The 57671-nt window shown below is 65.8% G+C and carries 42 protein-coding genes, 1 tRNA gene and 1 pseudogene (2 of these 44 running past the window's edge); 27 read left to right on the forward strand and 17 right to left on the reverse strand.

All coding sequences use genetic code 11. The features are described 5' to 3' along the window. Nucleotides 1-899, reverse strand: partial view of a DNA polymerase IV gene (locus ACU6XJ_RS16005; protein ID WP_476311792.1) — the 5' portion only. It extends 127 nt beyond the left edge of the window; the window shows 899 of its 1026 coding nt (coding positions 1-899); it begins with the start codon at nt 897-899; its stop codon lies off the left edge, out of view. Nucleotides 900-927: 28 nt separating this feature from the next. Between ACU6XJ_RS16005 and ACU6XJ_RS16010 the strand changes: the two genes are divergently transcribed. The 5 genes from ACU6XJ_RS16010 to ACU6XJ_RS16030 all read left to right on the forward strand — a co-directional run bounded on the left by ACU6XJ_RS16010 (nt 928) and on the right by ACU6XJ_RS16030 (nt 3485). After that, a complete protein-coding gene (locus tag ACU6XJ_RS16010) occupies nt 928-1386 on the forward strand; it encodes an NUDIX hydrolase (protein ID WP_476311794.1) in 459 nt (152 codons plus the stop codon). 37 nt (nt 1387-1423) lie between these two features. Further along, complete coding sequence (locus tag ACU6XJ_RS16015; protein WP_476311797.1) at nt 1424-2629, forward strand: helix-turn-helix domain-containing protein; 1206 nt, start codon at nt 1424-1426, stop codon at nt 2627-2629. 95 nt (nt 2630-2724) lie between these two features. Then, nucleotides 2725-3081 (forward strand): hypothetical protein, encoded by a 357-nt coding sequence (locus ACU6XJ_RS16020; protein WP_476311800.1) that lies wholly within the window; start codon nt 2725-2727, stop codon nt 3079-3081. Between the two features lie 13 nt (nt 3082-3094). Continuing rightward, a complete protein-coding gene (locus ACU6XJ_RS16025; RefSeq protein WP_476311803.1) occupies nt 3095-3340 on the forward strand; it encodes a hypothetical protein in 246 nt (81 codons plus the stop codon). Next, the gene (locus ACU6XJ_RS16030; protein ID WP_476311806.1) at nt 3321-3485 is read left to right on the forward strand and encodes a hypothetical protein; all 165 of its coding nucleotides are present in this window, start codon (nt 3321-3323) and stop codon (nt 3483-3485) included. Before ACU6XJ_RS16025 ends, ACU6XJ_RS16030 begins: the two co-directional genes overlap by 20 nt. A gap of 1 nt (nt 3486) precedes the next feature. Here the strand turns inward: ACU6XJ_RS16030 and ACU6XJ_RS16035 are convergent, their stop codons facing one another. Together ACU6XJ_RS16035 and ACU6XJ_RS16040 are read right to left on the reverse strand one after the other, a co-directional pair. Then, a complete protein-coding gene (locus tag ACU6XJ_RS16035) occupies nt 3487-4449 on the reverse strand; it encodes a LysR family transcriptional regulator (protein WP_476311809.1) in 963 nt (320 codons plus the stop codon). Between the two features lie 157 nt (nt 4450-4606). Then, complete coding sequence (locus ACU6XJ_RS16040; protein WP_476311811.1) at nt 4607-5854, reverse strand: PucR-like N-terminal domain-containing protein; 1248 nt, start codon at nt 5852-5854, stop codon at nt 4607-4609. 599 nt (nt 5855-6453) lie between these two features. On the opposite strand from ACU6XJ_RS16040, the gene ACU6XJ_RS16045 reads away from it, so the two are divergent. From ACU6XJ_RS16045 to ACU6XJ_RS16070, 6 genes are all read left to right on the forward strand, one after another. Further along, a complete protein-coding gene (locus ACU6XJ_RS16045; RefSeq protein ID WP_476311814.1) occupies nt 6454-7698 on the forward strand; it encodes a DUF6801 domain-containing protein in 1245 nt (414 codons plus the stop codon). A gap of 150 nt (nt 7699-7848) precedes the next feature. Continuing rightward, on the forward strand, nt 7849-9540 hold the full coding sequence (locus ACU6XJ_RS16050) for an FAD-dependent oxidoreductase (protein WP_476311817.1): 1692 nt from the start codon (nt 7849-7851) through the stop codon (nt 9538-9540). A 74-nt stretch (nt 9541-9614) separates the two neighbouring features. Next, nucleotides 9615-9689, forward strand: a tRNA-Arg gene (locus ACU6XJ_RS16055). A gap of 397 nt (nt 9690-10086) precedes the next feature. After that, nucleotides 10087-13158: a BPTD_3080 family restriction endonuclease gene (locus ACU6XJ_RS16060; protein WP_476311819.1), complete on the forward strand. Its 3072-nt coding sequence runs from the start codon at nt 10087-10089 to the stop codon at nt 13156-13158. Then, on the forward strand, nt 13148-15877 hold the full coding sequence (locus ACU6XJ_RS16065; protein ID WP_476311822.1) for a site-specific DNA-methyltransferase: 2730 nt from the start codon (nt 13148-13150) through the stop codon (nt 15875-15877). The genes ACU6XJ_RS16060 and ACU6XJ_RS16065 overlap by 11 nt, the downstream gene beginning before the upstream one ends. Then, nucleotides 15864-17108: a PIN-like domain-containing protein gene (locus ACU6XJ_RS16070; RefSeq protein ID WP_476311824.1), complete on the forward strand. Its 1245-nt coding sequence runs from the start codon at nt 15864-15866 to the stop codon at nt 17106-17108. Before ACU6XJ_RS16065 ends, ACU6XJ_RS16070 begins: the two co-directional genes overlap by 14 nt. A gap of 462 nt (nt 17109-17570) precedes the next feature. Here the strand turns inward: ACU6XJ_RS16070 and ACU6XJ_RS16075 are convergent, their stop codons facing one another. Beyond that, complete coding sequence (locus ACU6XJ_RS16075; RefSeq protein ID WP_476311826.1) at nt 17571-18764, reverse strand: serine/threonine-protein kinase; 1194 nt, start codon at nt 18762-18764, stop codon at nt 17571-17573. 131 nt (nt 18765-18895) lie between these two features. Between ACU6XJ_RS16075 and ACU6XJ_RS16080 the strand changes: the two genes are divergently transcribed. Genes ACU6XJ_RS16080 through ACU6XJ_RS16095 form a run of 4 tightly spaced genes read left to right on the forward strand, consistent with a single transcriptional unit; the run spans nt 18896 to nt 28024 of the window. Then, nucleotides 18896-20458, forward strand: coding sequence for a PD-(D/E)XK nuclease family protein (locus ACU6XJ_RS16080; RefSeq protein ID WP_476314052.1), 1563 nt, complete (start codon nt 18896-18898; stop codon nt 20456-20458). Next, nucleotides 20458-21558 carry a pPIWI_RE_Y domain-containing protein gene (locus ACU6XJ_RS16085; RefSeq protein WP_476311828.1) on the forward strand — a complete coding sequence of 367 codons (1101 nt, stop codon included), beginning with the start codon at nt 20458-20460 and terminating at the stop codon, nt 21556-21558. Before ACU6XJ_RS16080 ends, ACU6XJ_RS16085 begins: the two co-directional genes overlap by 1 nt. Then, nucleotides 21551-25150 (forward strand): pPIWI_RE_Z domain-containing protein, encoded by a 3600-nt coding sequence (locus ACU6XJ_RS16090; RefSeq protein WP_476311831.1) that lies wholly within the window; start codon nt 21551-21553, stop codon nt 25148-25150. Before ACU6XJ_RS16085 ends, ACU6XJ_RS16090 begins: the two co-directional genes overlap by 8 nt. Before the next feature lie 3 nt (nt 25151-25153). Then, the gene (locus ACU6XJ_RS16095; RefSeq protein ID WP_476311834.1) at nt 25154-28024 is read left to right on the forward strand and encodes a pPIWI_RE module domain-containing protein; all 2871 of its coding nucleotides are present in this window, start codon (nt 25154-25156) and stop codon (nt 28022-28024) included. Nucleotides 28025-28030: 6 nt separating this feature from the next. Here ACU6XJ_RS16095 and ACU6XJ_RS16100 read toward each other — a convergent pair whose 3' ends face one another. Further along, the gene (locus ACU6XJ_RS16100; protein WP_476311836.1) at nt 28031-30787 is read right to left on the reverse strand and encodes an ATP-binding protein; all 2757 of its coding nucleotides are present in this window, start codon (nt 30785-30787) and stop codon (nt 28031-28033) included. Nucleotides 30788-30992: 205 nt separating this feature from the next. On the opposite strand from ACU6XJ_RS16100, the gene ACU6XJ_RS16105 reads away from it, so the two are divergent. From ACU6XJ_RS16105 to ACU6XJ_RS16120, 4 genes and pseudogenes are all read left to right on the forward strand, one after another. Next, the gene (locus ACU6XJ_RS16105; RefSeq protein WP_476311838.1) at nt 30993-32060 is read left to right on the forward strand and encodes a hypothetical protein; all 1068 of its coding nucleotides are present in this window, start codon (nt 30993-30995) and stop codon (nt 32058-32060) included. 1293 nt (nt 32061-33353) lie between these two features. Next, nucleotides 33354-34748: a poly(ethylene terephthalate) hydrolase family protein gene (locus ACU6XJ_RS16110; RefSeq protein WP_476311841.1), complete on the forward strand. Its 1395-nt coding sequence runs from the start codon at nt 33354-33356 to the stop codon at nt 34746-34748. Nucleotides 34749-35336: 588 nt separating this feature from the next. Next, nucleotides 35337-35516 carry a poly(ethylene terephthalate) hydrolase family protein gene (locus tag ACU6XJ_RS16115; protein ID WP_476311843.1) on the forward strand — a complete coding sequence of 60 codons (180 nt, stop codon included), beginning with the start codon at nt 35337-35339 and terminating at the stop codon, nt 35514-35516. A 694-nt stretch (nt 35517-36210) separates the two neighbouring features. Further along, nucleotides 36211-36824 (forward strand): annotated as a pseudogene (locus ACU6XJ_RS16120) (chitinase); the annotation flags it as partial. A gap of 75 nt (nt 36825-36899) precedes the next feature. Here ACU6XJ_RS16120 and ACU6XJ_RS16125 read toward each other — a convergent pair. After that, nucleotides 36900-37331: a hypothetical protein gene (locus ACU6XJ_RS16125; protein ID WP_476311846.1), complete on the reverse strand. Its 432-nt coding sequence runs from the start codon at nt 37329-37331 to the stop codon at nt 36900-36902. Nucleotides 37332-37756: 425 nt separating this feature from the next. On the opposite strand from ACU6XJ_RS16125, the gene ACU6XJ_RS16130 reads away from it, so the two are divergent. From ACU6XJ_RS16130 to ACU6XJ_RS16140, 3 genes are all read left to right on the forward strand, one after another. Next, nucleotides 37757-39391: a phosphodiester glycosidase family protein gene (locus ACU6XJ_RS16130; protein WP_476311849.1), complete on the forward strand. Its 1635-nt coding sequence runs from the start codon at nt 37757-37759 to the stop codon at nt 39389-39391. An 81-nt stretch (nt 39392-39472) separates the two neighbouring features. Then, complete coding sequence (locus tag ACU6XJ_RS16135; RefSeq protein ID WP_476311851.1) at nt 39473-39703, forward strand: hypothetical protein; 231 nt, start codon at nt 39473-39475, stop codon at nt 39701-39703. A 77-nt stretch (nt 39704-39780) separates the two neighbouring features. Beyond that, nucleotides 39781-40698, forward strand: a complete 918-nt coding sequence (locus tag ACU6XJ_RS16140) for a bile acid:sodium symporter family protein (RefSeq protein WP_476311854.1) — start codon at nt 39781-39783, stop codon at nt 40696-40698. Here the strand turns inward: ACU6XJ_RS16140 and ACU6XJ_RS16145 are convergent. Beyond that, nucleotides 40630-41388, reverse strand: coding sequence for an ABC transporter permease (locus ACU6XJ_RS16145; RefSeq protein ID WP_476311856.1), 759 nt, complete (start codon nt 41386-41388; stop codon nt 40630-40632). The genes ACU6XJ_RS16140 and ACU6XJ_RS16145 overlap by 69 nt on opposite strands. Continuing rightward, entirely contained in the window at nt 41385-42308 is a 924-nt protein-coding gene (locus ACU6XJ_RS16150) for an ATP-binding cassette domain-containing protein (RefSeq protein ID WP_476311859.1), read from the reverse strand. The genes ACU6XJ_RS16145 and ACU6XJ_RS16150 overlap by 4 nt, the downstream gene beginning before the upstream one ends. Nucleotides 42309-42393: 85 nt before the next feature. Between ACU6XJ_RS16150 and ACU6XJ_RS16155 the strand changes: the two genes are divergently transcribed. Further along, the gene (locus ACU6XJ_RS16155) at nt 42394-43155 is read left to right on the forward strand and encodes a TetR/AcrR family transcriptional regulator (RefSeq protein ID WP_476311862.1); all 762 of its coding nucleotides are present in this window, start codon (nt 42394-42396) and stop codon (nt 43153-43155) included. Here the strand turns inward: ACU6XJ_RS16155 and ACU6XJ_RS16160 are convergent, their stop codons facing one another. Further along, nucleotides 43156-44367, reverse strand: a complete 1212-nt coding sequence (locus tag ACU6XJ_RS16160) for a lipase family protein (protein ID WP_476311864.1) — start codon at nt 44365-44367, stop codon at nt 43156-43158. A gap of 115 nt (nt 44368-44482) precedes the next feature. On the opposite strand from ACU6XJ_RS16160, the gene ACU6XJ_RS16165 reads away from it, so the two are divergent. Beyond that, nucleotides 44483-45103, forward strand: a complete 621-nt coding sequence (locus tag ACU6XJ_RS16165; RefSeq protein WP_476314054.1) for a TetR/AcrR family transcriptional regulator — start codon at nt 44483-44485, stop codon at nt 45101-45103. A 14-nt stretch (nt 45104-45117) separates the two neighbouring features. After that, the gene (locus tag ACU6XJ_RS16170) at nt 45118-45540 is read left to right on the forward strand and encodes a very short patch repair endonuclease (RefSeq protein ID WP_476311866.1); all 423 of its coding nucleotides are present in this window, start codon (nt 45118-45120) and stop codon (nt 45538-45540) included. Here the strand turns inward: ACU6XJ_RS16170 and ACU6XJ_RS16175 are convergent. Then, nucleotides 45537-46661 (reverse strand): DNA cytosine methyltransferase, encoded by a 1125-nt coding sequence (locus ACU6XJ_RS16175; protein WP_476311869.1) that lies wholly within the window; start codon nt 46659-46661, stop codon nt 45537-45539. The genes ACU6XJ_RS16170 and ACU6XJ_RS16175 overlap by 4 nt on opposite strands. A gap of 117 nt (nt 46662-46778) precedes the next feature. Here ACU6XJ_RS16175 and ACU6XJ_RS16180 point away from each other — a divergent pair, with 117 nt between their 5' ends. Both ACU6XJ_RS16180 and ACU6XJ_RS16185 read left to right on the forward strand, forming a co-directional pair. After that, nucleotides 46779-48329 carry an FAD-binding oxidoreductase gene (locus ACU6XJ_RS16180; protein ID WP_476311871.1) on the forward strand — a complete coding sequence of 517 codons (1551 nt, stop codon included), beginning with the start codon at nt 46779-46781 and terminating at the stop codon, nt 48327-48329. A 12-nt stretch (nt 48330-48341) separates the two neighbouring features. Further along, nucleotides 48342-49304, forward strand: a complete 963-nt coding sequence (locus ACU6XJ_RS16185; protein WP_476311873.1) for a LysR family transcriptional regulator — start codon at nt 48342-48344, stop codon at nt 49302-49304. Here ACU6XJ_RS16185 and ACU6XJ_RS16190 read toward each other — a convergent pair. The 7 genes from ACU6XJ_RS16190 to ACU6XJ_RS16220 all read right to left on the reverse strand — a co-directional run. Continuing rightward, complete coding sequence (locus tag ACU6XJ_RS16190; RefSeq protein ID WP_476311875.1) at nt 49301-50557, reverse strand: alpha/beta fold hydrolase; 1257 nt, start codon at nt 50555-50557, stop codon at nt 49301-49303. The genes ACU6XJ_RS16185 and ACU6XJ_RS16190 overlap by 4 nt on opposite strands. 25 nt (nt 50558-50582) lie before the next feature. Further along, nucleotides 50583-51680 (reverse strand): S1 family peptidase, encoded by a 1098-nt coding sequence (locus ACU6XJ_RS16195; protein WP_476311877.1) that lies wholly within the window; start codon nt 51678-51680, stop codon nt 50583-50585. 139 nt (nt 51681-51819) lie between these two features. After that, nucleotides 51820-52968, reverse strand: a complete 1149-nt coding sequence (locus ACU6XJ_RS16200; protein WP_476311879.1) for a DUF418 domain-containing protein — start codon at nt 52966-52968, stop codon at nt 51820-51822. 47 nt (nt 52969-53015) lie between these two features. Next, nucleotides 53016-53216, reverse strand: a complete 201-nt coding sequence (locus ACU6XJ_RS16205; RefSeq protein WP_476311881.1) for a hypothetical protein — start codon at nt 53214-53216, stop codon at nt 53016-53018. Between the two features lie 150 nt (nt 53217-53366). Further along, nucleotides 53367-55175 (reverse strand): choline/carnitine O-acyltransferase, encoded by a 1809-nt coding sequence (locus ACU6XJ_RS16210; RefSeq protein ID WP_476314056.1) that lies wholly within the window; start codon nt 55173-55175, stop codon nt 53367-53369. Between the two features lie 899 nt (nt 55176-56074). Then, nucleotides 56075-56935: a HalD/BesD family halogenase gene (locus ACU6XJ_RS16215; RefSeq protein WP_476311884.1), complete on the reverse strand. Its 861-nt coding sequence runs from the start codon at nt 56933-56935 to the stop codon at nt 56075-56077. A gap of 176 nt (nt 56936-57111) precedes the next feature. After that, nucleotides 57112-57671 carry the 3' end of an McrC family protein gene (locus ACU6XJ_RS16220; protein WP_476311887.1) on the reverse strand. 619 nt of this gene lie beyond the right edge of the window, so only the last 560 of its 1179 coding nucleotides appear in the window; the start codon falls outside the window, past its right edge; the stop codon is at nt 57112-57114.

Below are 57671 nucleotides of genomic sequence, written 5' to 3' on the forward strand. Positions count from 1 at the left end.
TTGCTGCGGGTGTGGGTGCGGAAGGGCTTGAACCGCACCTTCACCCCGACCCGCAGCGCGGGCCGTCCCTCGTCCACCACGTCTTTCGCCACTCGCCGCGCCAGCAGCGCGACCTGCTTGGCGAGTTCCGCGGGGTCGGAGATGTCCTGCTGGAAGGTGGTTTCCCGGCTGCGCGACTTCGCCACCCACGGCGTGGCGGAGACCTCGGTGCCGCCCGCGCCGAGCGCGAGTTCCCGGTACCAGGGCCCCATGTTGGGTCCTAACCGCGCGGCGAGGTCGGCGTCGTTCGCCATGGCCAGCTGGCGCACGGTGTGCAGCCCCATCTCGGCGAGCTTCTTGGCTGTCTTCTTGCCGATGCCCCACAGCGAGTCGGTGGGACGCTCCGCCATAACGGCCACCCAGTTTTCCCTGGTGAGACGGTAGATACCGGCGGGTTTGGCGAACCCGGTGGCGGTCTTGGCGCGGAGCTTGTTGTCCCCGATGCCGACGGAGATGGACATCCCGGTCGCCTCGGCGACGGCGCGTTGGAGGTCGGCGGCCAGCGCCTCCGGGTCGTCGACGTCCGCCCCGACGAAGGCTTCGTCCCAACCGAGCAATTCCACGATTACCGGGAACTCGCGGAGAGTGTCCATCACCTGGTCGGAGACTGCCATGTAAGCGTCGGCGTCGGAGGGGAGCAGGACCGCCTCGGGGCAGCGGCTGACGGCGGTGCGCAGCGGCATGCCGGAGTGCACGCCGAACTCGCGCGCCTCGTAGGAGGCGGTCGCGACCACGGCGCGCTGCGTCGGGTCGCCGGTGCCGCCGACGATGACCGGCTTGCCCCGGAGTTCGGGGTGCCGGGCTACCTCGACCGCGGCGATGAACTGGTCGATGTCGACATGCAGGACCCAGTCGGACACAGGATCAGTATGTGGGCAGGATGAGCGGATGGCGAAGCGCAGCGCGGGCCTGTTGGTGTTCCGCGGAGACGGCATAGCGATCGAGGTGCTGATCGGCCATATGGGTGGTCCGTTCTGGGCACGGAAGGACGAGGGCGCCTGGTCGCTGCCCAAGGGGGAGTACGACGAGGACGAGGACCCGGAAGCAGCAGCGCGCCGCGAATTTGAGGAAGAGCTGGGCCTACCCGCGCCAGAAGGCGAGTACGTGTCGCTGGGCGAGGTCCGCCAGTCGGGCGGAAAGGTGGTCACGGCCTGGGCCGTGCGCGGCGAAGTCGATCCGGCGGAGGTAGTCCCCGGCACGTTCGAGATGGAGTGGCCACCAAGATCGGGCCAGACGCAGACCTTTCCGGAGATCGACAGAGTCGCCTGGTTCGACATGGAAACGGCCCGGCAGAAGTTGGTCAAGGGGCAACGGGTTTTCTTGGATCGCCTCATCGCACAGCGGTAGCCTGGCCATACGGCTCACACAAGGCGGGTGGTCGGGCGTGGACCCCAATTCGACCTTTGCTGAAAGACTGCGGACGCTGCGCACCCGTGCGGGTGTCACGCAGTCCGTGCTGGCAGGTCTCTGCGGAAAATCCGTGCAATGGGTCAAGGGCCTGGAATCCGGCCGCCTGCACATGCCCAAGCTCCACCTGCTGCTCCAGATCGCCGACATCCTTCATGTCACCGATCTCGCCGAACTTACGGGTGAGCGACGGCTTTCCGGTGTCCTCTTCGGCAAAGCCCGCCACGAGCAATTGGAAGCGGTCGCAGCCGCGATGACCCGCTATCCGATGGATCTCAGCCAACCTCCGGTCGATCCGAAATCGCTGGCTGAGCGGGTTCGACAGGTCTGGGATCTCTGGCATGGCACGCGCAATCACCGCACCGCGGTGGCGGGGTACCTTCCGGCCCTGCTCGACCAGGCACGCACGGCCGTGCGCCAGCTGGATGGGGAGCAGCGGCGGGATGCTCTGCGCAGCCTGGCGCAGACCTACCACCTCGCGCAGCTCTACATCTCCTTCCAGCCAGTACCGGAACTGATCTTCCTCGGCGGCGATCGCGCGATGATCGCGGCCCAGGACGCCGATGACCCCAAAGCCATGGCGGTCGCCGCGTGGTACCTCAGCCACGTATACCGCGATGCAGGCCAGCAGGCGGAGGCCCGAGTCCTGCTGGCCGGTGAAGCCGCCAAGCAGCTTCGACCCGAGCGCGACCAGGAAGAACGCGCCCTGTGGGGTCTGCTGCAACTCGCGATCGGCTTGTCGCACGCCAAGATCGGTCGCGAGGGCGATGCGGAGCGTCATTGGGAATTGGCCCGCAAGGCCGCGCTTTCGCTGGCAGGTTATGTCCATCCCTATCTGATGTTCGGTGTCGGAATGGTCGATGCCTATGCGGTCACCATGAACGCCGATCTGATGCACGGTTCGCGAGCCGTCCGCCTGGGCAATCACCTCGATCTCGCGGCGACCGTGCCGTCGGCCACCCGCCGCAGTTTCCACTGGATCGAGATCGCCCGCGCATATCAACTGCGTCGGGAGCCGGTCTCGGTCTTGGCGCTGCTCAGGCGCGGATACCAGGAAGCCCCCGAGACCGCACGGTTCAATATCTTCACCCGCGAAACTATTCGTTCGCTGCGTGATCGAGGGCCACGGTCTTTGCGCGAGGATGCGGCCAATCTCGCTGCCCAGATCGGCGTTGCGGCCTGAGAATCACCGCAACGTGCGATCTACAAAATGTGTCCCTGCACTAGGGCTACAGAATCCGTACTCTCGGCGTCTCGGCGCGGCATAGCGTCCGTACGGTGAATTACTGTCCTCGGATCGCAGCCGTTCGGGCGTCCGTGTTGGCCGGGTTCTCCTTCCAGCACCTCCCGAGCGCCGACCACCCCGGTGAGTTCGCTGCGATCACCGGTATCCGGCTCCACCGCGGAATCTGCGACACCTATCTCCTTACCGCCGCCTCCGACCAGGCCCGCGCCGCGCGCTTCCGCGAAGCCGACCTCGACCATCCGAACCCATCCGCTCTCTGGGCGCGGGAAGGTCCGATCGAGGACACCATCCGGGCGCTCCTGGATCTCCCGCCGCCCGATCACCCCCACGCCCCGCACCTCGCCTCCAGCACGCCCGGCCTGTGGATCCCCGCAGGCCACCGACACTGAAGGGGCCCTGACCATGTGGCGTTGTCTGGCCGGCGACGGCTGCGGCGACCTCTTCCTCTTCCTGCTCTGCCTCACCCTCCCGCTCGCCTACCTCGTGATCCTCGGCCGCGGCTACGTCCAGCGCTGCCAGGACGAACTCCACGCCGCCCGCCGTGAGTTCGACGCCATGCGCGAGGAACTGGGCGACTGGCGTTTCGATATTGCTAGCGTGGAAACCGAGGTACCACGAAGGGGGAGACATGAGCGCCGAGAACATTGACCCGTTGATCGACCTGTCGCGTGACCCGAACCCGGGCGTGGCCGACCACGCCGCCCCGGAGGGCGCACCGTTGCACCCGCTGATCGACCTGTCCCGCGACCCGAACCCCGGCGTGCCGAATCACGCACGCCGCGACGGCAAGTAACTCACGCCAACTGCGGGTGGGCCGACGGCTGGTCGGCCCACCACGGCTGGCTACCCGCGCCATTCGCGATGGCCTCCGTGTACAGCTTCGCGATGGTGTCCCCGATCAGCGAGATCTCCGCGTCCGTCACCGCATGACTGCGCCAGATCAGCGTGTAGCAACTCGCGATCGGCCCACCACGCAGCGGACGCACCGCGATGTTTGACTGAGCCAAATACGTGGGCTGCACCAGCGTCACCGCCTGGCCGTGCGCGACCAACTGCTCCGCATCACTGAGCTGGAGGTTCCGGTACACGATCCGGGGCTGGAACCCCGCTCGATCACACGCCGCCAGCAGCGCACCAAGGCTTCCGTCATCGCAGCTTGGCGGTGAGATCCAGTCCTGATCGGCCAACGCCTCCAGATCAATCTCATCGCATTTGGCCAGCGGATGATCCGCCGACAAGGCCAGCAGGATTGGCTGCCTGCTGACAATGCTGCGCTGCTCGGTATTGGGCGGAGTCGGCAGCCTCCGATCGGGATGTTCATGAATCAACGCCACATCAACCGAATGACCCGCCAGCAACTGCAACACCACGATGCCCGACGAATCGATCGTGGCGGTCACCTCGCGGTCCGGCAGATCCTGCCGCAACCTGCTCAGCAGCGCGCCGAAAAACCGAGTGGGCACCAAACCGAGCCGAAGCACCTGAGTCTGCACGGTCTGCTCGTGGATACCGGTGATCAACTCGCGGAACTCGGCCCTGATATTGCGCGCCCTGGCCAACACGAACCGGCCGAGGGGAGTGGGCACCACTCCGGTCGGGCTGCGGGTGAACAGCGGCCCTCCGGTGGCACGCTCGATCCGGCGCAGTTGCGCGGTGAGTGCCGGTTGGGACACACCCAGTTTGGGCGCGGCGCGCGATACGCTGCCGGCTTCGGCAAGGACACACAGAGCTTCTAGATGCCGAAAATCCAGCTCCATGAACGCACCGTATCAGAAGAAACTATCGGTTCTCATGAAGAACCTTTTAAATAATTCGCGATTGCGCATGTATCCGCTATCCGGCTGAACCGGATAAGCGTCCATGTCTCGGATACCGAGCGGTAACAATTCAGGTGCCGATTCACCCACATGCCAACTATTTGCATTCCGGGGAATCTCGCTCCAGCAAGGCCTGAGCGCGCAACGCGATTTCCATCGCCAGCCGCTGTTCCGGATCTTCCAGCCGGTCACCGAAAAGCTCCTGAAGCTGGTGCATCCGGTACCGCACCGTCTGCGCGTGGATGCCCAGCGCCTTCCCGACCTCGGGCGCACCACCGCGGTGCTCCAGCCAGGCCAGCAGCGTTTCCGACATCCGTCGCCGCTGCTTGGGCGTGAGGCCGTCCAACGGCGTGAGACAGCGCCGCCCCATCTCCTCGACCAGGAATTCGTCGCTGAGCAGCCACAACGTCGACAGGTGCTCGGCGCAGTGGGTGACCGGCTCATCCGGCAGGATCCCACGCTGCACCAGGGTCAGCGCGTGCCGCGCCCTGCGCAGCGACACCTTCGCCTCGGCCAACGCCACGCTGGGCCCGACCGCGGCCCGCCAGCCCTCGAGTTCCTCCGCCAACCGCACCAACTGCCGCTCGGGCGAGCCGGTCAGCAGGCACGGCTCGGCGCCCTCCAGGTCCATCAGCACCCCGTCCGGCAGCGCGGGCGTCGGCAGCCGGTTCTGGTCGGATCGCTGCTCCAGCGCGACTACCGTGACCTGCTGCGGCAGCGGCCAATCCGCACCCTCCGACAATTCGACCAGGGCCTGCGGAGACGCGGGCTCCTCGCCGAGGAGCAGTTCCAGTAGCCGCCGCCTGCGGCGTTCCCTGGTGCCCGCGGCCCTGGACTGCTCGGAGTTGTAGCCCGCCACCGCCAACGACGACAGCTCCTCCACATAGGTGAAGATCGCCTCGGCGTACAGGCTGATCAGGCTGGGCGTCGCGCCGATCTCCCTGACGAACGCGCCGACGTGCCGCCACGCCACCCGGCCGCCCACCCGACACGCCGTCTGCCAGGCGTCCATCGTGCGGCCCTCGCGGAACTCCACCCCGCCCAACTGGCGGAAGAACGTGTCCCACCCCGCGCGATGGGCGTTGGGGTTGCCCGCGTTGCTGATCGCGCCCACGATCGCCTGCTCGACCGCGGCCGCGACGACCTTGCCGTACTCGCTGTCCAACGGCTGCGCGTACTCGGGCACCGCCCGCCGGATCTCCTCCACCATGTCGCGCGCCATCCGCGCCACATACGGCTGGAACCGCGGTGTCAACTGCCGAGGGATGTAGCCCCATAACTGGGCAGACGGGCTCAGGTTCGGCTGGTCCTTCATCGGACCGTCGCCGGTGTGACCCTTCAGCATGATCGTCCTTCCCGAGGGGCAACGACGCCGGATTCGCTCTCCACGCAGCGCGTTGACAGATGAGACCGGAAACGGCGACCTGGAAGCACGTCGCAAACCGCAAATCCGCCGTTCCCGATTCAACCCAGGAACATCAATGACAAGAATGGACCAAAGAACCTTGTCCTGATGACAAAAACACCGGTCCGCATGGTGCTCCGGGTTACTTGTCTGCGAGATGACAACAAAGACCCCCGTCTTGCTGTCCCCGGCTCAAGTCACGCCGACCCAAAAGTGGTGACAGAACGGACAACCAGCCTTCTCGGACAACTCGACCCCCAAGATTTCTCAGGCGGGTGACAAGAAACCCGGATTTCCCCCGATTTGGCTGTGACCTGCGTGGACAGTCCGACCTGATCAGGCATGCAGGCCTTGCGGTGCTCTGATTCACGGAGTTAGTTTGCTTACAGATAGCTGAGTGGTTTCTCCGGTGTTACCCCGACAGCACCGGAGAGCGGCTTTACCTCCAAGGCACGGAAACCGCCATGAACCGGTGGCGGTTCCCTGCCCCTGCTGATTAATCGCGTGCCATGCGAGTTCTTTGTTTTCAGGAGACATACATGAGGATTGCCCTGTCGTCCAGATCCCGCCGTGCCTTGGCGGGTCTTGCTACCGGTGCGCTGGTGGCAGGCATGATGGGTTTTGTGGGCGCCGGCACCAGCTCCGCCGCCGTCACGCTGACCCTGAACTACAAGTGTCCGTTCCCGTTGATCGGTGAGCAGACGCTGATCACGAAGATCGAGGCGTCCGTTCCGGACTCGGCGACGGTCGGTCAGCCGACGCCGAAGTTCGACATCAAGGCCATCGTCACCGTGCCCGAGTCGGCCACCCAGGGTCTCAACCTGGTCGGCGCCAAGACCATCGAGGGTACGGCCGAAGCCGCCGCCACCCTGACCGCCCCCGACCTCACCCTGCCGGTGAAGGTGCCGATGACCATCCCGTCGACCCCCGTCGCGGCGTCGGGCACCTTCGAAGTGGTCGCCAGTGGCCAAGCCCCGTCCCTGACCTTCACCAAGTCGGGCACCGGCAAGATCACCGTCGGCGACTACGTCACCACGCTGACCCCGAAGGACGCCAGCGGCCAGCCCACCGGCCTTGGCACCTTCAACTCGGAATGCAAGCAGGAGCCCGGCCAGAACAACACCCTGGCGGAGTTCCCGATCACCGGTGGCGGTGGCACGACTCCGCCGAGCACCACCAACCCCACCACTCCGCCCAGCACCACGAACCCGACGACGCCGCCGAGCACGACCAAGCCGACGACGCCGCCGAGCACCACCACCCCGCCGGGTCAGGACGTGGAGCTCAACTACGACCTCAACGGCACCACGACCATCACGAAGATGAAGTCGGAACTGAAGGTCGGCCCCGGTGGGCTGAAGGTGAAGGCGAACCTGGGAACCGGTGCGGTCTCCGGTGACCTCGCGTTCCCGACCCAGAACAGCATCAAGTTCAACCTGTGGGGCTTCATCGAGGGCACCTCGAAGGTGAAGCTGGCGCCGGCAGGCAAGACCACCGGCACCATCCAGAATGGCGTGGTCAACACGACCAGCCCGGTGAACGTCATCCTGACCGAGGTCGTCGCCTTCGGCATCCCGCTGGTCAGCGGCGAGAGCTGCGCCACCGTTTCCCCGGCGCAGATCCCGCTCAAGTCCAACGCCGGTTTCGACCCCTTCAAGGGCGGCTCGCTGTCCGGCTCGTACGACCTGCCGAAGTTCGCTGGCTGTGGCTTCGTTGAAAGCTTCGTCAACGACATGGCCCCTGGCCCCGGCAACCCCATCACCGTGAACATCGTCAAGAAGTAAGCACCGAGAATCACCGAGCGGGCCCGGTCACACGACCGGGCCCGCTCGCTTCGTGCGTGGGTACTGCCGCGCGAGCCGTTCTCCTCAGCCCCGTTAGCAAAATAATTCCGACGCTGGTTGCCCCTAATCGAGGCCGATAATTTGACAGGTATGACTGCTGAACCCACCGAATACGACGTCGTCGTTGTTGGCTCGGGATTCGGGGGCAGCGTCGCCGCCCTCCGCCTCGTGGAAAAGGGCTACCGCGTCGCCGTGATCGAATCCGGCCGCCGCTTCGCCGACGACGAGTTCGCCAAGACCAGCTGGAACCTCCGCCGCTGGCTGTGGGCGCCGTGGCTGGGCTGCTACGGCATCCAACGCATCCACCTGCTCCGCGACGCCATGATTCTGGCGGGCGCCGGGGTGGGTGGCGGCTCGCTGGTCTACGCAAACACCATGTACCGCCCTCTCAAACCGTTCTACCGCGACCAGCAGTGGGCGCACATCACCGACTGGGAATCCGAGCTGGCGCCGTACTACGACCAGGCCAGCCGCGTGCTCGGCGTCGTCACCAACCCGACGGTGACCCCCGCCGACGAGGTCATCCAGAAGGTAGCCGCCGACATGGGCGTCTCCGACACCTACACCCCGACCCCGGTGGCCGTGCACTTCGGCAAGCCCGGCGAAACCGTCTCCGACCCCTACTTCGGCGGCATGGGCCCCGACCGCACCGGCTGCACCGAATGCGGCTCCTGCATGACCGGTTGCAGAGTGGGCGCCAAGAACACGCTGGTCAAGAACTACCTCTACCTGGCGGAGCGCCTGGGCGCCCAGGTTCTCCCGCTCACCACCGTCACCAACCTGCGTCAATGCGCGGACGGCACCTTCGAGCTGGAAACCCGCCGAACTTCCCGCTGGGGCAGGCGAGGCCGCCGCACCATCACCGCCGCGCGGGTGGTCCTGGCCGCAGGCGCCTGGGGCACCCAGAACCTCCTCCACCGCATGCGCGACAACGGCAGTCTCCCCGAACTCTCCGACCGCCTCGGCGTCCTCACCAGAACCAACTCCGAAGCCCTCTGCGGCACCGCGCGCCTGACCGTCGACGAGGCCCGCAACTTCAGCCAGGGGGTGGCGATCACCTCGTCCTTCCACCCCGACCCGAACACCCACATCGAACCCGTCCGCTACGGCAAGGGCAGCAACGCGATGGGGGTGCTGCAGACGTTCGCCACCGACCCCGCCCTGGGCCTGCCCCGCTTCCTCCAGGTCCTGAAGACCGCACTGCGCAACCCGATCAAGGCAGCCCGCCTCCTCGCGGGCCCCAGGTGGAGCGAGCGGACGATCATCCTCCTGGTCATGCAGAGCCTGGACAATTCGATCACCACCTACCTCCGCCGAGGCCTGTTCGGCCGCCGCAAGTACACCTCCAAGCAGGGCCACGGCGAGCCCAACCCCACGTTCATCCCCGCCGCGTACGAGGCCTCCCAGCTCACCGCCAAGCACATCGACGGGACCGCGGGCACCCTCTGGAACGACGTCTTCAACATCCCCCTCACCGCCCACTTCATCGGCGGCTGCGCCATCGGCACCGACGCGAGCACCGGCGTCATCGACCCCTACCACCGCGTCCACAACTACCCGGGCCTCTCCATCGTCGACGGCTCCGCCATCAGCGCAAACCTCGGCGTCAACCCCTCCCTCACCATCGCCGCCCAAGCCGAACGAGCCCTGTCCTTCTGGCCCAACAAGGGCCAACCCGACCCCCGCCCCACCCCCGGCACCCCCTACCGCCGCCTACCCGCAGTCCTCCCCACAACCCCCGCCGTCCCCGCCCACGCCCCAGCAGCCCTCCGCCCCACCTGACCGCCCACCTCCAGCCCCCACTCCCGAGTGCGCTAAGCTGACCAAGCCGCAGCCCACCAGGCCCGCGGCAGCACGCCCCCGTAGCTCAGGGGATAGAGCACCGCCCTCCGGAGGCGGGAGCGCAGGTTCGAATCCTGCCGGGGGCACCATTGAAGCCACGCACGACAGTCCGATCTTTGATCGGCTCTGGTGGGGAGATGTGTGCAAGGCGTCGAGGTGGGGCTCTGGCGCTGAGAGGACGACGTGGAGTTGCGGGTCGTAGCTAGTGATGGCGACTCAGTGAATTCCTGCGCAGCTTCCCATCGATCTCCTCTATCTCAGGTGGTACGAGTTAAGAAGCGCTGTATCAAGCAGGTCACGTGTAGCCAACAAGTTGACTTGTAACAGACAAGGCTGGCCAACAAGTACTGCTGGTGATTGGACGTAATCTCATTCACTCATACGCGGGTAAAGGTGCTGGTTCGGCAACCTGTCTATCCCGTTCGTCACTGTCTGCTTGTGAGTCCCGCTAGCATGTGTGGGCATGGAGAGGGCGGGCAGCGTTGTATGACTGAACCGATCGATAACCCAATTCTGAACTCGCCGTACGAGCAGCCGGACCGCTACTACGTTATCGGCAAGCAAGGGCCCACAGGGGAGATCAAGGACGGTCGTCGGCCGAGTGAGTCCTTCGTCCCGATCGCAGTCACCAAGAAACGGGGGCGCGGGCAGGACGCCGCGCAACTGGGCATCGACTTCGACCTGACCGGCGAGCGACGCGAGCGCAACACGTTGATCAACGACATCAGGCACGACGTCGCAAGATGGCGTCGTAGCGGCGAGTATGCGGGCGTCACGCCGATCAGCCGCAAGCTGCTTCAGCACTGGGCCGATCCCGTACGAGAGAATCGGGTGCTGTTCTGCCAGCGAGAAGCCGTCGAGACCGCGATCTTCCTCACCGAAGTCGCCGGTAGAACGCATGGCTATGCCGACTGGCGAAAACGACTGGAACCGGAGAACGAGGCGCACAACGACTGCCTGCCACGGATGGCGCTGAAGATGGCCACCGGTTCCGGTAAGACCGTGGTCATGGCGATGCTGCTCGTCTGGCAGACCCTGAACAAGGTGCAGTCGCCCCGCGACCCACGCTTCACCAACAGATTTCTGGTGGTGACGCCCGGCATCACGATCAAGGACCGCCTACGGGTGCTGCTGCCCGAAGATCCGGAGAATTACTACGACCAGCGCAATCTGATTCCGGCGGACCTCAAGGGCGGCCTCGAGCATGCCAGGATCGTCATCACGAACTATCACGCCTTCCAGTTGAAGGACGCCAAGGAAATCAAGGGTGTCGCCCGCAACACTCGCCTGCTGCTCAAAGGCGATCGTGTGGGGGACGCGTTCAAGGAGACCCCGAAGGCCATGGTCAGCCGGGTACTTCGCGATTTCGGCGGAGTCGGCAGCGAGAAGCAACAAATCATGGTGTTCAACGATGAGGCGCACCATTGTTACCAGGATCGGCCGCTGCAGGCCGATGCGGTTACCGAGCGGCTTAATAAGGATGAGCGGGAGGCCAACGACCAGGCACGCGTCTGGTTCCGGGGTTTGCAAGCCATCGAGCGGCACGTCGGCGTCAAGCAGGTCTTCGATCTCTCCGCGACACCGTTTTACCTCAGTGGCTCCGGTTACCAGGAGGGCCACCTGTTCCCATGGACGGTCAGCGACTTCTCACTGATGGACGCGATCGAGTCCGGAATCGTGAAGGTACCTCGTACCCCCGTGGACGATGATGCCGCCCACGAATTGGTCGTTTATCTCAGACTATGGGAATTCGTCGGTGGTCAACTACCGACGGGGTCTGCGAAGGCCAAGGTGGAGGACTGGATCCCGCCGCCCGAACTCGAGGGCGCGCTGCACAGCTTGTACCGCAGTTACCGGCGGGCATTCGAGCATTGGGAGAAGTCGCTGTTGCAGCACGGCGAAACGCCCCCGGTGTTCATCGTCGTCTGCCCGAACACCGTTGTGAGCAAGCTTGTCTACGACTGGATCGCGGGTGAGGAGATCGTCAACGGGGACGGTGCGATCGTTGCACACAGGCCAGGTAACCTCGACCTGCTGAGCAACGTGGTCGACGGCAAGCCGTTGACCAGGCCGCGCACCATCCTCATAGATTCGGCCCAGCTCGAGTCCGGCGAAGGTATGAAGGCCGATTTCAAACGCGACGCGGCAGCCGAGATCGCCGCATTCAAGGCGGACTACCGCCGTCGCTACCCCGGCGCCGACCTGGCGAAGATCACAGACGAAGAGCTGCTCCGCGAAGTGATGAATACGGTCGGCAAGAAAGGCAAGCTCGGCGAGCAAGTCCGCTGCGTGGTCAGCGTTTCCATGCTGACCGAAGGCTGGGACGCCAACACGGTCACCCATATCCTCGGAGTCCGTGCGTTCCGCAGCCAGTTGCTCTGTGAGCAGGTCGTGGGCCGAGGTCTGCGGCGACGGTCATATGCGGTCAACGACAGCGGATTCTTCGAGCCGGAGTACGCCAACGTTTATGGGATTCCGTTCCAGTTCATCTCCTCGGACAAGCCGATCAAGGACCCCCTCCCGCCGAAACCGGTGCGAGAGGTCGAGGCCCTCGCGGGCCGCGAGCACCTGCGGATCGAGTTCCCCAACCTGATGGGTTATCGGGTCGAGCTACCCGATGAGGAGATCTGGATCGACCTTGAGAACGCGCCGGCGTTCGAGATCGGATCCAATACCGTTCCTCGGTGGGTGGAGATGCAGGGCGTCGTCGGCAGCGCCGAACGGGAAAGCGGCGAGGACCGTGCCTACCGTGCCCAGGAGGTTGCCTATGCGCTCGCGAAACGCTTGCTCGACAAGGAGTTCAACACTGTCGAGGACAAGCGGCCGTGGTTGTTCCCGCGTCTCGCGGAGATCTGTCGGGAGTGGATCGATGACAAGGTCGTGTTGGCCGAAGGCTACGATCTCGGTTACCTGATACGGATCACCGAGGCGCAGATCGAGGCGGTGGAGAAGATCTGGGCCAGCATCACCAGGGACGCGGACCGCCGGGGCCGGCTGCGCCCGATCCTGAATCGCTTCAATCCCAAGGGCTCGACCGCCGATGTCTATTTCCAAACCCGCAAGAACACGGTCCCCGCGGAGAAGTCGGAAGTCTCGCACGTCACCCTGGACGGAACGGACGGCAACACCTGGGAGCAGTTGTTGGCTGCCGAGTTGGAGCTCAATCCGAACGTCGAGTCGTACGTCAAGAACGACCATCTGGGCTTCACGATCCCGTACGTCCACAAAGGACGGACCCATGCCTACCTGCCGGACTTCCTCGTCCGGCTCAAGAAGCCCGAGGGTGACACCGTAGAACGCACCTTGATCGTCGAGGTATCCGGCAGCAGGAAGAGCCCTGGTGAGGCCAGGGTGAAGGCGCAAACCGCGCGGGACTCGTGGTGTGCGGCGGTGAACAACCACACCGGATTCGGTCGGTGGGGCTATATCGAGATGCGCAACCCTGTGACGTTCAAAGTCAACCTCGCCGAAGCGATTCAGAACCTGTACGGAGACGCGCCGATCATCGGTGATCCGGACCTGCTCGATTTCGATATGAGGAGCGCTCGTGGCGCGTAAGCAGAACGCCAAGGGACCGACCCCCGTCGACGCGATCGAGCACGGTGACAAGCGGACCAACATTCCCACGGCCGACGCGCACGACTTCGTCGACCCGAGCGTGGAAGAGGTCCGCAAAGTCCGCTACGCCAGAGACGAGACCCTGGACCCGCAACTCGTCTGGCGCGAAAAGTACCCGCCCACGGAAGAAGCGGACTCGAGGGACAATGACCTGATCACAGACGCGCCGCCGATCTACATCCAAGAGAAAATCGACCCACGGGTCTTGGTCGAGAACCTCCGCAAGACGGTCCAGCGCCCCGATGAGGAACCGGAACTCGCGCTCTTCGAGTCCTTCGATGGACTTGACGAGCAGCAATCGGTGGACTTCTACCACCACCAGGCGAACTGGTCGAACCGGATGATCCTCGGCGACTCCCTACAGGTGATGTCCTCGCTCACCGAGCGGGAGCGGCTGCGCGGCAAGGTCCAGATGATCTACATCGACCCGCCATACGGCATCAAGTTCGGTTCCAACTGGCAGGTCTCAGCCCGCAGGCGGGACGTCAAGGACGGTAAAATGGAGGATGCCGCCCGCGAGGCCGAACAGATCAAGGCTTTCCGCGACACCTGGGAACTCGGCATCCACTCTTATCTGTCGTACCTGCGTGACCGATTGTTTGTCGCCCGCGACTTGCTCACCGAAAGCGGAAGCTGCTTCGTGCAAATCGGCGATGAAAACGTTCACTTGGTGCGCAGCCTGATGGACGAAGTCTTTGGCAGCGGCAACTTCGTGAGTCAAATCGCGTTCAAGACAACCACCGGTCAGACGTCTGATTTTATTCCAGGTGTCGTTGATTATGTTATTTGGTACGCTAAAGATCGCGATCTGGCGAAGTTCCGTCCTTCCTACGTCCCGCGTGCAATCGAAGGAGATGCGAACTACCGATATGTGCAGGAATCTGGAACTATTCGAACGCTGACCAGTCACGAGTTGCGAAATGTCGATCGACTTTATGCCGCAGGGGCTCAGGTTTGTAGAGCAAATCCACTGACATCGCAGACGGTCCGGGTTGGTAGGACGACCGTATTTCCCGTGGAGATTAACGGTTCTATCTACCGTCCGCGAGCCGGAGGATGGAAGACGAACGCTCAGGGAATGCACCGTCTGCGGATTGCTCGACGGCTAATGCCTATGGGCAACACTCTCACCTTTGTGAGGTTTTTTTCAGATTTTCCATATCAAGCGGTATCGTCGTCCTGGGATGACACTCGGCAAAGTGGCTTCGGTGAAGCAAAGGCATATGTAGTCCAGACTGCGACAAAGGTTATCGAACGCTGCATCCTCATGTGCACTGATCCGGGTGATCTCGTCCTCGACCCCACCTGCGGCTCCGGTACTACCGCTTATGTTGCCGAACGATGGGGACGGCGATGGATCACCATCGACACGTCACGGGTCGCACTGACGCTGGCTCGTCAGCGGATCATGGGAGCAAAGTATCCATGGTATCTGCTCGCCGATTCCGTTGAGGGGCATGCGAAGGAGACGGCGCTGAGTGGAAAGGTGCTGCCGCGACAGGAGTTCACCAACGATATTCGGCACGGGTTCGTCTACGAGCGCATCCAGCACATCACGTTGAAGTCGATTGCGAACAACTCGGACATCAAGGAGGGTATGAACCACGAGCAGGTTGACGCAGCGATCAAGCGGCACGCCGATTATGAGCCCCTTTTCGACAGGCCATACGAGGACAAGAAGAAGCTCAGGGTCTCCGGGCCGTTCACCGTCGAATCGCTGAGCCCTCACCGTGCGCTCGCTTTCCCCGGAACGAGCGGCGCAAGCCATGAGTCCGGCAGCGAGACCGAGGCTGCGAAGGCAGCCGACGCGCCGACTTTCGAGCAGACGATCCTCGACAACCTCGCCAAGGCCGGTATCCAAAATGGGCGGCGCGAGGAGCGCATCCAATTCACCTCATTCGAGAGCTACGCAGGTGATCACATCCAGGCGGTTGGTGTGCAGGCCACCGAGGACGGCACGATTGCACCCCGCGTGGCGATCGCCATCGGGCCGCAGTACGGCACCGTGAGCCCGTTCTACGTCAAGCAAGCAACTCGGGAAGCGATCCAAGCTGAAGATGTAGATCTACTGTGCATCCTGGGCTTCGCGTTCGACCCAATGGTCACCGGCGTGACCGAAGAGGACGGCGTATCGGTGGAAACGTCCGAGGACGGCTTCGCCAACGTGGCCGCCACCCGTAAGTTTGGACGCATCTCGGTGCTCATGGTGCGAATGAACACGGATCTGCTGATGGGTGAGGAACTCAAGAAGACGGGCGCGGGCAACCTGTTCACCGTGTTCGGCGAGCCGGACATCGACCTCGAACGAATCGATGACGAACTCGTCGTGCACCTGAAGGGCGTCGATGTCTATGACCCTACGACCGGAGTGGTACGCAGTCGGGACACAGGCCGAGTCGCTTTGTGGATGATTGATACCAACTACGACGAGAAGTCCTTCTTCGTCCGCCATTGCTACTTCACCGGCGGCAACGACCCGTACAAGCGGCTCAAGACCGCGCTCAAAGCCGATATCGACCCCGAGGCGTGGGAGTCGTTGTACGCCACCACGTCCCGGCCGTTTCCCAAACCGGAAACCGGCAAGATCGCTGTCAAGGTCATCAATGACTATGGCGACGAGGTCATGAAGGTCTTTGGAGTGCGCGATGCCGCCCACTAATCGTTCGCTCGACGACGGATTCTCTGGTCTGATCCCGCAGACCGACGACGAAATACGAAGTGCGATGCGGGGAGCGCTGCTGAGCCTGGACGCCAACGTCCTGCTCAACTTCTATCGATACAGCCCTGCGGCACAAGCCGCCCTTCTTGATGTGCTTCGTGCCGCTGGAGACCGAGTCTGGGTGAGCCACCAAGCGGCGCGTGAGTTCTGGCGCAATCGTTGTTCCGAGATCGACGACCGAAACAAAGCGACCGATGAGGTCGGTAAGGCGTTGTCGAAGAATCAGACTGGTGCACTCGACAGCATCGCTAGTTGGGCCAAGCAGCGCGCCATCCCCAAAGGTATTGAGAACCGGGTCCGAGAGCGAATCATCACCGGGTTCGCCGACGCACTCCAGTTGATCAACGATGAGACGGGCCCGGATAGCCGCGTAAGCTACAACACCGCCACCGACTCCGTAGTCGGAATGCTGCGCAAACTGCTCGACGGCAAGGTCGGGCCCCCGTTGTCCTCCGAGGAACATGGGCAAGCCGTCGAGGAGGCTCACCGCCGAGTCAACGAGGGAATCCCGCCCGGTTACAAGGATGCGGAGAAGAAGGGCGAGGACGGGGCCGCGGGCGACTACCTCGTCTGGCACCAATCGGTGCTCGAGGCCAAGCGACGAGACGTTCCACTGGCGATCGTGACCGCAGACGAGAAAGAGGACTGGTGGTGGCGGCATCGAAATGTGTTCATGGGTCCTCGCCGCGAGCTGATCGAGGAGTTCGCCTGCCACAGCAGGCACCCGCTGCTGTTCATCCGGCCGACTCAGCTCATAGATCATGCCTCGGCCCTCAATATCACGGTCAGTGAGGAAGCGGCATTCGACGTGGCGCGCGGTAGCGCTCCGGCGACGCCCCGATGGAATGCCGACGCAGTCCACGAGCTGTTACGTCGTCTCGATGCAGAGGGCGCAGTCCAAGCTGACGTTATCCGTCATGCCGCGGGCGAAGGCGGGCTCATCGACCGGGACAAGATCTATGAGATCGCTGGCTACGCCGAGGAACGAATGCTTCGCGGATTCACGCGGCCGACCGCGCGGATCACTCGCGATCTGCAGAATGAGGGATTGCTGGACGATGGCGTCGAATCGATGCTGTCGCCGATTTACAAGGATGTTACGGTCATCAGCTTCGAGATACCGCTCGACGTCGTGGAAATACTGGCAGCCGACGATAACACCGGAAAATAAGCCAGCAGCCTTCGGCGGCGAGTTCCACTCGATCTCGACTCATCCCGTGAGCGGTTCGAAATCGATGCTTCTCGCTGGAAGTGAATTCTGCCGCGAGCCCGGTTTGATCAAGTTGTCTCGAAGATCAGGCTAGCTCCCTAACTGAGCTCGCCGGCAAGTAGCAACACATCCCGTTAGGGGATCTGTGAGGTTTTCAGGTGCTGGTGCTGCCGTGGCGGCAGTGGTAAGCGGCTCATCTGTGAGCCAGGCATGGGCCCGTATTGCGCTTATGTCAACTCGGAGTGCACGGGCTCAGCAGCCCAGGCCGGTCGGCACCAACTGGGACGGATGGACGGTAAGGCGGTGACGTGGCGACGAAGTGACCCTGATGAAACTCGGCTGTTGGACGGGGAAGCGGGAGGCTGAGATGGCGGGCATACGCTGGTTCGCCACCATAGCCAAAATCAGGCTTGGGGATGGCGATCAGCCGCTATTGATGAGGTTTAGTGCCGCTTCGATGGGTTTGAGCTTGGGGTTGCCCATCCCGAAGCTCTCGATTGCGCGGCGATGGAGGTCAACCAGGGTATGCGCGGCGGCAGCTGTGTCGCCGCGGGCGTACTCGGTGGTGGCGCGTTGGATGGTCGCGGTGATGTCGGCATCGGTGAGGAAGTCTTGCCGCCGCCGGGCGCGGAACGGCTGCGTGGTTTGGGTGCGGTTCCTGGCAGGCGCCTCCGGAGGGCGGACCTTGTCCGGGGTGCGGTACGGAATCGTCACGTCGGGCTTGAGCACGGGGCTGGGCTCGGCTGCCCCTTCGATGGGCAGAGACGGTCCTAGGATGGTGAGCACGTCTTCGATCCCTGGCCTATCGCGGATATTCTTGGCCAACAGGCCAAGTGTGAGGTCCTCCAGATCGCGGGGCACCCAGTTGTCGACCTGTGACGGGGGCTCCGGAAGGTCCCCCAAATGTTGATCTTGCAATGACTTGCTGTTATCTTCGGAAAACGGCGGTCTTCCGGTCAGCAGGAAGTAAAACACGCAACCCAGACTGTAGAGATCGGATTGCACGACCGGATCCATGTTGCAGAACCGTTCCGGCGCGGTGTAAGCGTCGGTCCCGACGAAATTCTTGGTGTATCTCGACGCGTCCCCGGTCAACGGTAGTGCGATGCCGAAATCGATTACGTACACCACGCCGTTCTCGCCAACCATGAGGTTGTCAGGCTTCAGGTCACGATGCAGGATGTTCGCCTTGTGACACGCGGCCAATGTCTTCGCGACGGACGCGCCAATTGAGGCGAACTCGATTCGCCTGGGAAGGTTGTCTCTGCGGTACTGGGTCAGCCTCTGTCCCTGAATATAGGTCATCGCGATGTACGGCAACATATCGTGTTCACCGTCGCCGACCATAGTTGGGATGTTCGGATGATTGAGCATACGCAGTGACCGGGCTTCTCGAACGAATCTCTTCATGGTTCGGTCGTAAGCCTCTGGTGCCAGATCGGCGGTGCCCGGCAGTTGGGGGACCTTGACAACCACCTTCTTCTTCGACTGGCGATCCTGCGCGATGTAGGCGACTCCCATACCGCCCTCGCCCGCCTCCTCGCCGATCTGGAACCGATGGCCGATGAGAGTTCCAGGGATCAAACGCGTCCGGGATCCCCTTGCGGTGCTTGTCATGGACACGAACCGTAACCGATCGAGTCCGTCCACCGTGTAACATTCGGGCGTTTCGGGTGATCATCATGTCGATGAGGCCGTATGAGAATGGGAACAAGAGTCGTCGGGATGTGGGGAAGCACTTGGGGCAGGTGGTCCGCGTCGGCGCCACCGACACCGATTCCGCCGGGTGCCCCCAGGCACTGGCGATCAAGGTACGTCCGGGACGGCAGGGCCACACCCGCGGCGGTTTAGCGCTGCAAGACTTCACCCTGGGTCCCCTGATGGCCGCGCTCGACCAAGTTGAGTTCGACGGGCACGACGAGGAGGCAGTGGTCGAGGAGCTCGTACGGACACAGGGAGTTTTCAGTTCCTGCAAGGCTCCGGCGCACCCCGGCCTGGTTTCCTGGTCGGTTGAAGCCTTTCGCAACTACCGGACCGCTTGGCGGGCCCACCAGGCCACGGTCGCCACCCGGTGCTCACGTCCCGTGCGGTCGCGGTGGATGATCGAGCATCGCCGTGATCTTCCTGACCATCGTGGTGTGCATCGTTACGAACAGACCTGCTGGGGACGCCGGTATGAATCCGAAGACGGGTCCGTCCGGGAGGTGTGGCTGCTGGGTTTCACTACGCCGAAGGAGCGGCCTTCGGTCGTCTACGCGATGGCGGCCAATGTCGCCGCGTTCGGGGGGCGAGGGGTACCGGAGCGCGTGCGTGTGGTCGTGTTCGGGGCGATGTTGCCCGTCGCCCAGCAGCTTATTGAACAGACTGTCGAGAAGGTTCGACAACGTGCCCGGGATGAGGTGGCCCCGAGGCTCCTGGCGATCGTCGACGGCACCGAACGGCGAGCAGGTGGTGACTGCGCACAGTGCCCGTTGACACCTGAGTGCGCCGCACTTCCCTCGGGCGACCTGCTGCCGGACGTTCTGGCGGTCGGCGGCCCGAGGCGGGCTCTCTCCGTCACCGACCTGCGGTACTACCGGTCCTGCCCGGCGCAGTATCACCTGCGAAGGCAACTGCACATCCACGACATCGACACCACCGAGAGCCAAGCGGTGGTCGTTGGCCGGGCCGTCGATGCCGCGCTGCGGGCTCGCCACGATGGGGGTTGGCGATCCCGTCGGTGCGGACCTGACGAACCGGTGGACGAGGCCATCACCGCACTGTCGGAGGAGAGCCGTCGCACAGCGAGCCTAATGCTCGCCCACCACTCAAAGTTGTGCCCGTTCCCCCACGTCGATATGAACGACGCCGAGACTCGGAACCTCGTTGTCGTCCACGACAAGAGGCTGGAGGTGGTCTTCGTCGCCGCTCCCGACCTCCTGTACCCGCGGTTCGGTGGTTGGGTGTGGCGAGAGACCAAGACCTCGATGCGGAGGCTGTCGCGTGATCGCCCTCTGCTACAGCAGGTTCCCCAATTGGCTTTGGCGGTCTTGATTCTGGCGTCGGGAACTCTCGGGCGCGACGTCGGCCGGTCCCGGGTTGAATTCGAGCAACTGCGCCCGGACGGATGTGCCTTGGAAGAATTGGACCCCGGAAATCCGGCGGTTGTGGCGGAGGCCCGCGAGGTCCTCGGCAGCATGGTGGGCCGACTGCTAGCCGACACCACTTTTGAACCGACCCCCGGTCGGCATTGCCGAGACTGCCAGGTCCGGCGCTGGTGTGTGCCGGGTTCACAGCACATTGCCTGGCAGACGGGAGTCCCGGTCTCGTGATGGATGACAGCCAGGACGAGCATCTGCTCGGCGCTGTGGCCGGTGCTTTGGTGAGGATTGACGAAATCCGGAACCTGACGGCGTTCCACATGCCCTATCCGTCGCCGGTTCAGCGGGCGATGGACCAGATTGTGCTGCACTGCCTGCGCCGACGTGCTCTGCCGCCCAGGTCCGTGCCTGGGCTGGTTCGGTGGGGATATGAGCGGCCTCTGGGTGCTTGGCCGTTGATATTGCCCGAAGCCGTGTACCCAGCGGACGAGTATCTCGTCGATGATCGGTCAGGTGCTCCGACGGAGCTCTGCCATGAGATCGCACTCTGCGCCGAGACCGCCAACCCCCTGCGGGATGCATCGCGTCGGATGGCGGTGATGGGCACTATTGCCGCCGAGCGCAACCAGATTACCGCGTTCGGCACGATGCGACGTGTATTGGCGATGCACCCGGTATTCACCAACGACCACTTCAACAACGTGCGTTTCTCCAACAGGCTGGGCGCACTGGACGAGTACCTTGGCGACTTTTACCGCCAGGTCGGACCTGAGTACGTAGTTGAGAACGTGATCTACCCCTGTGCTCTCTGCGGTACCCCACTGCGCCCAACCGCCGCGGGTAACTGGTGGTGTGAGCGGGAGGAATGCGGTATGTCGGGTGCGGTGTCTCCCGGTGATCCACTGGATTGGGATGCCAAGATTTTGATGCAGATAGACAGAAGGCACCGGCAGTTCGTCTCCGGTCCGAGTCGCGCGGCACTGCGTATCGGGGGAGGCCTGTCACTGCCCGGCGTGACGGTCCGGAACTGGCCGACGCAGGGACCTGGTGACTTGCGGGTGGAGGTGTCCGGTAAGCGCGGATGGACCGTGGCCGTTGTCGACTGGCACAGCCCCGCGTTGCTGGGCAATGCCATCGCGGCTGCGGTGAGCTCGTACGGCGCCGACACCATCGTGTGGGTCGTCGCCCAGTACCGGGTCGATGCTGACGCCGACTACCTGCGGGTCATGCGCGAGCACGCCGCCGCGGCGACCGGTACTGCCCGAGTGTGCTCAGAAGCGGAGTTCATCGCGATGGTCCGCCGCCACACCGAGGAGACCGGACGTGCGTAGCAGGAGTTGGTACTCCGACATAACCGACGCCCTCAAGCAAACCACGCTGAGGGCGCCGCTCGAGGTCCTATGTCCTGTCGAACTGGGCCTGACCCTGTTGCACAGAATCGATAAGGGGCAGCCGCCGACGTCCGTGTGGGCGCTGTTGGGTGGCTACCCGTTCGCCCAGGCCGCAGGCCTGGCCGACGGGCTGGAGCGGCAGTGGATGATCGCTTGCGCGCGACATCGCTTGTGGCCTTTGCGCAGACGAGAGGCATGGATTCAGGCGCTCAAGGATTACCAGAAACTGGATTCCGATCTCCGCGCCTTTCGTGTCGCCAAGGGCCTCGGCTCGTTCGAGTGGACCGGAACGCCCGCGCTGCTCAAGCGATTCGAGGTCTACGACCAGGCACTGCGAAGGCTACCCGACCTCGTCGATCGGCGTCTCACACCGGCGGGGGCGGGTCGCTATCACTACTTCGACCGCGATGAGCGCGTGGAGATCGAGATTCCGGACGACATTGCGGACCGGCCGAAAACATCCCCAAGGCATGACTTGACAGTCCGTACCGCGACCAATGGCTCTCCCCTGGAGATCCCTTGGGCCGAGTTGGAGGAGACCGCCGCGTGGATGGACAGCTACGCCACCGCGGAAGGCGGGCGGACCAACTGGCACGCCAGCGTCCAGTCCACCCGCCTGCTCGTCCGGGACTCGCACGGACACGATTTCATCGATGTCGACGGAGGTGCCGACGGCGACAAGGTCCTGCGACTCGACGGACTCTTGCATGCGGTTGGCATGGTCGGGGTGGGGAAGAGCACGCTGATGAAAGTTCTCGCGGTGTGGGCGGCCCGTCGGGACAAGCCGCTGCGGGTGACGCTGGTGGTGAGCGACGTTGCCGAACAGTTGCGCGCGGCGGCCGAACTCCGCGGCTTCCTCGGTGATCGCGCGGTGGTGCCGGTAATCGGATCGTCGACACGCGAGCAGCACGTGGAAGCGCTCCATCGCAGGTTGGCGGCGAATGGGCATCCGCTGTTGACCGGGCACCATGAGGAGGCTGGGTTCGGTGACCTGAGCACTGTCTGCCCGCTCGACGCCCTCCGCGTCACGGACATGCCAGTGCGATCAATCGACGCACCGTGTTCGCGGCTCTACAACGCCGACCGTGAGCCCGAAGGACGTCCGCGCCCGTCGGGCTGTCCGTTGTGGCACGAATGCCCGCGGCACAGCACCGCTCGCGATCAAGTCGACGCGAGCGTGTGGATCGCCAATATGGCCTCGCTGGTCATGAGCCCGGTACCCGCGGAGCTCAGTGGCGTGCGCCTGCGCCAACTCGAACTGGCCTGCCTGCGCAGCGACATCATCGTGGTTGATGAGGCGGACCGGGTGATGATGAACTTGGACATGGTGTTCGCGCCCACGGTCACGCTTGTGTCCCGTGGACCCAATTCCTGGCTAGATACCCTGCACACGCACAACATCCGCGAGCTCGCCCAGGAAGGTCGCCTGCAACTGTCCAACCGGAAGGTGCGGGACTGGGAGGTGGCGCTGTCGGTGGTCACCAGCGCCACGAACCTGCTCTACTCGATGCTGGTTGCGGACGAGGACCTGCAAGAGTGGGTGGGGGTCGAGTACTTCAACTCGTGGACGCTGCAAGCGAGAATCCTGTCCGAGCTGTTCCCGCCGGGCGATGACAAGCCGACCGCCGCGCAGAAGAACTCGGCTGATCCGGTGGACGAGCCCAAGTCACCTCGCAGCCAAGCCGAGAAGGTATTCGACCAGTTCCGCGATGACCCGTTGGGCGACAACGGCCCCTATGACACCGCGGCCGACCGATTGGCCGCGGCGACGCAGGACCTGCTGCACACGCTGAACCCCCAGGCGGCTGCGAAGCGGTTGGAACAGTTGCTCGACGAGCTGAGGGCGATCGGAACGGACACCGAACCCGGTCCCGCAGATGAAGGCGCCAACCTCAGCCCGGCAGGTGAGGACATAAAGCCCGGCTCAGCGACCGAGGACGCTGACACAAATGAAGCGACCGAGGATGTGCCCCTTGTGCGCAAGCTGGAGTTCGCGTTGCTGCTGTCGGCCCTACACCACCGGCTGGACCGGTTGACCTACCTGTGGCCACAGGTCGAGGACGCGATGCGGCTCGACTCCACGGACAACGAGCTGGTCCGCAGACCGCCGATGGACTACATGCCGCTGGTGCCCGAGTCCCCGATGGGCAACGTCCTGGGCTTCCAGTACGTCGTCGACAAGCAGGACACCGAGGGGGGCGGGATGACCGGGACACTACGCTTCTTCCGATGCACTGGGGTCGGCAGGGAACTGCTGCTCTCGCTTCCCTCGCTGGGCGCCGACGTCCCTGCGGGCCGCAGTGGCCCCCACGCGCTGCTGTTGTCGGGCACCAGCTGGGCCGGGACTTCCACCCGGGCACACGTCATCATCCCCGTCGGCGCTGTCCTCAGGCCATCACCCGAGGCCGAGGAACAGCTGCGGAGCACCGTATTCACCACGCGGTTCCTCTACGACGGCGATGGAAAACCCATCAGCCTCTCCGGGCAGAGAAGCAAGGTACGGCCGTCAGTGCTGCGGGTATTGGTCGACAAGCTGGGCAGGCCTGGACCCAGCGGGATTCCGCCATTGGAGGAGGAGATCCGGGCAGTCAAGGAGCCTGAAAGGCAACGCGCCCTGCTCCTCGTCGGCAACTACGAGGACGCCAGAGCAGTGGCCGACCAGTTGAACGCCATGCCCGCATGGCGCGGCCACGTCAGAGCGCTCGTGGCAGACGATGCCGACCTCTCCGAGGCGGTCGCCGGCGGTGCGGACGACGTCGCGCGGGCTGGGGTACTGCGCCGCGGGGACGTAGGGCTCTTCGCCACCGATTCCATGGCCAGGGTGCTCGTCGCGCCGATGCTCGCTATTGAGCGAGGGCACAACATTCTCATCAAGGAGAGCGATAAGGCGGCGATCGGTGTGGCGTTGTTGCTCACCAGGCCTCATCCCGTGCCCACCGACGTCGGACTGTCCGTGTTCGCGGTCAACGACTGGGAGAGCCGCTTCATTCGTGGCCTGTACCAGCCTGCGGAGTCCGAGCCTGCGTCCCTGACGGAGTTGGTTGCCGCACATGACTCGCTTGACGCCGCCGCCCAGGAGTTCCGTGCTCTGGCGCGCAGCAAATGGGGCTGGTTGCTGACCCGCCCGTACCGGTACTCCAAGCTGAGCGATATGGAACTGCGCTCCTTCGCATGGGACCAGTTGGTCGTCCTTTGGCAGGTGATCGGCAGGCTTGTTCGTGGCGGAATGGCCGCCCGGGTCGTGTTCGTCGACGCACAGTTCGCCCCCAGACTTGCCGCGGCTAAAGCGCCCGTCGACCCGCGGCCAGCCCCGCGGTGCGACGACGTGCGGAGCAGCCTGTTGTACGGCATTAGAGAAGCCTTGCGCCCGTACTTCGCTCCCAGGCAGGGCGACGTAGTCAACCCTGCGGACGTCCGTCTCGCGGATCTGCTGTACAAACCGGTCTACTCGGCGTTGTGCACGATGCTCGACCAGATCGAACTGGACAGCATCGAGCTGGACGGCGTCGTCACCGACATCGGGAAGGGATGACCTGTGGCCCAACGCTACACGGCGATTCGCCGGGCGGCGTACGAGCTTTCCGAAGACCAGGAAGGGCTCACTATCGGGTTTCACACCTTGGAATTCCCCGAAGAGGTCGCCGCGCGGGTGCTCGCCGTCTGCAACCTCACCAGAGAAGGCCGGGCGCCTAGGGTGGTGCTGCCGACCCACCGCTTGGACACGCTGTTGCAAGCACTCGACTTGCGCCTCGGGGTGCTGCCGCGCCCGGCCGGAACCGATCGGGAACCGCGAACGTGGCTTTACTGCCCAGTAGGCACGCCAGGTGGACCATTGCCGGTCCCGGTTCTGTTGCGGCTCTTCGACTACTGGATAGAGGAGTTGCAGCCGGATCCGAATCATGCGGAGGCAGTCGCGGAGGTGTGCGATGCGCTTCGCAAGCATGCTCCCGTCTGGCGCCGACAGGATGTCCCGCTTCTGCGGTGTGAGGCGAGCATTGGTGGAACCGCGCAACCGACGGCCGAGCAATACCTGCTGGCGACACAGCATTTCGCCCGTCGCATCCAGGACCTGTCGCCCTACGATTCCGGCGAGCGTGTGCTGCAGTTCCGATCGGTAGCGCGTCGGGCCCGTCAGCAAGGGGCAGAGCTGATGTCCCAGCCGCTTCACTACGACGACGAGCACGGTCTCCGATGGTGGTTCTCGGTGGTCGCCAACGTCACCCTGCACACGGTGCCTTTCCACCCGTGTTCCCGAGTGCACCTTCGTTTCGGCGTGCGCCGATGGGCGACACATCCCGAACCGAAGACTGGGCTGCTGCGCCTGGGTTTTCGCCGAGGCAGCGCCGTGTATTTGCGGCCAATTGCACCATGGCTTCCTGGTGTGCCGGTCAGCGACAGGTACAGCGTGGCGCACGTGGTCAAACGAGGAGACGGGCACGTGTGGCGGCCCGGTGACCCCGCCGCGCTGATGGCGCGGCTCGCGCTGAGCGCCAGGCCGTTCCCGGAGCCATCGAGTCTGCTCAGCGAGCCGGCACGGTGGTTCGAGGGCGAGCGAGGTGTCGACGCGTTGGTCGTGCACAACACGCATATGGGTGAGCACGGCGTCGGCGCTGGCTTCATGTCCCACGAGCGGTCACGGTTGATCGAGTGGGCCGAGCAGGCACTGGTACCGGAGCTGGTCCGCGTGGGCGATCTCACCCGGTCACCGCTGCCCTCCGCGAAACCGGCCAACGCGCGTCAAGGCGGATCTCGTGAGCGCACCGCGGCGGCTAAGAAAGTACTGCAAAGGACTCGTCGCGCATCGTTGGCCGCGCTCTACGCTGAGTGGTCTGGCACCCCGGAGTTCACACCCCGGTTGCTATGGCGTTCCGAGCAGACCCGCGACGGGGTGATAACTGCCCTCAGCACCGCACTCGGCCTCGAAGGGGACGGCGGCGCGAGCCAAGTGACTGCACAGGCTCACGATCGCAGCGGCCGTGGGGAGCCCGTTGTGCTGACGTGGCGGTCACCGGAGCTGGTGGTGACGTTGCATTGCCTGCGAATGGACAACGGATTGGCGGACAGCCTGGTCGTGGCCAAGGGTTCTCCCGAAGGCCGCGCGGATCGGGCGGCCAAAGCGGTACATAAGCGCCGTGCGGATATGGGTGAGTTCCTTGCCAAGAACGGCGCGAACGCCGCCGTGCCCTCGGTCGCGATCGTGGAGATCCCGGGCAAGACCGTGTTCCGCGGCATGAACGACCCCAAATTCGCGCTGCGGCTCGGCTCTGCGGACACCGGAGTCGTCACTCAATTCATCGCCACCCCCATGTCCTCTCACGCAGTGAAGTCGCTTCCCGCTGCGGCGGAGTCCTCTTGGGCGGACGCGATCCGGCAACTGGGTGCCACAGTGGCCCCGCGTCCTGATGTCCCGGCCGGCCTGCCCAGCCAGACGCAGTACCTCGCTGTGTGGATGGCGACCAAGGCCCGCGGCAGCACTGCGTCCTCGGCTAAGGGGAAGTTCCCTGTCGCTGTGCTGGTGCGTCCCGAAGCCGACGGACCGGATGCGGTTTTGGGCTGGGACGCCGAGGCGGTCGAGGGCATGGGGGCATGGACGGCGTACCCGCGTTATTTGACCCGGCTGCCCGCCCTCGCCGCGGTCTCCGACCACGACCTGGCCGATGCGGGAGGCCAAGACACACCGTGGTTCGACTGGTCACGGAGCTTGGACGAACAGCGGGCCGCAACGGAGGAGTTCCTGCACAGGGTGCTCTCCTCGGAGCACGTGCGGGGAAGACCGACCGTCCTTCTTGTCGACGCGCAGAACATCAGGTCCTTGTGGACGTGGGTGCAGGACAGCCAGGTGGAGCGGGACCTCATCCGCACCGGACTCGCACCTGCGGGTCGTCCGAACCCCTGGCTGCGGCTGGTGCGACTGCGCACTGGGGACCGACAGGAAACCCCGCAGTGGTGGGGTCGCGCCAAGTCCGACGGGGTGAACGGGCTGCCTGCCAACCTGTGGACGAGCGAAGGACGAGAGGACAACAGGATCTTCTACAGCACCATGCCGAAAGCTTCCACCGCTCAAAATTCTGCGGTGGAGGCACACAAGTTGAACCGCAGGAATGTGCGCAAGGGCGAACGCACAGGCCAATGGACTATCGATGTCGACCAACCCGCGTGGAATCCCGACCTCGTGGAGATCGCGGTGCTCGCGTGCCACCCCGGCGACGATCCACATGCCTTGGCGATGGCTGTTCACCAACTGCGGCAGGCGCCGGACTACCGCGATGCTCTCCACAGACCGCTGCCGCTGCACCTCGCCCAGAAAGCGCAGGAGTACATCCTGCCGATGAGGAAGTCGGATGAGGAAGACGCGTTCGAACCCGAGTCTCCGGACGATTTTAGCGCCGCACGCCTCAAGGACTGAAATAGCTTAGGCGTCGCCCGTGGCAATTTCTTTGAGCCGACTCTCCGCGGCCTTGAGTATCTGCTTGTCTTCGGAGCTCTTTTGCGGCAGTTGGTCGTAGATGGCCACGCAACTTAGCAACGCCTCTCGCTCATCCTCCGTACGGCAGGCCGCGCGGTAGGCCTGAGCCAGTCCGTCGCCGAGTAACCGCGCTTCGTTGACCCGTGACCCTGATTTGATGTAGCAGGCACGTGCGGCCTCCCCATGGTCGGCTGCCGCCGTGTAGCGCTCCAATCGCAAATGGCAACTCAGCAGGACGCGGTGTAGGGCCCCCTGGAGATACGGCGTGCTTGTCCGCCCCATCAGCTCGATGGCGGACGCCTCTCGGGCAAGTGCGCGCTCTGGTTCCCCCAGTTCGAAGCGGCAATAAATCTCAGTGGGAAGGGTGGCCGCTATACCGCGCTCATCGGCCATTTCCGTGTAGAGGTCTCCCGCAGTCGTCGCGTGGTGGAGTGCAGCCTCCCACCGACCCATGTCCTCTTGAAGGACACTCATCTGCTGATGCCCGTGGGCCGCTTCGAGTGGATCGTTGATGCTCTCAGCCAGGGTGATCGACGTCATCAGGTTGCGTTCTGCGACACCGTTCTTGTGCAGCTTTCGTTGGATGTTGCCCAGTACTCGGTGGCAGACGGCTTGATACCTGAAACGTTCCCGCTCCTCCAACTCCGCTTTGTCGATCTCGCAAGCCGAGATCAGCAGACGTTCTGCGGTGAGCCAAGGGCCATTGCGGGTGTGGTGGCAGCACAATGCAAGCGGCAGGCGCCACCGGTAGGCCGTGAACGGCTCGAAATCCGGCGAGGTCAACACCGCGATCAGAGTGTCGTGCTCGCGATCGAACCATTGCGTGCCGGCCGCTTCGTCAGCAGGAGCGGGAAGCGGCGCGCCTTCGTGCGCGACGAGGTCGTCCGGAAGCTCTCGACCCGAGCGGAGCGCGCGGTCGCACTGACGGGCGGCGGCCAACAACCAACCCAGCAATCGCTCCCGAACGTCGGACACTTCCGATCCCGGCCGTTCCGTGGCCGCGCGTTCCAATGCGAACGCTCGGACCAGGTCGTGGAGACCAAACCGGTCATCCGCCAACGGGTCCAGCAGGCTGGCGCGCAGGAGTTCGTCAACGGCGTCGTCCGCTGTGTGCTTCGGAAGGCCGGACAAGAAGTTGACAACATTTCGGGGAAGGGCGGGACCGGGATGAAGCGCAATGACTTGCAACATCTTGGCCGCGTCAGGCGAGAGCGATGCGTACGACAAGTTCAGCGAGTCACGCATCATTGTCTCCCCATCGGGTTGAGCGCCCAATAAGGCGGCTGGCGAGCCCATTCTGGTCAGCAAACTTTGGAGACTGGAGCCCTGGTTCAGGCGGGCCTGCGCAACGATGAGCGTGACTGCAAGCGGAATTCCGCCGCATATCTCCATGAGTTGGCGGGCCGCGAAGGGCTCCCTGTCGACCCGAGCGGTACCAACAGCCTCCCTCAACACGTCCAAGCACGCGTCAAGCGTGATTCGGCGCAAGGGCAGCACGCGCCCAGCCGCGACGGCAGGGGTAGTGACGGCCGTCCGTGTTGTGATGATTGTGCGGCTGCGCTCTCCCGCCGCTACTAGATCCGCCGCGTGCCGATGGTCACAAACGTTATCGATGACGATCAACACGGCGAGTGTGTTCACCGCCGTCCGATACGCGGCCAGCACTTCATCGCCGCTTAGGCTGGTTACCGGGATACCGAGAGCTTTGACGAACCTCCTCAGCACCACCTCGGGCTCGACTGGGCCCGTTGCGGAGAAACACTGCAGGTTTGCAAAGAGAACTCCGTCCGGGAAGTGTTTGATCACAGTATGTGCCCAGTTCACCACCAATTCCGTCTTCCCAAGGCCACCAAGACCGCAGACTGTGACGACTCGGACTTGGCTGTCCTGGTCGATTAGCTGCCTCAGCAAAGCGAGGTCGGATTCGCGCCCACGTAGATGGGCGCGGACGGGCGGCAGTTCGTGCGGCGATGTCACCCGCTCTGTCTTGGAAACGAGCCGGGCCTGGGCGACAAACGCATCAGCCTCTTCACTCAGCGCGGTGGGCCGTGCGTCCGCGTCTCTGGATGCGTCTTCCCGCTTGCGCAGATCGTCGATGATCTTTTGGGCCTGTCCACACTGAGACCACATGTCCCACAACGCGAGCCGGATCTCACAATCGTCCACGAACAGCACGTTGGCGCGCTCTGCGTGGGCGATGGCTTGTTCCAACTCTCCCTGTTCGGAGCAGAGCCGGATCAACTCCAGGAAAGCCCGGCGCCCTTCTGCCCGCAGCTCTGCCGCCTCCCGGTGCACCAAACTCGGGTCCAAGCCATCCAGCGGCGGGCCTCGCCACAGCTCTACCGCGGCGAGGAGAAGAGGCAGCTTCTGGTGCGCAGGTAGTCCTTTCGCTCGAACGATCTTGTCGCGGAACCGCCAAAAGTCGACCTCTTCCGGCCTCAGTCCCAGCTGTAAAACCGAACGCGTGCGCATCTTCACCACCTCGAACTTTGCGCTGGCCCTCAGCTTCGCGCCGTAAGAACGCAGGGTGGCTGGGCACGTCGTCCCGAAGCGGTTGCCCAGTTCGTCGTAGGGAACCGTGCCGTCTGCTACGGCAGCGAGCGCCAAGGCAGTCAGCTGGCGAGGCTCCGCACTCGCTGGCACGCCGTTCACCAGCAGTCGTACTGCACCAAGAATCTGAAGATCGCGCTCGGGCTGGTCCATCGCGTCAAGTGAACCAGACCGTGACCCGTGGGGGTTCCCGATCCGCGTCCCCACTCTTTCCCCACTCTTTCCCCCACGCCCGGCCTCCACGCTGTCCCTGTCAGATACAGCGCAGGAGGGAAGTGAGATGGGATTGCGAAATCCGTACCGCTTGACGCAGTGGTGGGCAACCGCTTCCGGAGTACAGACGTGTGGCGTGCGGCGGGTGGTGCTGGTTGTTGTGCACAGCCTCGCGGCAGTCGAGCGGGTTCTCGCTGCCGCCCACACCATCGAGGGCGAACCAGGAATCCAGATCGTGTTCACCTGGCCCCCAGGGCCTGCAGGCGCCCAAGTGGCGGATTTTCTCGCTTCCGTAGACGCTCTTACCACGCAGTGGGAGTCCGTGGCACACGAGCGGTTCGATTTGGTGATCGCAGCCAGCCCGCCCAGTGTTGGCACGTTGCGGGGAGCGTTGTTGCTGTTGCCCGAGGTGTCGACGGAGGGCGATATCGTCGACCACAACGGCAGGGGGTGCGTCGCTGCGATTAAACGGCTGCTCTGCCAACGGACAGGCCGTTCCGAGGCCACGGTCATCGGTCTGCCGTATAAGGCCGTGCAGGCTGCCCTTCCGGACGTCCGGCGACACGCTGTCGTTGTCGGCGATCCCGCGTATGACCATCTGCTTAACGCCCTCACCCATCGGAACACCCACCGGGAGCTACTGGGGCTCTGCCGCCGCCAGCGGTTGGGCCTCGTGGTATCGACACGTGGTCCGCACTCGCTGCTCGGGCGGTCACCGTCTCTACTCGGCCGTATGGCCACCGATTTGGCACCATCGAACGACCGGTTGATGTGTCACCTGCATCCGGATGTGTGGGTCCGGCACGGCCGACGCCAAGTGCTTGCATGGGCCGGGCCGGTCGTGTGGACCCGGCTGCAGTTCCTACGTCTCGGGCAGGACTGGCAGGGACCGGTCGCGGCAGCGGACTACATCGTCGGCGACCACGGTGCGGTGACCGCCTATGCCGCGGCCGCAGGGAAACCCGTGTATTTGGCCAACCCGGTACCCACCACGGCGCCGGGCTCTCTAGGCGAGGCCGTCCTTCGGTACGGCAGGCTCCTCGATCCGACCGCGTCACTGAAGGACCAATTCGACTGGGCGGCGCGTCCCAGCGCCTCGGTTGTCCGACGCGTCACCTCTGTCCCAGGAAGGTCTACAGACCTGTTGCGTACGGAGTGCCTCCGTCTGCTGCGGTTCACAGATCCGGCTCGACAACTAGTCAGCGACTACTAGGAAAGGAGAAGCCCGATATGTCCCTAAGTCAGATCTCCACCCGTTTCGACGCCTGTGGGGGCGGCGGCACTGGCGACCGTGCACAGTCGCTGGACTGTGCATAAGGTTTGGTGCTGGGCACGGCCAGTGATTCTGGCCGTGCCCGATTCGCCAGTAGCCGTGTAGAGGATGCGGAATACGAAACTTTCGTCACCCGGCACGAAGACGCATTGATGGCCTCATCGTTGCGCATCCCATGGGCGTCGTCAGCTTACGGCGTACCCTGCCGTCGGATGTGCCCAGACGATTCACCTTGCCGTGGCCGCACGCGGTCCTTAATTTGAAGCGGCTTTCGATCACTGCTGTACGGCGATGGGAAATAGTAGGTCGCGCAGAGAGTGGGTCCTGACGCTCCGCTGGGGCTACGACCTTCACTTCCTTGCCTATGAGACCGGTCTCCCAGGCCTTCGGCGCGCCGATTTGCGGCGCGCGGACACCAGCGTGGGCTTGCGCAGCCTGTCCGACCAGATCTTGTCCACGCTGCTGTGCACGTTCCACAACGCGTTAGGCGATCACGCCCGACTCGACGGCCACCGCGGGCTTCGAGCCCTTCCACCACCGCGGATGCGCGGAGGCGGTGACCAGTGCTCCTCGCCGCTGGTCCAGAAGGCTGTTCGGAGGCGAACAGTCGGCCGTGGACCGCGGTCCGACAACATCCGTGCTAGACCTACGAACCGCGCGACACGAAGTGGTCAAATTGACCTCGGTGTCTGTGGCTCAGCAGGGTGGCGTCCTCGTGACCCGGAAGCGGTCGTGGTCGAACAACGTGAAGCTTGCTGAGCGGCCACAAGCGACCGATGAATCAGTCGTTGCAGCACTGCCCGGTGCGAAAGACGTTGTCTGCCTCGTCGGGGTCGGCATGCTGACTAGAGAGAACGTCCGCCGGACGGGGATCCCCTGTGTGGTCTGCGACATGCCAGGGGCCATCAAGAGTGGGTGCGGGGACATAGTGGGGCGGGTTTCCTTTTCGTAGCATCAGCGAAACAGAAGTGATCCCAATCACCTGTTTCTCGACCCTGTGTTATGCCCTGTGTCAGGAGGCTTTTCATGTTCGAAAGTCACACCTCTGCCGTTATTCGCGGTCCTGGAGTGGCGGTGCTTGCGGTGATGGCTGCCGCAGTGCTGTCGTTGGTGGGGATTTCCTGTCAGGCTCGCGCTAGTTTGGTTGCCGATGCGGCGTCCCTTGCCGCGGTGGAGCACGACCCGGTCATCCTGATTCCGGGAATGACGGGGCAGGCCATTCACATGGACCCGATGAAGCGCAATTTCGTTGCCGCAGGATGGCGTTCCGAACGGGTGCACACCTGGACCGACAGCACCAGAATGACCGGTGACCTCACCAAGGCCGGTGTCGAGATCGGTCGCAAGGTCGACAGTGTGTTGCAGGAGAACGGCGCGCGCAGGGTCGTGCTGGTGACCTGGTCGGCTTCGACCCTGGCTGCGCGCTCCTACCTGAAGCATGTGCCTGGCGCTCAGGACAAGGTGTCGTTGTACTTCTCGATGGCGGGCCCGCACCACGGCACCACGACCGCGTCGATGTGCCAGAACTACGTCTCGTGCCAGCAGTTCGCGGTCGGCTCGTCGTGGCTGGCCGCGCTGAATTCGGGCACCGAGGTGCCTGGCTCTCCGGGCGTCCGCTACACCACCCAGCGTTCCGCCTGCGACTGGAACGTCAGCCCCACTGCTTCGGCGGAGCTGGCCGGTGCCGACAATCTCCAGACGCCTACCTGCATCGGCCACGGCGCCTTCCCCAGTGACAGTGGGGTGTTCAACCAGATCAAGAACATCATCATCCAGCATGAGAACAGCGCCACCACGCCGACCGCGACCTCCACGTCCGGGTCGGCCACGACCACGGCACCGACCACGGCACCGACCACCACGACTTCGGCGCCTCCTACCGGCTGCCCGTCGGTCAACGGTCAGTGGGGCGCCACCGGGCCCTTCGCCGCGACGTCGGCCTCCAACGGACGAGGCACCACCGTCTTCCGGCCGGTCGACCTGGGCACCCTGGGCTGCACCACGCACCCGGTCGTGCTGTGGAACAACGGTGCCCGCTCCGGGCTCGAGCGGTATGTTCCGCTGCTCAATCACCTCGCCTCGCACGGCTTCATCGTCGCCGCCGCCGAAGGCAACACGGGCACCGGAGCCGCCATGCTGGCGGGCCTGGACTACCTGACCAGCGAGAACAGCCGGGCGGGCAGCCCGTTCCAGGGCAAGGTCGACCTGACCAACGTCGGTGCCACGGGCCACTCCTTCGGTGGGGGTGCCGCCGTTGATGCCGGAGCCGATTCCCGGGTTGACACCATCGCGCCGATCTACCCGCTGGCCTTCAGCAGCGGCAGCAGGGTGCGCGGTCCCGCGCTGTTCATCGCCGGTCAGAACGACACCATCGTCCGGCCCTCGACGGTCCGCAGCACCTACAGCCAGACCACGCAGGTGCCCGCCATCTACGCCGAGCAGCGCGGCGCCGACCACTACGGCATCCCCGCCCTGCACGGCACCATCACCTCCTGGTTCCGCCTCCACCTCATGCACGACGAACAGGCTCGCGGCCTCTACTTCGGCCCGAACTGCACCTACTGCTCCTCGCAGTTCTGGTCGGTCTACGAGCGCAACGCCAAGGCACAGGCCGTTCGCGGTTCCTGACCCGGCACACGGCCGACCGTGGGGAGCCCGACTGACCGGGCTCCCCACCTTCTTGTGGTGTGGTGCTTTCAGGCGAAAGGAATTGTCCGTTAATCAGGTGGCCCGATTCGAGTTGGTGCCGGCTGGGGAGCCCGCTGAGGTTGGTCGAACCGGATCTTGACGGGTGTGGTGCCCTTCCCGATCTTCGTAAGGTGGTTGCGCCGACGGCTCCCGACGTGGTCCAAGCGGGCAGCATGGTGTCGCAGGTGTGCTTCGGCCCGCGAACCGCTTTCGGGAAACCGATCGTTTCCAATGATGCTTATCAGGTTGTCATAAGAGCTGGCTTCGTATTTCTAACGCCGATGGGTGTTAGCTTTATGGGCGGAAGATGGAACCGGTCCGCGATTCTCGTGTTTCGAGGTCGCGGGTATTTTTTCCGCCTGGTGCGGTGTGTGGAGAAGTGCGCAGCGCGCTGAGTGGCGTTGTGTGTTTTCGCGCTGCTCCGGATTCTTCTGCTGGTGCCAAAGTGGAGGCGTTTTCGTTGCGATTCGATTCGATGGTGAAACGGGGCGGGCGGTCCGGCGGGGCTGCGGGTTCCGTGGATCGTGGATGGCACTGACGGGCTTGGTGGCGGCCGCGGCGCTTGCGGTCGCGACGCTTCCGGGTGCCAGCCCGGACGCTTTGGCGGCGGGCAATCCGTATGAGCGTGGTCCTGCCCCGACGAAGGCGAGCATCGAGGCGGAGAAGGGGCCGTTCGCGATCAAGCAGGCGACCGTGCCCGGCGACTGATCGAGTGGCGACAGTCCAGGTCGCGCCGCGCCGCATCAACGCTTCCAGTTCCTGGCACTCGCCGGCAAAACGTCTGCGATCAGACTCCATTCCGTCTTCCCCTCAAGAGTATCCCCAACGCTCAACCACGGCATCGGCAAACTCCACCTGGAACGCGATCGCAGGAATGCGTTCCAGGTGTCAGAAAACCGCAGGTAGCCGCGCCTGCCACGGCGCCTGTGTATTTGCAGGCAAGAAAGTGGCAGGCGGCAGAAATATCTACTGCCGAGTACCTCCGTCCTCCGTATACCCGGGCCGAATATACCGAAGTGAGTGCTCTATCGACGCCCCTCGGTGCACATGCTTGAAAGGCGCGGTAGGCAACCGGCACTGTAGTTGCAATTTTAATTGGCCAACTCTCAAACTGAGGGTCTCGGAGTCTTTAGGAGAGGATTTCAAGCGCGATCCTGCATGCGCAGTGGTGGCTGCCTGAGGTGACGCTCTTGACTGGTTTAGACCAATGGGGTGCACTGGGTTGCGGCGCATGTCGGTGATGCGTCCGAGTGGTGGGCACCCTGGCCCACGATCCCTGCCATCCCGGAGGAGCGATCCCATGTCTGTGCGACGCACCTTGGCCTCGGTTGCCGCGGTCGCGGTTCTGCTTGCGGTGTCTCCTGCTGTTTCCGGCGCTCGTACGGTGGCCGACGCGGCGGCGTTCCTGGTCACCGAGGCGCAGTTCGATCAGATGTTTCCTGGTAGGAACTCGTTCTACACCTATCAGGGGCTGGTCTCGGCTACGAGTGCCTACCCCGGGTTTGCCAATACCGGGAGCGATGTGGTCAAGCGGCGGGAAGCAGCTGCTTTCTTGGCCAATGTCAGCCATGAGACCGGTGGGCTGGTGCATATCGTCGAGCAGAACAAGGACAACTATCCGCACTACTGCGATGCGAGCAGGCCTTATGGGTGCCCGGCGGGGCGGGCCGCCTACTACGGGCGTGGGCCCATCCAGCTGAGTTGGAACTTCAACTACAAGGCTGCGGGCGACGCTCTTGGGGCTGATCTGTTGAACAACCCCCACCTTGTCGAGCGGGATGCCGCGGTGTCGTGGAAGTCCGCCCTCTGGTACTGGAACACCCAGACCGGGCCGGGCACCATGACGCCGCACGATGCCATGGTGACAACCGCGGTTTCGGTGAAACGATTCGCAGTATCAACGGCAGCATTGAGTGCAACGGCGGGAATCCGGGGCAGGTTCAGAGCCGTATCGACAAGTACCGGCGCTTTGTCGACGTTCTCGGGACCACGCCGGGCGACAATCTGAGCTGCTGATCGCCGCCGGAGCGTTGGGCGTGCGTCGTGCGCTGGGCAGCGCACGACGCACGTCGGAACTCGCTGTGGTGGTGGTCAGCAGGTGTGCCATCCGCGCCAGCTGCCGTTCCAGGTGTTGCAGTAGTGCCTGCCGGTCGTGCCAAGCACCTTGACCGTGTTGTTGTTCGGCTTGAACACACCCAGCGCCGATCCGGTGTGGTTGCGGCTGGCCTGTCCGTTCTGCAGTCTCTTCCAGCCCGTGGAGTCGTCGACGTAGATGTAGAAGTCGTTGCCCACGACGACCTCCTTCGTGGAGGTGCCCGGTATCCGGATCAGAGCTTGGTGTGAGCCGCAGATCTTGCGGCCTGGGTGCTTCCAGAACGGATTCTCGACCGCGCAATCGGGCACGGCGTTGGTGGTGGTTGTTTCCGCCACAGGCGGGGCCGAATTGGCGGGTGCGGCGAGCATGCCGAGCGCCATCAGCAACCCGGCCGGCACCGACACGGCGAATCGTGTGTATTTCCTCATGTCTCTTCTCCATTCCCGACCGGCCTGCACCGGTCGTGGAACAGGACAGCACCCGAAAGCGACCGATGTCCGGCGTTGAGGTGTCCGGCATTGTCGCGGTTTGTCGCGACATCGTGTCGTGCGACAACGGGTCACGCCAAAGGCGGTGCGTGGGTGAGCTCCGTCGAGATAAACGTGAAAGGTTTCTGCGCAGCGAAACAAGGGAATTCGTCAAGGTGGATCGGCGGGGCCGTGGTGGTCGGCCGGTCCGTCTACCCGTAGAACTGCGCAGGCGTGCGATCCGCTCGTCCGGGTGATCACATGCCTCGATATCGCGATTCCGCTTGTCGAGTGTTCATGTTCGGGCAAACCCCTATGGCGGTCGGTGTTCACGATCGCGGCTCACCATAATGCCGACGGCGACCTGGGCGAGGGGGTACCGAATCGTGCGAACAGGCAGTTACAAGACGCTAGCCCTTGCGGCGGTGATCGCCGTGCTCGGAAGCGGGGTCGCGAGTGCGTCCGGGCCGGGCGCCAACTGGCAGTGGTTCGAGAGCGGGCGGTGGACGGCGGGCGCCGGTGAGCGGTCCGGTCCGTCGGCGCCGATGGCGCGGGTGTCGGCGGACGTGATCGCGCCGGGCATCGAGCATAGCCAGTACGACAACGGGATCATCGAGGCGGACGTCGTCAAGGCAGACCTGGCGGAGCCGACCCTGGGGGTGCGGTACGTGTACCCGGGCCAGGTGGCGGCGCGGGAACCGTTGGGGGCGTTGGCGAAGAGGGCCGGGACGGTCGTGGCGGTCAACGGGGACTTCTTCGACATCAACGACACCGGCGCGCCGCTGGGGGCGGGCGTCGACGCCGGAAAGCTGGTGCACGGACCCGCGGGCGGCTGGAACGAGGGGTTCGCGGTCGGCGCCTCGGGCGGGCGGGTGACCGGGGTGTTCCTGGAGGGCACAGTGCGGCTGCCCGCCGGCACGGTGCTCAAGACGTCCAACCTCAACTCGCCCACCGTGAGAAGCGGCGGCATCGGGATCTTCACCCCGGCGTGGGGCTCGGTCGCGCGGTCGCGGACCGTCGAAGGGGCGGCGAGTCTCGCCGAGGTAGAGGTGCGGGGATCGGTGGTGACCGCGGTGCGCGACGCCCCCGGCGCCGGGCCGGTGCCACCAGACGGGGTTGTCCTGCTGGGCCGGGAACAGGGCGCCAAGGCCATCGCGGGACTGCGGGTCGGCGACCGGGTCACGGTGGACTACCGCGTGCGGTCCGACGGTGGCCCCCCGGGGACGGCGATCACCGGCAACCTGGTGCTGATGCGGGACGGGAAGATCACCGTTCCGCAGCACCCCCGCCACCCGCGCACCGCCGTCGGGATCTCGGCGGACGGCAGAACGCTGTGGTTGGTGGCGGTGGACGGCAGGTCGACCGCCAGCCGGGGCATGACCTACGCCGAGCTGGCCGGTTTCCTCAAGGGTCTCGGGGCAGACGACGCGCTCAACCTCGACGGCGGTGGCTCGACGACCATGCTGGCCAAGCCCGCAGGCGAGGTCGAGCTTGGCGTGCAGAACGTCCCCTCCGACGGCACCCAGCGGCCGGTGCCGAACGGGATCGGGCTGACGTCCACGGCGTTTCCGCCGGTCTGCGTCGGCGCCCGCATCGACTTCGCGACCTATCCGACGCTGCGGACCGGTGCGACCGGGGCGGAAGTGCTCGCGATGCGGTGCCTGCTGAAGGCCCACGGCTTCGTCGCGGGCACACCCGACGGGTCATTCGCGAGCGACCGGGAGGTCAAGGCGTTCCAGGCGGCCCGCGGGCTCACCCCCGACGGCGTGGTCGCGCCGCCGACCTGGACCGCGCTGCTGTCGTCCGGTCCAACGCCGACGCTGAAGAGAGGTGCGGCCGGGTTGGCGGTGAAACGGGTGCAGCGGGCACTCTCCACGGCGCTCGGCAGGCCCGTCAAGATCAGCGGGACCTTCGACGCTGCGGTCGAACAGGCTGTGCGGGACTACCAGCACAGCCGCGGGCTGAACCCGGATGGCGTTGTGGGCGCTGAAGTCTGGAGGGCGCTGCACGCCGGGCGGTGAACCGGGACGCACCGGCAACCCGACCGAGACATCGCCTCGCTACCGTCGGCGACCTGACGCTCACAGCAGGTGGCGAGGGGCATGGATCTCTGGGTCTGGGTGCTGATCGGGGTTGTCGTGGCGGTACTGGTGGTCGTGGGCACCGTCGATCATTGCGACTCGCCGGTGCTGGTGATTTCCAATGGCATCTTCGTAATCGCCCTGAGCTACCTGCTGATCACGCAGCCCATGGAGACCGTCGAGCAGGTGGTGGAGACCTTCAAGGCCGCGTTGGACACCCTAACCGACGTATTTCAATTCCTGTTCGGGTAATTCTCTTTACCGCCAGAAGGTGGTGGTAAAAAGGCCTCGGCTCAGTCATCGTGTGCCAGATCTAGCTGGAGGTGCCCGTGGGACAGTCCGGTATCCAGGTGTTCCTGCCGATTTCGCTGGCGATCATCATGTTCGGGCTGGGCCTGTCCCTGCGGCCTGCGGACTTCGCCAAGGTCGCGAAGACACCCAAGGCGGTGGCTCTGGCGCTCGGGGTGCAGATCCTGCTGCTGCCGCTGATCACCTTCGCCCTGGTGCTGGCGTTCGGGCTGCAACCGGAACTCGCGGTGGGCATGATGCTGCTCGCCGCCTCTCCCGGCGGCTCGACCGCCAACCTGTTCAGCCACCTGGCGGGCGGCGAGGTGGCACTCAACATCTCCCTCACGGTGATCAACACCGCGCTCGCGTTGTTCACGCTTCCGCTGGTGACCAACCTGTCCCTCGCCTACTTCCTCGGCGACCGAGCCGACATCGGGCTCGACCTGAGCAAGCTGATCCAGGTGTTCGCGCTGGTGCTCATTCCGGTGTCCATCGGCATGGCTGTGCGCGGCCGGTTCCAGGACTTCGCGGTGCGGATGGAACGGCCCGTCAAGGTGCTGGCCGTGCTGGTGCTGGTGGCGGCCATCGGAATCGCCATCGGGCAGACCGGCGACAGCACCTGGGAGCACCTGGTGGAGGTCGGCGTGGTGGCGCTGCTGCTCTGCGCACTCAGCCTCGCGGCCGGGTACTGGCTGCCGCTGTGGGCGGGCCTGCCGCGGGGGCAGGCCATCGCCTCCGGTTTCGAGGTGGGCATCCACAACGCCGTGTTGGCGATCACCGTGGCGCTCACGGTGATCGGCAACGAGTTGATGTCCGTTCCGCCCGGCATCTACGGCGTGCTGATGTTCTTCCCGGCCGCCGCCTTCGTGTTGTTCCTCAACTCCCGCTGGTCAGTCGCTGGTACGCCGGGCGTAGAGCCAGGTCGCGAGCGTGAACGAGGCCAGCAGCAGACCCAGTGACCAGGCCAGCGCGATCCAGCCGTTGGACTCGACGGGGCTGCCGGTGAGCAGGCCGCGGACCGTCTCGATGATCGGCGTGATCGGCTGGTGCTCGCTGACGGCGTGCAGGAACGACGGCATGGTGTCGGTGGGCACGAAAGCGCTGCTCAGGTAGGGCAGGAACAGCATGAAGAAGCTCAGCACGCTGGCCGACTCCACCGATTTGGCGATCACGCCGAGGCCCGCGGCCAGCCAGGACAGGGCCAGCACGTAGAGCAGCAGCAGACCGACGGTCAGCGCCCACTCGGTGAGTGTGGCCGACGGGCGGAAGCCCATCGCGATGGCGGCCGCGACGACCACCGTGGTGGACAGCGCGTTGCGGGTCACGCTGGCGACCACATGTCCGGTGAGCACCGCGAAGCTGCGGATGGGCATCGAGCGCAGCCGGTCGATCATGCCGTTGGTCATATCGTCGGCCACCGACATCGCGGTGGACGCGGCGCCGTAGCCGACGCACAGCAGGATGATGCCGGGCACCACGTAGTTGACGTAGGCGGTCCCGGTGTTGATCGCGCCGCCGAAGACGTAGACGAACAACGCCATCATGAGCAGCGGCAACACGATCGACATGATCAGGGTGTCGACGTTGCGGCGGGACAGGCGGATGCTGCGCCCGATCATGGTGACCGAGTCGCTGATGGCGTGGCTCATGCTGCCACTTCCTCTCGGGCGGTCAGCGCCAGGAACACGTCGTCCAGGGTCGGGCGGTGCGAGGACACCGTGGTGGGCGCGACACCGATGCCACGCAGGTTGTCCAGCACCCGGTGCAGGTAGGCGGCGCTGCCGTCGGACGGCACGCTCAGCACCCGCCGCTCCTCGTCGACGAAGCCGTCCAGCAGCTCGCAGGCCTCGCGCAGGGAGAACGCGTCGGCGAAGTGCAGGTCCAGACGTTCGCCGCCGACCTCCGACTTCAACGCGTCCGCGGTGCCCTCGGCGGCGACCCTGCCCTTGTCGATCACCATGATCCGGTCCGCCAGTCGGTCGGCCTCCTCCAGGTACTGAGTGGTGAGGAAGATCGTGGTGCCGGTGCGGACCAGGTCCCGGATGGCCCCCCACATCGTGGTGCGGCTGGCCGGGTCGAGGCCGGTGGTCGGCTCGTCCAGGAAGATCACCTTCGGCAGGGCGACCAGGCTCATGGCCAGGTCCAGCCGCCTGCGCATGCCGCCCGAGTACGTCTTCACCCTGCGGTCCGCGGCGTCGGTGAGGCCGAAGCGCTCCAGCAGTTCCACCGCGCGGTGCACCGCAGGGCGGCGGCCGAGGTGCATCAGCCGCCCGACCATGGTCAGGTTCTCCCGGCCGGTCTGCTCGTTGTCCACCGCGGCGTACTGGCCGGTCAGGCTGATCACCCCGCGCACCTTGGCGGGTTCCCGCAGCAGGTCGAAACCGGCGATGCGGACGCTGCCCGCGTTGGGCTTGCTCAGCGTGGTGAGGATGCGGATCGCCGTCGTCTTCCCCGCCCCATTGGGGCCCAACAACGCGAAGACCGACCCCTCGGCGACCTTCAGATCGATCCCGTCCAGCACCACGGCGGCGCCGTATGTCTTGCGCAGGCCGGTGGCCTCCACGATCATCGCTGCCCCCTTGGTAGTGCGTATATGATACGCGAAAGAGCGTAGCTCATACGCAATGAGGGGTGGAAGCGGCGTTCATAGACTTGTGACCGACGAGAGGGCGGGGATGACCGACGAGACCGAGCTACCCGACCACATCGCGCTGATGTGGGGGCTGCGGGAGGCGCCGCGGCGGGGACGCAAACCGTCGCTGACGGTCGAGGCGATCACCCGCGCCGCCATCGAGATCGCCGACGCCGAGGGCCTGGCCAGGGTGTCGATGGCCCGAGTAGCCGCCCACCTCGGCAACGCGACGATGGCGTTGTACCGGCACGTCAAGAGCAAGGACGACCTGCTCGCGCTGATGTCGGACGCGGCCATGGAGGACCCGCCGGAGCTGCCCGCGGGTGACTGGCGCTCCGGGCTCACCCACTGGGCGCTCGCGGTGTTGGCTGCCATCCGCAAACACCCTTGGTACACGCAGATCGCGATCAGCGGCCCGCCCGCGGGACCGCACAACCTCGCCTGGTTCGACCGCGCGATCGGCACGCTGGCCGACACTCCGCTGACCGAGGCCGAGAAGGTCGGGATCGTGATGGGCCTGATCACGTTCGTGCACGGTGAGCTGCGGCTGAGCGTCGACCTCGCGGCAGGCTTCCGGGACAACCCGGAGGCGTTCAGCCGCCAGTACGCCGCGGCGCTGCGGAGGCTGGTGGACCCGCGCAAGCTGCCCGCGCTCGCCAGAGTTGTCGAGGCCGGGGTGTTCGACCTCGACAACCTCTACGAGCAGGAGGACCTGGACGCCGACTTCGGTTTCGGGCTCAACCTCTACCTCGACGGCGTCGCGGCCTACCTGGCGCGGCGGTGATCAACAGGTCGTCTTGGCGGGCTTGCCGTCGAAACGGCCGCCGAGCCAGTTCAGGGCTGTGGTGCCCCACGCCGAGATCGCCACGATGTGCCCGGCCAGCGGGACCGGCTGCCATTCGACCTGGGCGCCGACCGCGCAGTAGCGCGCCTTGAGCTTCTCACCGGTGGTGTAGGGGATCAGCTCGTCCAGCGTGCCGTGGTAGAGGTAGATCGGCACGTCGGGCTTGCGGTTGCCCAGCTGGTTCTCGGCCAGCCTGGCCTGCCAGCGCGGGTCGTTGATCATGTCCGGCTCGGTGGTCAGGTCGTTCAGCTTCGTGAACGGCGCGGCGGCGCCGAGTTCGGCGACGCAAGCCTGCTTGACCTTCTCGACAAGCTGCTTGCCGCGCTCGTTCAGCGCCTCGGCGAAGGGCAGTTCGGAGTACGCCGTGGACAGCCCGACCGCGGCACCGGCGACCAAGCCGAAGGCCGCGCCGCCGTCGTTGAACTTCGCGACCTCGGCGAGGTCGCCGGGCACGCCGCCCTCCGCGACGCCCACGAGCTTGACGTCGGGGGCGTAGCTTCCGTGCAGCTCACCCGCTGCCGCGGCGGCCTGGCCGCCCTGGGAGTAGCCGAACGCGCCGACCGGCGCGGACGGGCTCAGGCCCGCCTCGGGCAGCCGGGTGGCGGCGCGGGCGACGTCGAGCAGCGCCCGGCCCTCGGACTGGGCGACCGCGTAGGTGTGTGTGCCGGGGGTGCCCAGTCCCTCGTAGTCGGTGACGGCGACCGCCCAGCCCTTCTGCATGGACTGCACGAGGAAGGCGATCTCCGGCTCGGTGCCGTTGCGCAGGTGGTACGAGGGCGCGCACTGGTCACCGAGGCCCTGGGTGCCCATGGCGTAGGCGATCAGCGGCCGCGGCCCGCTGCCGGTCCACGGCGTTGGCGGCACCAGGACGGTGCCGGAGACGGCGTTCGGCGCACCCGTCGCCGAGGTCGAGCGATGCAGCACCTGCCACACCTTCACCGGGGCAGGGAAGACCCGGAACGGCTCGGGGTACCAGTCGACCTTGCGGCTGCGGATGACGTCGCCCGCCTTGCCCGGCAGCGGGCTCGGCGGTGTGTAGAAGGGGTCCTGAGAGGGGACCGGCGGCTTGTCGTCGGCCATTGCCGCGGGGACCGCACCTGCGGTGACCAGTAAGAATGCACTGATGAGGGATGCCAGGGCTGGGCGGAGCATCGTTTCCTCCGGGACTGGAGTGGTAACGAAGATTTCCACAACGTAGAGACATTGCTAACATCTGGCAATCCCTGTTACCAAAACCGCCGTGGAGGTCCGATTGGCCGCGGGTTCGCTGGGCCGGAACTACGCAGGCGTCTCGCCCGAACAGCGGCGTGCCGAGCGCCGCGAGAAGCTGCTGCTGGCTGGGTTGGAGCTGTTCACCTCAACGGGTTACGCCAAGACCAAGATCGCGACCCTGTGCGCGGAGGCCGGGGTGTCCACCCGCAACTTCTACGAGGAGTTCGCGGGCAAGGAAGAGGTGCTGCTGACCCTGCACCACCGCATCAACGCCATCGCGTTGCGGCGGGTGCGCGCGGCGCTGGACGGCCTCTCCGACGCCGATGTGGTCACCCGCGTCTCCACGCTGCTGGACGTGTTCGTCGGCAGCATCACCGCCGACCCCAGGCTGCCGCGGCTGAACTACGTGGAGGCGGTCGGGGTCAGCGCCAACCTGGAGCGCCAGCACCAGGAGTGGGTGACGCGCTGGGCGGAGTTCATCGAGTCCGAGGCCAAGAACCTGTCCGCGCACGGCGTCGCGCCCGACCGGGACTACCGGCTCACCGCGATCGGGCTGGTCGGCGCGATCACCGGGCTGCTGCGGGAATGGCAAGTCCATGACCCGCCGCACCCGGTCGACGAGATCGCCGCGGAGATCCGCGCGCTCATGCTCGCCGCCCTCACGCGCCCCGCCTGAGCGGGCAGGCCATCATGGTGGCCGTGCCCGAATTGGAGTCCACACCCGATACGCGGCTGCGGATGAGCAGGCAGCGTGCCCGCGACACCGGCACCGAGGTCGCCCTGCGCCAGGAACTCCACCGCCTCGGACTGCGTTACCGCGTGCACCGCAAGCCGATCGCGGGCGTGCGTCGTGAGGTGGACATCGTGTTCGGCGGGCCCCGCGTCGCCGTCTTTGTCGACGGCTGCTTCTGGCACGGCTGCCCGGAACACGCGACCTGGCCCAAGCGCAACGGCGAGTTCTGGCGCACCAAGATCGAGGGCAACCGGGTACGGGACGCCAACACCGACCTCGTCTTCGCGGAAGCAGGCTGGCTGGTGATCCGCGTGTGGGAGCACGAGGACCCGAAAGCCGCGGCTCAACGCGTGTACGACACGGTGCTCAGCCGCCGCTAGCAGCACAGGCGGCAGCGCGCGGGTTGCGCCGGACCGCCGGTCAGGAACGGCTTGAGGTGGCGGGCGATCGCCTCGGCCAGCATCGGCGGCACGGCGTTGCCGATCTGCTTGGCGACGCCGATCTTGCTGCCGCACCACAGGAAATCCGCGGGAAAGCTTTGCAGGCGGGCCGCCTCCAGGTGGGTGATCGGGCGGTCCACCCGGTGGCCGTCCGGGCCGGGTTCCCACTGCGGGTGTAGGTACTGGCCCTTCTCCGGCTTGAAGAACTCGGTCCGCACCGTCAGCGACGGCAGGTCCCAGCGCATCCGGCCCATCACGTCGGTGGTGCCGGTTTTCTTGCGCCGCCAGCAGTCCGACAGCAGCCGGTCCGGCAGGTTGAAGCGTCCGCCACCGGGTGGGATGTGCGCGTAGCGCTCCAGCGACAACGCGGTGGGGGTGCGTCCGATGTGCAGGTCGTCGCTCTTGAACACCCCCGGCACCCGCTCGCCGAAGAAGGTGGTGCCCGCGTCCGGAAGGTGTTTGACCAGCGGGGTTTCCGGCAGCCCCGCCAGCACGTCGCGGGTGGTGTGCCAGCCGGGCAGCCCGGCCGTGCCGGGGCGGGCGTGGGTGGGTTCGGGTAGCGGGATGCGGCCGATGCGGGAACCGATGACGATCGTGCGTTTGCGCCGTTGCGGCACCCCGAAGTCCGCGGCCAGCAGGAATCCCGCGGACAGTTCGTAGTCCGCCAGCAGCCCGCCCGGCGCCGCCTCCGCCTGGAGCAGCGCGAACTCGCTTGAGGAGAAGAACCGGTCCACGTTCTCGATCACGAACACCTGGGGGTTCGCGTGCCGCACGAACCGGATGTACTCCTTCCACAGCTTGTTGCGCGGATCGTGCACGTTGCGCGAGCCGAGGTTGGAGAAGCCCTGGCAGGGCGGTCCGCCGATGATCAGGTCGGCCCGGGGGATCGCGGCGTCGGGCACGGTCGCGATATCGGCGTGCCGGGTGTGGGACTCGCCGAAGTTCGCCGCGTAGGTCGCCGCGGCCTGCAAATCGAACTCCACCGCCAGCACCGGCCGGTAGTCCTGTGCCGCGAGGAAGCCCGCGGTCATACCGCCGCACCCCGCGAACAGGTCGATCATGGTGAAAGATCGGCATCCCACAACCGGCGAGATTAACCGACAGGAAGTGCCGGAAGGCCGCTTCGGCTCGGTCCTACCGTCGAGTAACGTCCTCCGGGCAGTGAACGGAGGCGCAGGATGGCCCGGTCTTGGTGGGGTTGGGGCACTGACGAAGGTGCCGCCACCGCGGCGGAAGCCGAGGCGTTGGTGGGCAGGGCGGCAGCGTTGCTGCCCGCACACGACTTCACCGCGCACAACCCGCCGAACCCCGGTGACCTGGGCCTGCCCGCACCCAGGGTGAGCCCGCCCGAAGCCTTGGCGGGCCTGTGCTCGGCGGAGGCCGAGGACCGCGCCGCCCACGCCCATGGCAAGGCGTTTCGCGATGTGGTGCGCAACCTGCGCGGCGAGGTCGACCACGTGCCCGACTTGATCGCGCGGCCGCGCCGCGAACAGGACGTGGTCGACCTGCTCGACTGGTGCTCGACGCGCGACATCGCCGCGATTCCCTACGGCGGCGGCAGTTCCGTGGTCGGCGGCATCGAGCCCCGCTTCGACACCCCGGCCATCACCATCGACCTGGCCAACCTCGACCAGGTGCTCGAGGTCGACCACGTCAGCCGCGCCGCCCGCGTGCAGGCCGGTGTCTACGGTCCCAGCCTTGAAGACCAGCTCAGGCCGCATGGGCTGACGCTGCGGCACTTCCCGCAGTCGTTCGAGTTCTCCACCCTCGGCGGTTGGCTGGCCACCAGGGCGGGCGGCCACTTCGCCACCCTGTACACCCACATCGACGACCTCACCGAATCCCTCCGCGTCGTCACCCCCACCGGTACCACCGAATCGCGCCGCCTGCCCGCCTCCGGCGCCGGTCCCTCCCCGGACCGTCTGTTCCTCGGTTCGGAAGGCACCCTGGGTGTGATCACCGAAGCGTGGGTGCGCCTACAGGTCCGTCCACAGTGGCGTGCGAGCGCCTCCGTGACGTTCGAGGACTACGGGCAGGCCGTCGCCGCGACCAGGACGATCGCGCAAGCAGGCCTCTATCCGTCCAACTGCAGGCTGCTCGACGCCGCCGAGGCGTTCCTCAACGCGGGTGTCCAAGCAGCGGGCGGCTTGCTGGTGCTGGCCTTCGAATCGGCCGACCACCCGGTGGACCCGTGGCTGGACCGAGCAGCGGAGATCGCCCGCGAACACGGCGGCACGCCCGCGCCACGGCAGGAGAACCCCGCGTCGAACTGGCGGGCGTCCTTCCTCCGCATGCCCTACCAGCGGGATGCGCTGGCCCGCCGCGGCATGATCGTCGAGACCTTCGAGACCGCCTGCACCTGGGACACCTTCGACGAGTTCCACGCCGCGGTATCGGCCGCCGCCCAGCAGGCGGTCACCGAGGTCTGCGGCCTTGGCGTGGTCACCTGCCGGTTCACCCACGTCTACCCCGACGGCCCGGCCCCGTACTTCGGTGTCTACGCCCCTGGCCGCTGGGGCAGCACCGTCGCGCAGTGGGACGAGATCAAGGCCGCCGTGTCGGAGGCGATCATCGCGCACGGCGGCACCATCACCCACCACCACGCCGTCGGACGCGACCATCGCCCCTGGTACGACCGCCAGCGGCCGGACCCATTCGCGCGGGTACTGCGCGCGGCGAAGGCAGAACTGGACCCCGCCGGAATCCTGAATCCCGGTGTGCTCCTGTGACACCATGAACCGGTGAGCCTGGAATTCGGGCATCTCCGCGCGGTCTGCGCCATCGCGGACGCGGGGAGCCTGTCGAAGGCAGCGGCGATGCTGGGGTTGAGCCAACCCGCACTCACCGCGCGATTGCAGCGCGTGGAACAGGAAATCGGCGGTCGCCTCTTCGTCCGCGACCGAAACGGCGCGGTGCCCACCCAACTCGGCGAGTTCGTCCTCAGCCGAGCCCGCGGCATGCTGCTGGGCATGGAGGAACTCCGCCGCGGCGCCGACAGCCTGCTGTCGGCCACCACCCAGCTCATCCGCCTTGGCGGGGCGTTCGGGTCGGTGTCGGTCGGCCTGGCCGAGCGCCTCGGCTCACAGCTACCGGGCGTCGAGGTCCGGCTGGAGATGGAGTACTCCCCGCGGCTGCTGTGGGAGTTGCTCGCGGCGGGCCGCCTGGACGCGATGACCACGGTGGACTATCCAGGGTGGGAACTGGAGGGCACCGCCGAGATCGCCTGCGAGGTGATCGCGGTCGAACCGATCTTCGTCATGCTCAGCACCACCGACCCCCTCGCCGGGCAGGAGGAGGTCGAACTCGCCGACCTGGCGGGCAGGTCCTGGGTGCTGACCCCGCCGGACGGCGCGGGCTGGCCGGACGTGTTCTACGCGACCTGCCAGCAGTTCGGCTTCACCCCGCAGGTGCCGTTCACCTGCTTCGCGCACGAGTCGATTCGCGAACTGGTGTCCACCAGGGGCGCGGTGGCCCCCTGCCAGGCGGCGTTCCCACCCGGCGATGGCATCGTGGTCCGACCGCTGGCGGGTGTCCCCATGCAGCACCGGCATCTGCTGGCCTGCCGCCGGGGCGGCCTGCTCGGTGCCCGCATCGCGGACATCGTGGAGTTCGGTCGGGCGGCGTACTGGGAACACGTGGCCTCCCGGCCCGACTACCTGCGCTGGCGCGAACGCCACCGCCGCCCGGCTGACGCCTGGCTCTAGATTCGCTGTGCGGCCAGATCCATCAGCCGGGACAGGATGCGTTCGCCGTCGGCGCGGATGCCGTCGTGCTCCCACTCGTTGGTGACCCACACCCGCACGTTGCCCACCGCCTTCGCGGTGCGCAGCGACAGTTCGGCATCGACGTACAGATCGTCGTGGTAGACGATCGCCGCCACCGGCACGGTGTTGCCCGCCAACCGGACCGGGTCGTACAGGGCGGGCCAGTCCTCGGCTTCGGCGAGCAGGTCGGCCGCCCCGGCGAACGGCCGCAGCGACTGGATGTCGCGGAACATCCACGGGTAGATCATCTCGCCGGTGAACAGCAGGGGGTCGGCGTCCTCGGCGAACTCGGGGAAGTCCGCCAACGCCCGCTGCGCCGCCCAGGCGGTCGGCTTCCCGCCCTGGGCGTACACGCTCTCCTGCATCACCGCGTACAGCGGCCGATCCGCCAGCAGCGTCGCGTTCAGCACCGCGTACCGGAAGGTGTCGGACAGCCCGCGCCCGTCGAACACGTCGTCCAGCACCCACCGGGTCCGGTCCAGCCCGTCGCTCATACCCAGCGTCATCCCGAGCGTCCGCAGCCTGCGCACGGTCAACCGGTCGCCGTCCGGCAGCCGAACGTCCTGTGTGGACAGGTGCTCGGCGAGTCGGCGGATCAGCTCGCCGTGGCCGGGGTGCCGGGCGTAGTAGGCGTTCATCCGGTCCCGCACGCGCGGATAGGTACGGGCGTACACCTCGTCGGCGGTGCCGTCGATATCGGGCAGCCCACCCGCGATGTAGCAGGTGCGCAGCCCCTCCGGTGCGAGGGACAGGTAGCTCAGCGTGATGAACCCGCCGTAGCTCTGGCCCAGCGTGACCCACGGCCGGTCGCCGCAGAGCCGCCGCCGGATGAGCTCGCAGTCGGCGACGATCGAGTCGGCCCGAAAGTGCCGCAGGTAGCCCGCGAGTGCCTCGTCGCCGCCAAGTTCGGCCGCGGTCCGACGGGTGACCGGCGTGCTGCGGCCGGTGCCGCGCTGGTCGAGCAGCAGTACCCGATGGGTACGCAGGGCGTGGCCGAGCCAGCCCTGCGTACCCAGTGGGCGAGGGGAGCGGCAACCCGGTCCGCCCTGGAGGAACAACAGCCACGGCAGGTGTTCGCCCGCCCGCTGGGGGTCGACGAGTTCCCTGGCGAACACCGTGATCGTCGTGCCCGATGGTTCCCGGTGGTCGAGCGGCACGGTGAAGGTGTGGTCGACTACCTCGGGTCGGGACATGCGCTCCTCGGTTCTCCGTGGCGGGTCAGCTGGTCAGCAGTGTGACGTTGTAGGCCTTGAGGATCTCGTTCACCGGCTGGAAGTAGGTGGTGCCGCCCCGCCTGCAGTCCCCGTCGCCGCCCGAGGTGACGCCCTGGGCCTGGTCGCCGGAGATCGCGGAGCCGCCGGAGTCGCCCGGTTCGGCGCAGACGCTGGTCTCGATGAGGTCGTACACCTTGCCGAACTCACCGTAGTCGACGGTGACCCCGCGGGCACCGATCTCGCCGCAGTGCCAGCCGGTGGTTCCGCCGGAGCGGCAGATGGACGCCCCGATCGGTGCGTCCGTCGAGCCCGCGACGCGCACCCGACCGCCCTTGTAGTCGTTCACCGCCGCGATCGGGGTGTTCCCGGCGCCGACCTGCACATAGGCCATGTCGTCACCGGGGAAGCTGGAGCCGCGGAAGGTGCCGGTGGGCTGGGTGGTGCTCTCGCCGACCTCGCCGCAGTGGCCCGCGGTGACGAACCCGCCCTGCACCGAGAACCCGACCGAGCAGCCGTACTGGCTGGTCCAGTAGCGGTTGCCGCCCACAACATCGATCAGCGGCCGTGCGGCGCGGCCCGCGACCACCCGCAGCGCGTCGGCGGGCGCACCCACCGAATAGCCGTAGGCGTAGGCCGCGGCCTCCGCACCCGGCCGCGACTTGATCACGACGGTGTTGGTGGCGACGTCGACCCGCCAGCCGAGCACGGTGGCGGGCGCCCGGTCGGCCGCGGCGTCCAATTGCCGCTTGACCGCGTTGAGCCGGGCTTCACTGCGTACGACGAGCCGGGGCTGCGCGCCCGCGGCCCGGACCTGGTCCGCGGCCGCGGGGTCGGTGACCGCGACGACGAGCCCGCCGTTGGGGGTGTCGTACCAGCTACCGCCGATCCGGTCACCCAGGCTGCCGCGCAGCGCGCGGTCGGTCTCGCCCGCCTTCCGCTCGGCGTCCAGCCGGGCCAGCGCCTGGGTGCGGTCCAGGCCGAGGTCGCGCTGCATGGCCGACAGCAGGTCGGGGTTCGGGGTGTCCGCCGCCGCGGACTGCGAGGCGAGCGCGCCCGCAGTCAGGATGAGCGCGGAAACCACAGTGGTGAGTTGTCTCAGCATCGGTGTGCTCCTTCGGCTTAGCAGGGATTACTGCCGAATCACCCGGTGATCTCGGGCTTGGCTGCCGCAGGGTGTGGCGTACCGAGATCAACAAAATGAATTGTTCACCGAAAAGTGCCGATTGGACCTATCTGTCTTTTCATAGAACGCGCTGATGGCGCAGGTAGGTGAACGACCGCAGTGCCGCCTCCACCGGACCGATGCGGTACCGCCGCAGGTAAAGATTGCTCCAGCCGACCTGGACGGTGAAGATCGCGAGCACGATCAGCACCAGGCCTGTCTCGGGCACGTGGCCGACCAGCCCGAAGCCGTACCCGGTGAAGAGGAAAGCGCAGATCAACGACTGGCTGAGGTAGTTCGTCAACGCGAGTCGCCCGGTGGCGGCCAGCGGTCCGAGCACGCGTCGTCCCGCGCCGGTCCGCCAGAGCAGGACCAGCCCGCTCACGTAGGCCGCAGTCAGCGCTGGAGCCGTCACCTCACTGACGGCCATCCCGAGGAAGAGGTCCGGGCCGCCGCGAGTCGCGGCCAGGTAGACCGCGCCGGGGGCACCGACCAGCAGACCTGCCGCCACCACGAGCCGCAGCGTGCGCGGGTTCAGCCGCTCGGGGAAGTCCAGCAGGCGCTTCTTGCCCGCCGCCAGTCCGAGCAGGAACATCGCCAGCACGCTCGGCCAGAACCCGACCACCAGGATCACCTGGGACCGCCAGTAGTCGCCCGCGCGGGCCGCGACGACCTCGGCGAACGGGCCGCGGTACGCCGCGATCTGCTCCGCGTAGCCCGCCGGTTCCCCGAGCAGGCCGCCCAGCATCCCGAGCAGCGTTGGCAGTTCCATCAGCAGGATCAGCCCGACGACCAGCAGCACCACCGCCGCGACCACCGCCGCCCGCGGCGGGATGGCGCGGGCGGCGAGCAGCACGAAGCCCAGCAGGGCGTAACAGGTCAGGATGTCGCCCTGGAACAACAGCACCCCGTGGGCGATGCCGAACAGCAGCAGGAGCAGCAGACGACGGCCCCAGGTAGCGGCGATGGAGGTTCCCCGCTGCTCGGCGCGCCGCAGCGCCACCGCGAAGCCGTAGCCGAACAAGAACGAGAACAGCACGTAGAACTTGCCCTGAAACACCGCGGTCACGCCGGTCAGCACCGCGTCGTCCAGAGCCGAGTGCTCCACCGAGGTGCCGTGGTCGAGGAAGCCGAAGAGGCTGATGTTGACCATCAGGATGCCGAACAGGGCGAAGCCGCGCAGCACGTCCAGGATGGCGATCCGGTCTGCGGGCTGGATCGGTTCCACGGCAGGCTCCCCCCGGTCGCTGCGGGGTCCAGCTTGCCATGGACCGGCTAGTAACCGAACCCGCTGCGGCCCCCTCGCACGGCCTCGGTGCCCTCGACGGCTTTGTGGCGGCGCTGGGCGGGCGTGGCGAAGGCCGCGGTGTCACGGAGCAGGGCGGCGACGCGGCTGACGGCCTGGAAATCGCCCACCGAGTCCTCGCGGACCAGCATGAGCCTCCGCCGGTGTGTGGACGTCCAGTCGTGCGACATCGTTGCCCTCCGCAGTCTGTTCCTTGAAGCCCGGAGGGACTAAAGGCCTGAGCCGTTCAGCCCCGTCCGGGTTCATACACAGTGCCGCGCGAAGGTTGTCCATCGCTTCGGGAGAACTACGTAGTCACTACGTAAATCCCGACTGTCCGTTCACTCGTTCGAGAGCAGCTCCTGCAGCTCGATGACCGATTCCTGGAGTTTTGCGGCGAAGGTGAACATCTCCTGGGCCACCGCCTGCGGGGTGCTCAGGTAGACGTTGAAGCTGTCCGGAAGCAGCACATAGGCCACGCCGATGCACTTGCTGCTGGTCGACCCGAAACCGAAGTACCGGATGTTGACCGAGGGCGCCGAACTGGTGCTCAGGTAGTCGTCCCGCATGATCCGCCAGCCCGGCGTGTCGTACAGGGCGAGCGGCTCGCCTGCCCCGCCGCGCCGCTGCTGGATGAGCTGGAGTTCCCACAGGTGCTGCTCGGGCGCCTGTCCGGCCTGACACTCCTTGGCGCGGGCAACGTGCTTGTCCGCGGCCGCCCGGAACGCGGCCCGGCGCTCCTCGGCGGAGGTGTTCGGGTCCTCCATGGCCGCCACGAACCGCACCGACTCCGGCGTGACCACGCGCATCGCCTCGGTGCGCCCGTTCTGGTACTGACGCGTCGCGATGGACTCGTAGGTGGCGCCCACCATGCCCTTCGCGCGCTGGTGCGCGAGTTGGTAGGCCATCTGCACGAACGCGTCGGGCGACATCTTGAGCTGCTTGGCCCGGTTCGCGCCGAAGTCGTCGAAGGACACGATCTTCGTCGCGGTGGCGTCGGCATAGGCGGCGAAGGCGTCGGCGGCGGCCTTCACGTCGGCGCGCTGCTGCTCATCGAGGGCGAACTCGATCGGCTCCACCGCGGGCAGGCCCTGCGACACCGCACCCGAGCGGGCCGACAGCTCCTCCGCGGGCGTGCCCAGCAGCCCGTCCACGAAGCTGAGCACCGTGGTCCCGTCCAGCCCGCAGTGCTCGATGTTGATGCCCGCGCGGCCGTCCTCGAAGACGATCAGCGACACCGCCTTGTCGAACCAGCGGTTCCCGCTGTCGCCGTGCAGCAGCTGGTCGCAGGCCTCCTGGTCGTCCTTCGGGGTGAAGTCCTCAAGACACAGGCAGAACAACGCGGTCTCGATGGTGTCCAGGGCCTCGGCGTTGCCGGGATGGGTGAGCAGCTTCTCCCGGCTCGCCGCCCACTCCGCCCTGGCCTTGGTGGTCAGGTGCCCCGCGGCGGTCTCGGTCGGCGCCCGCAGCGCCCCGATCTTCTGGATGGCCCGCAGCCCGGCGGCGAGGTCCTCCAGCGAGTGCGGCGTCCCGTCCGGTCCGAGCACGTCCATCCGGAAGCTGTTGCCGCGGAAGAACACCACGATGTGCCGGGCATCGGAGGGTCCCGGCCACTCATCGCTGTAGGGCACCCGCACGGTGTCCTGCACCCGGCCGGGAATGCGGGTCTCGGAGAACAGGAACTTGTTCTGCTCCATGGACAGCGCTTGCCCACGCTGGATGATCGGCGGCACCGCCTCGGCGTCCAGCAACAGCTTGTAGTTGACCGCGGCGGCCACCAGCCCGGCCGCCCGCTCGATCTGCCGCTGTTCGGACTCCCTGAACAGGAAGAAGAAGTTCGCGTTCAACGCGATCCGGTCCCGGCGACCCAGGTAGCGGGCAGGCCAGAACGTGTCCAGCCAGCTACGCACACCCTCGGTGTCGTTGTAGCGCGTCAACTCGGCGTGCAGTTCCCGCGCCGGGCTGTCCGGCCGCAGGTAGTCGGCGACCGCGGCCTCCGTCTCGGCAAGCTCGGCGGCGGTGAGCAGCGGCGCGCACCAGGTGAGGAACCGCTCGCAGCTCTCCTCCAGCGTGGGCAGCGGCACGCGCGGCAGACGGTTCTCGTTGCCGAACGTGCGGCTGGACCATTCCTGGTTGTCGTTCACTGTCATCCTCGACCTCGATGGTGGTTTCAGGTGTCCGATATGAGTCTGCTGGGCCGGTTCGGCGGCCGGATCGAAAATCGCACGAGTCGGTATACCGCGCGGCAGTGAGAGGTGAAGTTGGGCGTAAAACCACCCGTCCGTCTCCAACCCCCGCGGGTCGACGCCGACCGTGGCCAGCGTGTCCAGCACCAGGCGCTGCTCCTGCGTCGAGGCGAACCGCCGCTGCCGGAACACCCGGTCCAGCCGCACCGTGTCGTAGCCGTAGTCGGCGAGGTTCTCGGCAACGGTGTCGAACGGGAACATCCGCAGCACGAAATGCGCCATCCACGGCCTGCGCCCCTCGCAGGCCTCCACGATGCGCGTGATCGTCTTCTCGCCGATGTAACCCATGCAGCCGGTGGAGAACACCAGGTCCGCGCGGCTCAACTCCGCGCGCTGCGCCGCGGTGGGGTCTGTGCTCTCCAGATCGGCGAGCACGGCCGCATCGAGGAACCCGGCGGCCGACGCGTACGCCAGGGCGGGCCCGGAGATGTCCAGCCCCACGAACCGCGCCCGGTTCTCGGCCTCGCGCACCAGCCCCCGGTCCCGCTCGACCAACTCCTCATGCGTCAGGGCATGGGCCTTGGCGGCGCCGTACCGGGCGTAGAGGTCGTCCATGGACGCGCCGCTCTTCAGCAGCGCCCCGTTGATCCCGTACGAACACCCGATATCGAGAACGGTCGGACCGCGGTCCTCGTGGCATTCCCGGAACCGCTCGACAAGTCGCAGGAAATAGGGCTTGGCCAGCTGGGGAATGCAATACTCCAGCTCGCGCAGTGTGGTGAAGTAGGCCCGCGGATCGGATTGCGTGTAGATGTGATCGAGCAACACTTTTCCGGTGGCGTCGAAATTCACGCGTGGTGCTCCTAGTCCAGCAGTTGGTCGACCCGGACACTCCGTTTCAGGTGCTGTGGAAGCACCCGGCCGAAAAGCTGTCTCGTCCGCGTGACGCTGCCGACGACCCCCTGCCGCTCGCTGTAGGCGAAGATCGCCGTGTGCCGGTCGGCCGCACCCTCGACGCGGCTGACCCGGTGCAGCGAATAGCGGCCCTTGAACAGCTGAAGATCACCCGGTCGCAGCGTCAGCCGCCTGACCAGGTCCGCACCCTTCCCATCCAGCACGGCTCGCACGTCATCGAAATTCTCCGCCGTCGCGGACCGGATGTTCGGGCAGTACTCGAAAACCCCACCGCCCTCAGGCAGTTGCGTCACCATGCTGACCGTGAACTCGTTGGTGTCGAAGTGCCAGGGATGCTCCATCCCCGGCCGGATCACGTTGAGGCACAACCCCGACAGCTCATCGGCCAGCGGAAACAATTTCGCCAGCCGAAAGCAGTCGGCGACGAACCGCTGGAACAACGGGCTCTCGTACAACTCGGCGATGATGAACTCATTCGGAATCAGGTCACGAGCCACGAAAGCGTTGCCGCGCTTCATCGTCCGTCGCCCCGGATGCCCTTCCGGCAGCGGCGCGTCCACCGCGATGTTGTAGGCGTTGACCGTCTCGACGTCGTAGTAGGCCTGCGGCGCTACCCCCGCGCACTCCACCCGCAACTCGGCGCACCGCTCGGACCGCACGAAGTTCGGCAACACCGTGCACCCGACGCTGTCCAACTCGGCTCTGGCCCGCGCCACAGTGGCGTTCCACGCGGTACCCCCCGGCTCCGTCAGGGGGTACCGCTCCGTGTCGACGACGTGCCCCAACACCCGAGCTCCGGATGCGCTCATGAAGATCCTCTCCACGTGCCCCCTGCCGCGAACCTCCCTGGGGTTTAGCACACCCATTGCTCACAAATCAGGCCCGCGAACTTGTTTGTGACACGCAACACCGACCTCGAAAACGTGCACGATCAAACACATGACAACGCCTCACAGAACGGTTGTCCCGCAACGCGAGCGCGGTCTCACGATGTGGCAGCAGCCGACACGATCTGATCGGCAATCGCACCGATCTGCGCGAGCAACGCCGCGGGCGCAAGTTCAAGGTCGAGTACATGCGTGAAGATCCTGATGTGCGCGTGCTTGACCGTATGGACCGTGAGCGGTTCTTTTCCGTCCGCGTAAACCAGGTGTCCCTGCCGGATATCTAGTGAGGTGCAGTAGGCCAGCATCTGGTAGTAGTCGGACTTCGGCTCGCGGTTCTTGTACTTGGCATCGAGCACCGCTAGCGGCTTGCCCCTGTCTTCCCAGACGAGGTCGGGTTTCAGCGGCAGCTTGCACGCCAGGTCCAGATGCGACCTGTACTGGGGTCGGGGCTTGCCTGCGATCCGCTCGGCCAGCGCTTCGCCGACGGCGGTGGTGACGAAGTCCTCGAAGACCTGCTCGAGGTTGAAAACGAACCCGCTGACGCCGAGGGCACCCCGGGAGTGCTCCGGCGAGGCCGCAGCCAGGATGATCTCCGCCAATTGGAGAACCTTGTGGTACCGCAGGTTCTCCTTTGTCGGCGTCCAAGTGGGTAGCGGGC

Source organism: Actinorectispora metalli (genome assembly GCF_056323685.1).

Coding starts and splice junctions, on each gene's coding strand:
- ACU6XJ_RS16135 (WP_476311851.1), top strand. CDS start 39,473: ATGGATCTCTGGGTCTGGGTGCTGATCGGGGTTGTCGTGGCGGTACTG.
- ACU6XJ_RS16070 (WP_476311824.1), top strand. CDS start 15,864: ATGCCGCCCACTAATCGTTCGCTCGACGACGGATTCTCTGGTCTGATC.
- ACU6XJ_RS16210 (WP_476314056.1), bottom strand. CDS start 55,175: ATGACAGTGAACGACAACCAGGAATGGTCCAGCCGCACGTTCGGCAAC.
- ACU6XJ_RS16075 (WP_476311826.1), bottom strand. CDS start 18,764: ATGACAAGCACCGCAAGGGGATCCCGGACGCGTTTGATCCCTGGAACT.
- ACU6XJ_RS16150 (WP_476311859.1), bottom strand. CDS start 42,308: ATGATCGTGGAGGCCACCGGCCTGCGCAAGACATACGGCGCCGCCGTG.
- ACU6XJ_RS16030 (WP_476311806.1), top strand. CDS start 3,321: ATGAGCGCCGAGAACATTGACCCGTTGATCGACCTGTCGCGTGACCCG.
- ACU6XJ_RS16180 (WP_476311871.1), top strand. CDS start 46,779: ATGGCCCGGTCTTGGTGGGGTTGGGGCACTGACGAAGGTGCCGCCACC.
- ACU6XJ_RS16170 (WP_476311866.1), top strand. CDS start 45,118: ATGGTGGCCGTGCCCGAATTGGAGTCCACACCCGATACGCGGCTGCGG.
- ACU6XJ_RS16115 (WP_476311843.1), top strand. CDS start 35,337: ATGGCACTGACGGGCTTGGTGGCGGCCGCGGCGCTTGCGGTCGCGACG.
- ACU6XJ_RS16110 (WP_476311841.1), top strand. CDS start 33,354: ATGAAGCGCAATTTCGTTGCCGCAGGATGGCGTTCCGAACGGGTGCAC.
- ACU6XJ_RS16050 (WP_476311817.1), top strand. CDS start 7,849: ATGACTGCTGAACCCACCGAATACGACGTCGTCGTTGTTGGCTCGGGA.
- ACU6XJ_RS16100 (WP_476311836.1), bottom strand. CDS start 30,787: ATGGACCAGCCCGAGCGCGATCTTCAGATTCTTGGTGCAGTACGACTG.
- ACU6XJ_RS16205 (WP_476311881.1), bottom strand. CDS start 53,216: ATGTCGCACGACTGGACGTCCACACACCGGCGGAGGCTCATGCTGGTC.
- ACU6XJ_RS16060 (WP_476311819.1), top strand. CDS start 10,087: ATGACTGAACCGATCGATAACCCAATTCTGAACTCGCCGTACGAGCAG.
- ACU6XJ_RS16215 (WP_476311884.1), bottom strand. CDS start 56,935: ATGAGCGCATCCGGAGCTCGGGTGTTGGGGCACGTCGTCGACACGGAG.
- ACU6XJ_RS16040 (WP_476311811.1), bottom strand. CDS start 5,854: ATGCTGAAGGGTCACACCGGCGACGGTCCGATGAAGGACCAGCCGAAC.
- ACU6XJ_RS16145 (WP_476311856.1), bottom strand. CDS start 41,388: ATGAGCCACGCCATCAGCGACTCGGTCACCATGATCGGGCGCAGCATC.
- ACU6XJ_RS16045 (WP_476311814.1), top strand. CDS start 6,454: ATGAGGATTGCCCTGTCGTCCAGATCCCGCCGTGCCTTGGCGGGTCTT.
- ACU6XJ_RS16190 (WP_476311875.1), bottom strand. CDS start 50,557: ATGTCCCGACCCGAGGTAGTCGACCACACCTTCACCGTGCCGCTCGAC.
- ACU6XJ_RS16175 (WP_476311869.1), bottom strand. CDS start 46,661: ATGATCGACCTGTTCGCGGGGTGCGGCGGTATGACCGCGGGCTTCCTC.
- ACU6XJ_RS16025 (WP_476311803.1), top strand. CDS start 3,095: ATGTGGCGTTGTCTGGCCGGCGACGGCTGCGGCGACCTCTTCCTCTTC.
- ACU6XJ_RS16035 (WP_476311809.1), bottom strand. CDS start 4,449: ATGGAGCTGGATTTTCGGCATCTAGAAGCTCTGTGTGTCCTTGCCGAA.
- ACU6XJ_RS16195 (WP_476311877.1), bottom strand. CDS start 51,680: ATGCTGAGACAACTCACCACTGTGGTTTCCGCGCTCATCCTGACTGCG.
- ACU6XJ_RS16085 (WP_476311828.1), top strand. CDS start 20,458: ATGGATGACAGCCAGGACGAGCATCTGCTCGGCGCTGTGGCCGGTGCT.
- ACU6XJ_RS16010 (WP_476311794.1), top strand. CDS start 928: ATGGCGAAGCGCAGCGCGGGCCTGTTGGTGTTCCGCGGAGACGGCATA.
- ACU6XJ_RS16125 (WP_476311846.1), bottom strand. CDS start 37,331: ATGAGGAAATACACACGATTCGCCGTGTCGGTGCCGGCCGGGTTGCTG.
- ACU6XJ_RS16160 (WP_476311864.1), bottom strand. CDS start 44,367: ATGCTCCGCCCAGCCCTGGCATCCCTCATCAGTGCATTCTTACTGGTC.